49 protein-coding genes and 1 riboswitch are annotated in these 57,671 nt (G+C 59.9%); of the genes, 23 read left to right on the top strand and 26 right to left on the bottom strand.

What is annotated here, in order from left to right; genetic code table 11:
- Nucleotides 1–83: 83 nt before the first annotated feature.
- Nucleotides 84–818 carry a BON domain-containing protein gene (locus tag Q7L05_RS04570; RefSeq protein ID WP_303902628.1) on the bottom strand — a complete coding sequence of 245 codons (735 nt, stop codon included), beginning with the start codon at nt 816–818 and terminating at the stop codon, nt 84–86.
- A 100-nt stretch (nt 819–918) separates the two neighbouring features.
- Nucleotides 919–4,887 carry an ATP-dependent RNA helicase HrpA gene (gene hrpA / locus Q7L05_RS04565; protein WP_411293313.1) on the bottom strand — a complete coding sequence of 1,323 codons (3,969 nt, stop codon included), beginning with the start codon at nt 4,885–4,887 and terminating at the stop codon, nt 919–921.
- Between the two features lie 271 nt (nt 4,888–5,158).
- Here hrpA and ppk1 point away from each other — a divergent pair, with 271 nt between their 5' ends.
- The gene (ppk1, locus tag Q7L05_RS04560; protein ID WP_303902622.1) at nt 5,159–7,243 is read left to right on the top strand and encodes a polyphosphate kinase 1; all 2,085 of its coding nucleotides are present in this window, start codon (nt 5,159–5,161) and stop codon (nt 7,241–7,243) included.
- 107 nt (nt 7,244–7,350) lie between these two features.
- On the opposite strand, the gene ppx is transcribed toward ppk1, so the two are convergent.
- Nucleotides 7,351–8,859 carry an exopolyphosphatase gene (ppx, locus tag Q7L05_RS04555; protein WP_303902620.1) on the bottom strand — a complete coding sequence of 503 codons (1,509 nt, stop codon included), beginning with the start codon at nt 8,857–8,859 and terminating at the stop codon, nt 7,351–7,353.
- 248 nt (nt 8,860–9,107) lie between these two features.
- Here ppx and Q7L05_RS04550 point away from each other — a divergent pair, with 248 nt between their 5' ends.
- The gene (locus Q7L05_RS04550) at nt 9,108–9,539 is read left to right on the top strand and encodes a bacteriohemerythrin (RefSeq protein ID WP_303902617.1); all 432 of its coding nucleotides are present in this window, start codon (nt 9,108–9,110) and stop codon (nt 9,537–9,539) included.
- Between the two features lie 72 nt (nt 9,540–9,611).
- Here the strand turns inward: Q7L05_RS04550 and Q7L05_RS04545 are convergent, their stop codons facing one another.
- Together Q7L05_RS04545 and Q7L05_RS04540 are read right to left on the bottom strand one after the other, a co-directional pair.
- Entirely contained in the window at nt 9,612–10,217 is a 606-nt protein-coding gene (locus Q7L05_RS04545) for a peroxiredoxin (protein ID WP_303902614.1), read from the bottom strand.
- A gap of 661 nt (nt 10,218–10,878) precedes the next feature.
- The gene (locus Q7L05_RS04540; RefSeq protein WP_303902611.1) at nt 10,879–11,085 is read right to left on the bottom strand and encodes a cold-shock protein; all 207 of its coding nucleotides are present in this window, start codon (nt 11,083–11,085) and stop codon (nt 10,879–10,881) included.
- 209 nt (nt 11,086–11,294) lie between these two features.
- Between Q7L05_RS04540 and Q7L05_RS04535 the strand changes: the two genes are divergently transcribed.
- Nucleotides 11,295–11,501, top strand: coding sequence for a YdcH family protein (locus Q7L05_RS04535; protein ID WP_303902608.1), 207 nt, complete (start codon nt 11,295–11,297; stop codon nt 11,499–11,501).
- Nucleotides 11,502–11,585: 84 nt separating this feature from the next.
- Here the strand turns inward: Q7L05_RS04535 and Q7L05_RS04530 are convergent, their stop codons facing one another.
- Entirely contained in the window at nt 11,586–11,741 is a 156-nt protein-coding gene (locus Q7L05_RS04530) for a hypothetical protein (RefSeq protein WP_303902606.1), read from the bottom strand.
- A gap of 44 nt (nt 11,742–11,785) precedes the next feature.
- Between Q7L05_RS04530 and Q7L05_RS04525 the strand changes: the two genes are divergently transcribed.
- Complete coding sequence (locus Q7L05_RS04525) at nt 11,786–11,974, top strand: PLD nuclease N-terminal domain-containing protein (RefSeq protein ID WP_303902603.1); 189 nt, start codon at nt 11,786–11,788, stop codon at nt 11,972–11,974.
- An 11-nt stretch (nt 11,975–11,985) separates the two neighbouring features.
- On the opposite strand, the gene Q7L05_RS04520 is transcribed toward Q7L05_RS04525, so the two are convergent.
- Complete coding sequence (locus Q7L05_RS04520; protein WP_303902600.1) at nt 11,986–13,962, bottom strand: transglycosylase SLT domain-containing protein; 1,977 nt, start codon at nt 13,960–13,962, stop codon at nt 11,986–11,988.
- 167 nt (nt 13,963–14,129) lie between these two features.
- On the opposite strand from Q7L05_RS04520, the gene Q7L05_RS04515 reads away from it, so the two are divergent.
- On the top strand, nt 14,130–14,660 hold the full coding sequence (locus Q7L05_RS04515) for a hypothetical protein (protein WP_303902596.1): 531 nt from the start codon (nt 14,130–14,132) through the stop codon (nt 14,658–14,660).
- Between the two features lie 3 nt (nt 14,661–14,663).
- On the opposite strand, the gene Q7L05_RS04510 is transcribed toward Q7L05_RS04515, so the two are convergent.
- Nucleotides 14,664–15,767: an AI-2E family transporter gene (locus Q7L05_RS04510; RefSeq protein ID WP_303902593.1), complete on the bottom strand. Its 1,104-nt coding sequence runs from the start codon at nt 15,765–15,767 to the stop codon at nt 14,664–14,666.
- 602 nt (nt 15,768–16,369) lie between these two features.
- Here Q7L05_RS04510 and Q7L05_RS04505 point away from each other — a divergent pair.
- Nucleotides 16,370–17,101, top strand: a complete 732-nt coding sequence (locus tag Q7L05_RS04505) for a sulfite exporter TauE/SafE family protein (protein ID WP_303902590.1) — start codon at nt 16,370–16,372, stop codon at nt 17,099–17,101.
- Between the two features lie 142 nt (nt 17,102–17,243).
- Here Q7L05_RS04505 and Q7L05_RS04500 read toward each other — a convergent pair whose 3' ends face one another.
- The gene (locus Q7L05_RS04500; RefSeq protein ID WP_303902587.1) at nt 17,244–17,462 is read right to left on the bottom strand and encodes an SHOCT domain-containing protein; all 219 of its coding nucleotides are present in this window, start codon (nt 17,460–17,462) and stop codon (nt 17,244–17,246) included.
- 424 nt (nt 17,463–17,886) lie between these two features.
- Nucleotides 17,887–18,156, bottom strand: a complete 270-nt coding sequence (locus tag Q7L05_RS04495; protein WP_303902584.1) for an RNA recognition motif domain-containing protein — start codon at nt 18,154–18,156, stop codon at nt 17,887–17,889.
- Between the two features lie 541 nt (nt 18,157–18,697).
- Here Q7L05_RS04495 and Q7L05_RS04490 point away from each other — a divergent pair.
- Together Q7L05_RS04490 and Q7L05_RS04485 are read left to right on the top strand one after the other, a co-directional pair.
- Complete coding sequence (locus Q7L05_RS04490) at nt 18,698–19,294, top strand: acetate uptake transporter (RefSeq protein WP_317623091.1); 597 nt, start codon at nt 18,698–18,700, stop codon at nt 19,292–19,294.
- A gap of 163 nt (nt 19,295–19,457) precedes the next feature.
- On the top strand, nt 19,458–21,008 hold the full coding sequence (locus Q7L05_RS04485; protein WP_303902578.1) for a bifunctional GNAT family N-acetyltransferase/carbon-nitrogen hydrolase family protein: 1,551 nt from the start codon (nt 19,458–19,460) through the stop codon (nt 21,006–21,008).
- Between the two features lie 215 nt (nt 21,009–21,223).
- Here Q7L05_RS04485 and thiC read toward each other — a convergent pair whose 3' ends face one another.
- Nucleotides 21,224–23,116, bottom strand: a complete 1,893-nt coding sequence (gene thiC, locus Q7L05_RS04480) for a phosphomethylpyrimidine synthase ThiC (protein ID WP_303902575.1) — start codon at nt 23,114–23,116, stop codon at nt 21,224–21,226.
- A gap of 58 nt (nt 23,117–23,174) precedes the next feature.
- Nucleotides 23,175–23,273, bottom strand: a riboswitch (TPP riboswitch).
- 190 nt (nt 23,274–23,463) lie between these two features.
- Here thiC and Q7L05_RS04475 point away from each other — a divergent pair.
- The 6 genes from Q7L05_RS04475 to Q7L05_RS04450 all read left to right on the top strand — a co-directional run bounded on the left by Q7L05_RS04475 (nt 23,464) and on the right by Q7L05_RS04450 (nt 29,299).
- Nucleotides 23,464–24,126, top strand: coding sequence for a protein-L-isoaspartate O-methyltransferase family protein (locus tag Q7L05_RS04475; RefSeq protein ID WP_303902572.1), 663 nt, complete (start codon nt 23,464–23,466; stop codon nt 24,124–24,126).
- A gap of 198 nt (nt 24,127–24,324) precedes the next feature.
- Nucleotides 24,325–25,650, top strand: coding sequence for a TolC family outer membrane protein (locus Q7L05_RS04470; protein ID WP_303902569.1), 1,326 nt, complete (start codon nt 24,325–24,327; stop codon nt 25,648–25,650).
- Between the two features lie 19 nt (nt 25,651–25,669).
- Nucleotides 25,670–26,245: a hydrolase gene (locus tag Q7L05_RS04465; protein WP_303902566.1), complete on the top strand. Its 576-nt coding sequence runs from the start codon at nt 25,670–25,672 to the stop codon at nt 26,243–26,245.
- A gap of 45 nt (nt 26,246–26,290) precedes the next feature.
- Nucleotides 26,291–26,815, top strand: coding sequence for a hemerythrin domain-containing protein (locus Q7L05_RS04460; protein ID WP_303902563.1), 525 nt, complete (start codon nt 26,291–26,293; stop codon nt 26,813–26,815).
- Between the two features lie 271 nt (nt 26,816–27,086).
- Nucleotides 27,087–28,007, top strand: coding sequence for an LpxL/LpxP family Kdo(2)-lipid IV(A) lauroyl/palmitoleoyl acyltransferase (gene lpxL / locus Q7L05_RS04455; RefSeq protein ID WP_303902559.1), 921 nt, complete (start codon nt 27,087–27,089; stop codon nt 28,005–28,007).
- On the top strand, nt 28,004–29,299 hold the full coding sequence (locus Q7L05_RS04450; protein ID WP_303902556.1) for a 3-deoxy-D-manno-octulosonic acid transferase: 1,296 nt from the start codon (nt 28,004–28,006) through the stop codon (nt 29,297–29,299). The genes lpxL and Q7L05_RS04450 overlap by 4 nt, the downstream gene beginning before the upstream one ends.
- A 72-nt stretch (nt 29,300–29,371) precedes the next feature.
- Here Q7L05_RS04450 and Q7L05_RS04445 read toward each other — a convergent pair whose 3' ends face one another.
- Nucleotides 29,372–30,076, bottom strand: coding sequence for a 3-deoxy-D-manno-octulosonic acid kinase (locus Q7L05_RS04445; RefSeq protein ID WP_303902553.1), 705 nt, complete (start codon nt 30,074–30,076; stop codon nt 29,372–29,374).
- Here Q7L05_RS04445 and Q7L05_RS04440 point away from each other — a divergent pair.
- From Q7L05_RS04440 to Q7L05_RS04430, 3 genes are all read left to right on the top strand, one after another.
- Complete coding sequence (locus Q7L05_RS04440) at nt 30,075–31,166, top strand: glycosyltransferase family 9 protein (RefSeq protein ID WP_303902550.1); 1,092 nt, start codon at nt 30,075–30,077, stop codon at nt 31,164–31,166. The two genes, Q7L05_RS04445 and Q7L05_RS04440, sit on opposite strands and share 2 nt — an antisense overlap.
- A gap of 504 nt (nt 31,167–31,670) precedes the next feature.
- Entirely contained in the window at nt 31,671–32,615 is a 945-nt protein-coding gene (locus Q7L05_RS04435) for a UDP-glucuronic acid decarboxylase family protein (protein ID WP_303902547.1), read from the top strand.
- A 28-nt stretch (nt 32,616–32,643) separates the two neighbouring features.
- Nucleotides 32,644–34,737 (top strand): LTA synthase family protein, encoded by a 2,094-nt coding sequence (locus tag Q7L05_RS04430; protein ID WP_303902544.1) that lies wholly within the window; start codon nt 32,644–32,646, stop codon nt 34,735–34,737.
- A 38-nt stretch (nt 34,738–34,775) separates the two neighbouring features.
- On the opposite strand, the gene Q7L05_RS04425 is transcribed toward Q7L05_RS04430, so the two are convergent.
- Nucleotides 34,776–35,843, bottom strand: coding sequence for a glycosyltransferase family 4 protein (locus Q7L05_RS04425; RefSeq protein WP_303902541.1), 1,068 nt, complete (start codon nt 35,841–35,843; stop codon nt 34,776–34,778).
- A 585-nt stretch (nt 35,844–36,428) separates the two neighbouring features.
- On the opposite strand from Q7L05_RS04425, the gene Q7L05_RS04420 reads away from it, so the two are divergent.
- Genes Q7L05_RS04420 through Q7L05_RS04405 form a run of 4 tightly spaced genes read left to right on the top strand, consistent with a single transcriptional unit; the run spans nt 36,429 to nt 40,815 of the window.
- Nucleotides 36,429–37,616, top strand: coding sequence for a glycosyltransferase family 4 protein (locus Q7L05_RS04420; protein WP_303902538.1), 1,188 nt, complete (start codon nt 36,429–36,431; stop codon nt 37,614–37,616).
- Between the two features lies 1 nt (nt 37,617).
- Nucleotides 37,618–38,289 carry a class I SAM-dependent methyltransferase gene (locus tag Q7L05_RS04415; protein ID WP_303902535.1) on the top strand — a complete coding sequence of 224 codons (672 nt, stop codon included), beginning with the start codon at nt 37,618–37,620 and terminating at the stop codon, nt 38,287–38,289.
- A gap of 56 nt (nt 38,290–38,345) precedes the next feature.
- Nucleotides 38,346–39,818: an O-antigen ligase family protein gene (locus tag Q7L05_RS04410; protein WP_303902532.1), complete on the top strand. Its 1,473-nt coding sequence runs from the start codon at nt 38,346–38,348 to the stop codon at nt 39,816–39,818.
- Nucleotides 39,772–40,815 (top strand): glycosyltransferase family 9 protein, encoded by a 1,044-nt coding sequence (locus Q7L05_RS04405; protein ID WP_303902529.1) that lies wholly within the window; start codon nt 39,772–39,774, stop codon nt 40,813–40,815. The genes Q7L05_RS04410 and Q7L05_RS04405 overlap by 47 nt, the downstream gene beginning before the upstream one ends.
- Here the strand turns inward: Q7L05_RS04405 and Q7L05_RS04400 are convergent.
- The 13 genes from Q7L05_RS04400 to Q7L05_RS04340 form a co-directional block, all read right to left on the bottom strand.
- Nucleotides 40,812–41,930, bottom strand: a complete 1,119-nt coding sequence (locus Q7L05_RS04400) for a glycosyltransferase family 4 protein (RefSeq protein ID WP_303902526.1) — start codon at nt 41,928–41,930, stop codon at nt 40,812–40,814. The two genes, Q7L05_RS04405 and Q7L05_RS04400, sit on opposite strands and share 4 nt — an antisense overlap.
- Nucleotides 41,927–42,706 (bottom strand): glycosyltransferase family 2 protein, encoded by a 780-nt coding sequence (locus tag Q7L05_RS04395; RefSeq protein ID WP_303902523.1) that lies wholly within the window; start codon nt 42,704–42,706, stop codon nt 41,927–41,929. The genes Q7L05_RS04400 and Q7L05_RS04395 overlap by 4 nt, the downstream gene beginning before the upstream one ends.
- Nucleotides 42,703–43,740 (bottom strand): lipopolysaccharide heptosyltransferase II, encoded by a 1,038-nt coding sequence (gene waaF, locus Q7L05_RS04390; RefSeq protein ID WP_303902521.1) that lies wholly within the window; start codon nt 43,738–43,740, stop codon nt 42,703–42,705. The genes Q7L05_RS04395 and waaF overlap by 4 nt, the downstream gene beginning before the upstream one ends.
- 3 nt (nt 43,741–43,743) lie before the next feature.
- Nucleotides 43,744–44,541, bottom strand: a complete 798-nt coding sequence (locus Q7L05_RS04385; RefSeq protein WP_303902518.1) for an aldo/keto reductase — start codon at nt 44,539–44,541, stop codon at nt 43,744–43,746.
- Entirely contained in the window at nt 44,532–45,752 is a 1,221-nt protein-coding gene (locus Q7L05_RS04380; protein ID WP_303902516.1) for an FAD-dependent oxidoreductase, read from the bottom strand. The genes Q7L05_RS04385 and Q7L05_RS04380 overlap by 10 nt, the downstream gene beginning before the upstream one ends.
- A gap of 2 nt (nt 45,753–45,754) precedes the next feature.
- Nucleotides 45,755–47,197 (bottom strand): bifunctional D-glycero-beta-D-manno-heptose-7-phosphate kinase/D-glycero-beta-D-manno-heptose 1-phosphate adenylyltransferase HldE, encoded by a 1,443-nt coding sequence (hldE, locus tag Q7L05_RS04375; RefSeq protein WP_303902513.1) that lies wholly within the window; start codon nt 47,195–47,197, stop codon nt 45,755–45,757.
- A 460-nt stretch (nt 47,198–47,657) separates the two neighbouring features.
- On the bottom strand, nt 47,658–47,870 hold the full coding sequence (locus Q7L05_RS04370; RefSeq protein ID WP_303902510.1) for a zinc-finger domain-containing protein: 213 nt from the start codon (nt 47,868–47,870) through the stop codon (nt 47,658–47,660).
- 17 nt (nt 47,871–47,887) lie between these two features.
- On the bottom strand, nt 47,888–48,811 hold the full coding sequence (locus Q7L05_RS04365) for a branched-chain amino acid transaminase (protein WP_303902507.1): 924 nt from the start codon (nt 48,809–48,811) through the stop codon (nt 47,888–47,890).
- Between the two features lie 210 nt (nt 48,812–49,021).
- Complete coding sequence (gene glnE, locus Q7L05_RS04360; protein WP_303902503.1) at nt 49,022–51,907, bottom strand: bifunctional [glutamate--ammonia ligase]-adenylyl-L-tyrosine phosphorylase/[glutamate--ammonia-ligase] adenylyltransferase; 2,886 nt, start codon at nt 51,905–51,907, stop codon at nt 49,022–49,024.
- A gap of 185 nt (nt 51,908–52,092) precedes the next feature.
- A complete protein-coding gene (locus tag Q7L05_RS04355; RefSeq protein WP_303902500.1) occupies nt 52,093–52,710 on the bottom strand; it encodes a UdgX family uracil-DNA binding protein in 618 nt (205 codons plus the stop codon).
- Between the two features lie 221 nt (nt 52,711–52,931).
- Nucleotides 52,932–54,584: a chaperonin GroEL gene (gene groL / locus Q7L05_RS04350; RefSeq protein WP_303902497.1), complete on the bottom strand. Its 1,653-nt coding sequence runs from the start codon at nt 54,582–54,584 to the stop codon at nt 52,932–52,934.
- Between the two features lie 65 nt (nt 54,585–54,649).
- A complete protein-coding gene (gene groES, locus Q7L05_RS04345; protein WP_303902494.1) occupies nt 54,650–54,937 on the bottom strand; it encodes a co-chaperone GroES in 288 nt (95 codons plus the stop codon).
- A 282-nt stretch (nt 54,938–55,219) separates the two neighbouring features.
- The gene (locus Q7L05_RS04340; RefSeq protein WP_303902492.1) at nt 55,220–55,651 is read right to left on the bottom strand and encodes an FxsA family protein; all 432 of its coding nucleotides are present in this window, start codon (nt 55,649–55,651) and stop codon (nt 55,220–55,222) included.
- 111 nt (nt 55,652–55,762) lie between these two features.
- On the opposite strand from Q7L05_RS04340, the gene cutA reads away from it, so the two are divergent.
- Together cutA and dsbD are read left to right on the top strand one after the other, a co-directional pair.
- On the top strand, nt 55,763–56,083 hold the full coding sequence (gene cutA / locus Q7L05_RS04335; protein WP_303902489.1) for a divalent-cation tolerance protein CutA: 321 nt from the start codon (nt 55,763–55,765) through the stop codon (nt 56,081–56,083).
- Nucleotides 56,084–56,089: 6 nt separating this feature from the next.
- Nucleotides 56,090–57,671: protein-disulfide reductase DsbD (gene dsbD, locus Q7L05_RS04330; RefSeq protein ID WP_303902486.1), on the top strand; the 1,582-nt coding region annotated here is incomplete at its 3' end.

Raw genomic sequence — 57,671 nt, 5'->3', positions numbered from 1 at the left:
TACGGAGAATGCGAACCTGTGCCCCGTGTAATTACACCCCCGTTTTATTGGCAACCTTTCGTGCAGCTCCATTAACGTCCGTGTCAACTGACCGGCATCCCCTGGCGCACCTCTATGCGATTCACCACATCGTCCACACCCTCCAGAAACCAGACATCCATTTCCGCCATCTCCCGCTCCTGCTCTTCACGCACCAGTCCCTCCAGCATCACCGTACCGCCGGTGGTGGTCACGTAAATCTGGCCGCTGTGCACAAGGGGATCTTTTTCGAGCACCAGCTTGACCGCATCGGTGATCTCGTGGTCGCTATCCGGCTGCTCGGGTACGATCCGAACCCGGTCGACCACATCGGTCACTCCGGTGGACCACCAGGTCAGTGCCTCGGCCAATCGCCGGTGCGAGAGACTCTCGACGGCACCCTCGAGCGTTACGGTGCCCTCACGGATGGTGATGTGGAAGGTGCAGGCAAGTGTCGACTGGGTGGCGCGGATCACCTCGTGCTGATTGTGCCAGCTCACGGCAATGTTGCATTCACGAAAGGCGGACTCCTGTTCAAAGGCGAGCACGATGGCATCTTTGACGGCACCATCATCCCGGACCTCCGTCGGAACCAGCCGAATATGATCCGACACACGCGAGGCAATCGCGGAGGCGGTCCGAAAGGCCAGCCGCTTGGCAGCAATGGAGCCGGCTTCCCCGCCAAGAGCGAGGGTCTCCCCGTCCATTTCGACATCGATGGGATTGCGGTGAAGGTTGATCCGGGGTTCGCGCTCCAGGGCCGCACGAACCTCTTTTACCCACGGGTGTTCGGCATTCATACTTGTCCCCTTACGTCTGTTTGAAGGACTAGAAAACAAGTATGGTCAAAGAGCGTCGACCCGACCATCCGATACTCGAATCCTTTGAGGTGACTCACCGTCAGGCGACAGATTCCTTCCACTGTCGCTGCAGGCGTGTCGCCGAAACCCTTTCTACGGTACCCAGCTCCTGGGCGAACAGCGATACCCGAAATTCCTCCAGCAACCAGCGAAAGCGCTGCAGTTCCGATTCGGGGCTTTCACCTTCCGGTATCGCCGCCCAGCGCGTCTCCAGACGCTCCACCAGCGGCGCGAGCTCCTGCGCCGCCTGCCGATCGCGGGCGGGACTGCGCGGCAGTTTCTCCAGACGCGAGAGCGCCGCTTTCAAGTAGGCCGGTAACCGCGGCAGCCATTCGGAGGGGGTGGCGCTGACAAAGCCGGGGTAGACCAACCGCTCGATCTGCACATTGACGTCCGCCGCCGTCTGGATGGCCTGCGGATCCAGCGGGCCCTTCAGGGCCTTGCGAACCAGCCGCTCCTGCTCCAGGGCCGCTTTGACATAGCTGGCAATTTCGGCCGCCACCGGCACCAGTGTTCTGCGCCCCTCGGCCAGGCGCGCCTCGAACTCGGATGCGTTGCGGGGCGCCTCATCCTTCGCGAAAAGTACCCGGTCGATAGCGGCGGCGATGATGTCGTCGCACAGCGGGTCGCAACCACCCCGATGCGCAAACAGCAGACAGAGCGTCTGTCGGTCCGGCAGGCTGCGGCGCAGGTATTTCACCTTGTCCCGGGCCTCCAGAGTGAACAGGCGCCGCAGTCCTGCCCGGTTTTTCCCCTTGGCGGCGGCTTTCGATTCGAAGAGGCGAATGGCTACGCTTTCGTCGCAATCGACCAGCGCCGGCCAGGCACGTAAGGTCAGCCCGCCGCTCTGCGTCTCTACGGTTTCCGGCAGTTCTCCGAAGTCCCAGGCGGTTATCCCCTTCCGTTCAATGCCCGCAAGGGGCTTTTCCGACAGCGTCTGGCGTACCTGTCCGGCCATTGCCTGCTGCAGGCGCACCAGATCACGCCCCTCTTGGAGGGTCTTACCCTTTTCGTCCGTCACCCGGAAATTCATGAGCAGGTGTTGCGGAAGGGCATCGAGCTGCCAGGCATCCGCTGGGACCTCGATGCCGGTCATGCGAAGCAGTTGCCTGGCGAAGACCTCAGTGAGCGGAGCATCATCGGCGCGCAGCGCCTCCAGAGCAGCCCGGGCGAAGTTCACCGCCGGTACGAAATTGCGCCGCAACGACTTGGGCAGGGATTTGATCAGGGCAATCAGTTTCTCTTCTCGCAATCCCGGCACCAGCCACTCGAAACGGGCCGGTTTCAGCTGACCGAGCAGCTCCACCGGAACCACTACCGTTACCCCATCTGCCGGATGACCCGGCTCGAAGTGATATCCGAGGGGAAGTTCCGCGCCGCCGATGCCGAGATGATCGGGAAACTGCACTGCATCCACGCCCTCCGAGTCCTCGCGGATCAACTCCTCCCGCGTCAGAAACAGCCATTTTGGCTTCTCACGTTCGGTCTGCTTGCGCCACTGGTCAAAACCGTGGCCGCTGTAGATGTTCTCGGGGATTCGGGTATCGTAAAATTCGAACAGCACCTGCTCATCGACAAGGATATCGCGGCGACGGGACTTGGCTTCCTGGCTCTCCAGCTCCTCTACCAGGCGACGGTTGTGGCTAAAAAACGCGGCGGAAGTCCGGTAGTCGCCGTGCACCAGTGCCCGGCGGATAAAAATCTCCCGCGACAGGGCCGGGTCGATGGGCCCGTAGTTGATGCGCCGGCGCGCCACGATGATCAGGCCATACAACGTGACCTGCTCAAAGGCTCCAACCTGGGCCGGCCGCTGCTCCCAGTGCGGTTCGCTATAGCTGCGCTTGATCAGATGCTTGCCGAGCGATTCCAGCCAGCGGGGGTCGATGCGGGCCACCAGCCGGCCGAACAGGTGAGAGGTCTCCACCAGCTCGGCGGCCATAATCCAGCGGGGCGGTTTTTTCGCCACTCCCGAGCCTGGGAAGATGGCCAGCCTGATGTTGCGGGCGCCTTGATACCCGACCAGTGGCCGACGCCGCTTACGACTCTCCCTTTGACGCTTGTCCTCCCCGGCTTCGATCTTCAGGGCCGCATGGCTCATCAACCCGCTGAGCAGGGCGCGGTGAATAGCGCCGTATTCCGCGGATTCCTGGTTGGGTGTCAGGCCCAGTTCGCGGACGAGTGCCACCAGCTGCCCGTGGATATCATGCCACTCCCGCATCCGCAGGTAGGAGAGGAACTCGGCACGGCAGAGCTTGCGCAGTTTGCTGTTGGAGAGGTGTCGCGCATGCTCGTGGTAATAGTCCCAGACGCTCAGGAAGGCGATGAAGTCGGACTCTTCATCCATGAATCGACGATGGCACTCATCCGCCTGCTGCTGCGCCTCCATCGGTCGCTCGCGGGGGTCCTGAATGGAGAGCGCCGAGGCGATCACCAGCACCTCCTTCAGGCTACCCTCCGTGTCGGCGGCAATCAGCATGCGGCCGATACGCGGGTCCACCGGCAGGCGCACCAGCTTGCGACCAATTTCGGTTAGGCAGTTGCGCTCATCGACCGCGTGCAGCTCATGCAACAGGCGATAACCGTCGGTGATAAAGCGGCGATCCGGCGGTTCGAGAAACGGAAACTCGCCCACGTCCCCAAGCTTTAGATTCGCCATCTGCAGGATCACCGAAGCCAGATTGGTCCGGCGCACTTCCGGGTCGGAAAACTCCGGACGGCCGAGGAAGTCCTCTTCGGAGTAGAGACGAATACAGATCCCGTTGGCGACCCGGCCACAGCGCCCGGCGCGCTGGTTGGCGGAGGCCTGCGCAATGGATTCGATGGGCAACCGCTGCACCTTGGTACGGTAGCTGTAGCGGCTGATGCGGGCATAGCCCGTATCGATCACGAAGCGGATACCGGGTACGGTCAGCGAGGTCTCCGCCACATTGGTAGCCAGTACAATGCGCCGGCCCGCGTGGGAACGGAAAATCCGGTCCTGCTCGCCAGCGGAGAGTCGCGAGAACAGCGGCAGGATCTCGGTGGGTACGGGGTTCCGCGATCGATGTTTGCGAAGGGCCTCGGCGGTTTCGCGAATCTCACGCTCACCGGGCAGAAAGATGAGGATGTCGCCCAGCGGGTTTTCCCGCGCCAGCTCGTCCACGGCTTCGCAGATGGCTTGCGGCTGGTCCCGGTCGCGATCGTCCGGGTCGTCGCCGGCCACCGGGCGATAGCGGACCTCCACCGGATAGGTGCGACCCGAGACCTCGACCACCGGCGCGCCGCCAAAGAAACGCGAGAAGGCCTCGGTATTGATGGTGGCGGAGGTGATGATCAGCTTCAGGTCGGGCCGCCTGGGGAGCAGGCGCTTCAAATAGCCCAGCAGAAAATCGATATTGAGGCTGCGCTCGTGGGCCTCGTCGATGATCAGCGTGTCGTAATGCTCCAGCAGCGGATCGGACTGGATCTCCGCCAGCAGGATGCCGTCGGTCATCAATCGGATATGGCTGTCGGGGCCGGACCGATCGGTAAAGCGCACCTTATAGCCGACCGAACGGCCAATCTCGGTGTGCAGCTCTTCGGCGATGCGGGCGGCCACCGAGCGGGCTGCGATGCGCCGGGGCTGGGTGTGGCCGATAAGCCCGTCGACACCTCGCCCCAACTCCAGGCAAATCTTCGGGATCTGCGTGGTCTTACCCGAACCGGTCTCACCCGCGATGACCACCACGGGATGGTTTCCGATGGCCTCGGCGATCTCGGCCCGACGGTCGCTGATTGGCAGCTCCCCGGGATAATCGGGGCTTGGCATCGTTTCGGCCCGACGTTGCCGACGTGCGCGCGAAGTAGCGACGTCCCGCCGCAGGGCTTCCAGGCCGCGATCCATCGGTTTGCCCTGCGAATGACGGCGCTTCAGGCCTTCCAGACGGCGGCGAAACCGGCCACGGTCGGCCAGCATGCAGGCATGGATGTCGTGAAAAAGGGTTTCGAGTGTTTCGAGTACTTCAGGCACGCCAGGTCGGGAGCTATCCATTATAAAGGTGGGTATCATACCACCCGACTGCTCGGTTGCCGGTATCGGCAACCCACCGTAGGATGAAGACCCCGGCAATCTGCGCAAGTTCAGGGCAGGCTAGGAGCCTGTCGGACTTGACCGATCGTAGCGAGGGAGAGCCGGTTTGAGACAAGTTTTTCGATTGGTCTATTTAACAAGAAAGAGCGGAAAATTGGCCAACTCCGGCTTTTCCGCAGTAGATCAGTGTTAAATCCGAACAGGCTCCTGGCAACCGCCCTCAAGGATTCTCATGGATACGCCCGACCTTAAAAAGCCCGAATACTATATCAACCGCGAACTCTCCCTGCTCGAGTTCAACCGCCGTGTTCTGGCCCAAGCCAAGGACGAGAATATGCCGCTGCTCGAGCGGCTGCGGTTTATCTGCATCACCAGCTCCAATATGGACGAATTCTTCGAGATCCGGGTGGCCGGACTGATGCAAAAGGCGGCTTCGGAATCGGTGCAGTACGGTCCGGATAACCTGAGTCCGACCGAGATCCTGAAGCGCATCAGTCAGACCAGCCATGCGCTGGTCGACGAACAGTATCGTGTACTGAACGAAGTGCTGCTTCCGCTCCTTGCCGCCGAGCAAATTCGTTTCGTCAAACGCGGTGACTGGAACCGCGAGCAGGCTGCGTGGGTGCGGGATTTTTTCAAGCATGAACTGCTTCCGGTGCTGAGCCCATTGGGGCTGGATCCGGCCCATCCTTTCCCAAAGATCCTCAACAAGAGTCTGAATTTTATCGTGACGCTGGAGGGCAAAGATGCCTTCGGCCGCTCTTCCGGAATGGCCGTCGTCCAGGCCCCCCGTGCACTGCCCCGCCTGATCCAGTTGCCGGCCGAGTGCGGCAGCGGCCCCAAGGATTATGTGTTTCTCTCCTCCATTATCCATGCCCATGTGGGCGATCTGTTTCCGGGGATGCGGGTCAAGGGCTGCTATCAGTTCCGTGTCACCCGCAATTCGGACCTGTTCGTGGATGAGGAGGAGGTGAAGGACCTGCTGCGGGCCGTCGAGGGGGAGCTGCCGTCCCGGCGTTATGGTGAAGCGGTGCGGCTGGAGGCCGCCGACAACTGCCCGCCGGATGTAACGGATTTCCTACTCGATCAGTTCGGCCTCAGCCGCGACGATCTCTTCATCGTCAACGGGCCGGTCAATCTCAACCGACTGATGAACCTGCCGGACATGGTAGACCGTCCCGATCTCAAATTTCCCTCCTACGTGCCGGGGATGCCGGAGCCCTTCACCCTCTCCACCAAGGACGTCTTCAAGATTGTTCGGACCGGGGACGTCCTGCTCCATCATCCCTTTGAATCCTTCGTTCCGGTGATCGATTTTCTGCGTCAGGCCGCCACCGATCCGAACGTGCTGGCTATCAAGCAGACCCTCTACCGCACCGGGCCGGAATCCGCGGTGGTGGATGCCCTGGTGGACGCCGCCCGCGCCGGCAAAGAGGTCACGGTAGTGGTGGAACTGCGTGCGCGCTTTGATGAGGCGGCGAATATCGCTCTGGCCAACCGACTGCAGGAGGCGGGTGCGCACGTGGTGTATGGCGTAGTGGGCTACAAGACCCACGCCAAGATGATTCTGGTGGTGCGCCGTGAAGAGGGAAAACTGCGCCACTATGTACATCTGGGCACCGGCAATTACCACTCGCGCACGGCCCGACTCTATACCGACTATGGACTCCTGACCTGCGACCGCGACTTGGGCGAAGACGTCCACCAGGTGTTTCTGCAGTTGACCAGCCTCGGGCGCGGCAGCCGGCTGAAAAAGCTGCTTCAGGCGCCTTTTACGCTGCACAAGGGGCTTATCGAGCGCATCGAACGGGAAGCCGAACATGCCTGCCAGGGTCGACCGGCGCAGATCATTGCGAAGATGAACGGTCTGGTGGAGCCCAAGGTGATCCGCGCTCTCTATACCGCCTCGCGGGCCGGTGTAAAGATCGATCTCGTGGTACGCGGGATCTGTGGGCTGCGACCCGGCGTACCCGGCATTTCCGACAACATCCGTGTACGCTCGATCGTTGGCCGCTTTCTGGAGCACACCCGCGTCAACTACTTCGCAAACGGAGGCGATGCCGAGGTCTACTGCTCCAGTGCCGACTGGATGGTACGTAATCTTCTCAACCGGGTGGAGACCGCCTTCCCGATCGAGAACAGGCAGCTTCAGCAGCGCATCATTCGGGAGCTCAAGTATTACCTGCAGGACAACGTGCAGGCCTGGGAACTTCACAGCGATGGCACCTATGTGCGTGCTGCACCAGGGCGGGCAAAACCGCGCTCCGCACAGCTGATCCTGCTGGAGGAGTTGGCCGGGGTGGAGGCCATGGCGTAAGCAGCCATTCACGACGGACTACGCTTCGCTAATCCGCCCTGCGCCGGCCCGCTGACGTAGGTCGGACTTTACAGCCCGTCAAGCTCCAACGAGGGCCTGAAGCCGATCTAGTCGAACTTGAGGTGGTATTTCGCGGCCGTCAGAAAGCCGGCTTCAACTTCGAGATCGGCGCGGGTAAGAGGATTCGCATCCAACCATCCCTCCGGCAGCTGCAGTCGGATGCGCTTTGCATCGACGGCAATGCCGACGCCCGATAGGGGAGCGCCACTGCGACTGCGATGCAGGGTCACGGCGAGCCTGAGGAGCACCGCCATGCGTTGCAGGTGCGTGGCGGTAGCAGAGGAAAATCCCTTGAATCGACCAGCAGGAAACTTCTGCCGGTGGCTTCGAACCAGCAACGCCAGCGACTGCTGCTCCAGGCGCGAAAAACCGGGCATATCCGAGTTTTCCAGCAGATAGGCCGCGTGCTTGTGATGCTGGCTGTGGGCCACCGCAAGACCAATCTCATGCAGACGGGCCGCCCAACCCAGCAGGTGTTCGGCTTCGCCGTCGTCAAGACCCCATGAATCGGCGATGCCTCCGAGTAAGGCCAGGGAGGTCTTTTCGACGCGCTGCGCCTGTGCCGCATCCGCATTGTAGCGTTTCGCCATAGCGGTGATAGTCCGCTCGCGCACATCCTCGTGGCGAATACGTCCGATGAGATCGTAGAGCACACCCTCACGAAGCGCCCAATCGGAAACCTGCATGACCTCGATCTCCAGCGCCTCAAAGAGAGCAATCAGCACCGCGACCCCGCCGGCAAAAACCGGCCGGCGCTCCTCCTTGAGGCCTTTGAGATCGAGATTGTCCACGTGCCCTGCCTTGACCATGGCCTGGGAGAGCCTGCGCAGGGAGGCGAGAGTGATTCCGCCTTCACTCCAGCTATTCTGTTCGATGACCTGACGCACGGCCTTGATGGTTCCCGAGGCCCCAACTGCATCGCTCCATCCGAAACCGCGGTAATCCCCCTCCACCGGCTCCAGTTCCAGACGCGCGGCCAGCACCGCCTCCTCCATCGCTGATGCCGTCAATCGACCCTCGGAGAAGTAGGCTTGGCTGTAACTGACGCAGCCCATGTAGAGACTCTCGCGGTGCAGGGCCTCGAAGCGTCTGCCGATAATCACTTCCGTGCTGCCGCCACCAATGTCCACGACCAGGTGATTGTCGGGGGCATCCGGGAGGGAATGGGAGACGCCCAGGTAGATGAGGCGGGCTTCCTCACGGCCAGCGATGATCTCAACCGGGTGACCGAGTGCGGTGGTCGCCTCTTCGATGAAATCCCCGGCATTCCGGGCCTTTCTCAGGGTGTTGGTCCCCACCACCCGGACGCTGCCGGGCGGCAATCCTTCCAACCGCTGTCCGAAGCGCCGCAGACACTCCAGTGCCCGCTCGCGGGCGTCCGCACCGAGGTGGTCCCGGGCATCGAGACCGGCGGCGAGACGAACGGTTTCCCGCAGCCGATCGATAACATGCATATGACCATTGAGCGGCTGCGCCACGATCAGATGAAAACTGTTCGATCCCAGATCGACCGCTGCGATGCTGTCGGGGGACCCCGGTTCCGTCGCTGCCATCATGCCGCTGCTCCGCTAGGAAAGTGGCCATTGTACCGGTGGAATGGCATTTGTTCGCGTGGAAAATCCGCTCCGAATACCGCTTTCGGTAACGGATCCAACTCCATCGAAACTGCTCGGCGCATACACCGGTTTGTGCAGTGACCGCTGCTATGGCCATAATTCCCCTGTGATTACAGGGGAACTTCGAAGCGACGCAAGATCGTTTGAACGGTGACACCGTAGCAATTCCAACAGAGGGGAGAACGGCTATGTCCATAGTGACCTGGAGTGACGAATATACGGTAGAAATCCAGGAGATTGATGAGCAGCACAAGCGGCTTATCGACATCATCAACAAACTGTATGAGGCCCTTGCGGCCCAAAGGGACAGGGATCAGGTCGCCACCGTGCTGAATGAATTGGTGGAGTACACCAAGGTGCATTTCGAGGTGGAAGAGACCTTGATGCGTATCTTCCATTACGAAGAATATGACGTCCACAAGGAGATCCACGATCGCATCGTCGCCCGGGTGCTTGACCTCCAGGGGAAGTTCCATTCCGGTGACGATTCAGTGGGAATGGAGCTTCTGATATTCCTGAAAGAGTGGTTGTTCGACCACATCAACAAAGTTGACAAGCGCTACACCAGGCATTTCCACAAGCATGGAGCCAAGAAGACTTGGCTGCGGAAGTTCTGGTAATCACAAGAGAGTGTCCCAAACGAAAAGGGCCGGTTTGAACCGGCCCTTTTTTTCGTTCGTCCGAAAAAAGCTTTACAGCGTTTCGGCTTCCTCCGAAAGGTATTCGGCCACGCCTTCCGGAGTTGCCGTCATGCCTTTGGCGCCCTCCTTCCAGCCGGCCGGGCAGACTTCGCCGTGCTCTTCGGTGAACTGCAGGGCGTCGACCATGCGCAGCATCTCATCGATATTGCGGCCCAAGGGCAGGTCATTGACGACCTGGTGACGCACCACACCGTCGCGATCGATCAGGAAAGAGCCGCGGAAGGCCACATCGCCAGTTGGAGTCTCGACGTCAAAAGCCTTGCCGATGGCGTGAGTCAGGTCGGCGACCAGCGGATAGCCGACCGGGCCGATGCCGCCTTCGTTGATCGGGGTATTGCGCCAGGCATTATGGGTGAAGTGGGAGTCCACGGAAACACCGATAACTTCGACTCCGCGCTTCTTGAAATCCTCGAGGCGGTGATCAAAGGCGATCAGTTCGGAGGGGCAGACAAAGGTAAAGTCCAGGGGATAGAAAAAGACCACGGCATACTTGCCGCCGACGTAATCGGAAAACTTGAATTGTTCATTGATGGTACCGTCGCCCATAACGGCCGGAGCGGTAAAATCGGGAGCCTTGCGGCCAACCAGTACGCCCATGGTATCTACCTCCTTAATCCTTACGCGAAATTATTTAGAGTGATTCTAAACTGCGGGTCGCGGATTTTAAGACGGATCGGTCGACGGGTCAACCGTTCTGTAAAACCCAGGGCAACCGCCTACTTTGAAGCGAGCGGTGTCAGTCCTTGATAGCAGGTCGTCGGCAGCACGCCGCCAGCAGGGGATGGCAGTGTTCGACAATGCAGGAGCACACTTGTCGAGGGATGCTGCCCTCGAGCGTACACGGATGAAAGATGATTGCTCCTGCATAATCTTCACTTCCTACGTCCCTTTAGGTCGTCTTCACAGCTGTACCGGCTATCAAGGACTTGGTTCGCTCGCCGGCATCAAAATGGGAGTATGCGTTTTACCCTGGTGCAAAACTGGAGAAAGGCGATCGAGGAGCCTGTCCGAGGATAGACTGCCCTACCCGGTCTCGGGCATCCTGCTTCGCTCTACCGAGTGCTTCCTGCACTCGTCGCCTCAGGCATTATCGAGAATAGGTTCCAGACATTCTCTACTACCGCCATGCAGGCAGGTGCAACTCGCCCCTTCGGCCGCAATCGTGACCTCCCGAATTCCCGAGAAATTCGGGAGGTCATTAACGAGAAATCCCCTCTTCGGAGCGGGGTCTTCGCGACTGCGGATTGGCCTTCCGGGATCAGGCGTTGACGTTAACCTCTCGCGCCTGCATGCCCTTAGGACCCGGCTCCATATCGAACGTGACATTCTGTCCTTCGAGCAGGGTCCGGAAACCGGAGCCCTGGATCGCAGAGTAATGCACGAACACGTCATCCCCCCCCTCCTGGGGAGCGATAAAACCATAACCCTTGGCCTCATTGAACCATTTGACAGTACCAGTACGCATGAATACGACCTCTGAAAAATTCCGACACGTGTTGCGGCAGGATGAGCATCAATGGCCCCAATCAACTGCTGCGACCCAAAGTATAGACACCGGTTCAGGCGCTCGCTATGCGGCTTCTGTCGCTCTGTAGGTGATTTATCGAGGTGTGCCATGGACAGCAGAGCGGGACCTCAATACTATTTCGCCCACACGTGCAAAGGTCCACTACGATGCACCAGAGGGAGCAAACCAGCTTACAGACGCGACTTGCCGAGCTACGGCAGGAGCACCGTGACCTGGATACGGCGATCGCGGGACTGCAGGAGACGAGCTACGCCGATCAACTGCAGTTACGCCGACTCAAGAAACGTAAGCTGGTACTGAAGGATGCCATCACGCGGCTGGAGAGCCGGTTGATTCCCGACCTCAACGCCTGATTGCCCGCGGTGCAGGCTCGATGGCCCCAGGCCCGAATATCGGTGGGGTGAACGACCCTCAAAGGGAGCCGGGATCGCTATACTTCATCGGACACGACCTGGCGCAAGGGAAGGAGTCATGTTCAACAGGAAGCTGTTCTTGCTTATGATGCTGCTGATCAGCGGAATGGCAATATTGGCGATGTCCAAAACGGTGCACAGCAGCCCGCTTCCCCGGGTCGAATGCGCCGTGATGTCCATAGAGAAAACCGTGCAGCAGCCGCCAACCGTCGCGAGGCATTGATATGGATGTGGAAGTAGGAGGCCTGCTTGGCTTAATCCTGTTGGTCCTCGTTGTCTGGGCCATCGTCCAGACGATCCAGAGCCGAAGCTCGACCGGAGCCAAGGTGCTGTGGATTGTCTTTCTGTTGCTGGTTCCGGCCATCGGCTTTATTGTCTGGCTGATCACCGGCCCCAGAAGCGCGAAAAGCTGAAGGATGCCGTATCAACTCGGCCCGGAAGCTTCTTCAGGAGTATCCAGCTCCCGCAGCACGCTTTTGGCGAGCTCCGGGGCGATCATCGGCAAATGCGCGGATAGCGGGGTGAGTTCCCGGCCGAGGCGCCACTCGTAGATCACGGTATAGGCAAAGATGCGTTTGATATATTTGCGTGTTTCGTCAAACGGCAGGCACTCCACCCAGATATCCCCCGGAATGGTGCTCTCCTGCGGCAGCCAGGCTTTTACCCGCCGCGGTCCGGCATTGTAAGCGGCCATTGTGTAGATCCGGTTGCCGGAATAGCGATCCAGGAGATGCCGCAAATGGGCCGTTCCCAGCCGGATGTTGGTGTCTTCGGTAAGAATGTCCCCATTCCCCGGTCTCGGTTGTTTGAGACGTCGCGCAGTCATACGGGCGGTGTCCGGCATAAGCTGCATGAGTCCCAAAGCGCCGGCCGATGACCGGGCTTGGGGAAAAAAGGCGCTCTCCTGCCGCATTACGGCATAAACGAAGGCCGTATCCAGTTCCCTGCGTTGTGCTTCTGCATCGATCCGCGTTTCAAAGGGAGTCGGAAACCGAATCTCCAGATCATCAAAGAAACGGGCGCGACCCAGAGCAATGATGGCCTGATCGTGCCACCCCCAGGTATCCGCCAGCTTGGCCACAACGGCCGCCTCGCTCGACACCTTCCGACTGGCGGCCCACCACTCCCGCCGTGCTTCCAGCGTCATCGAAAGCGCCAGCAGTTCGCGGATCCGCTGCATATCCGGACGGCTGGCGAGGCTTTCGAGCTGCTCCGGCGTGACACTCAAGGGCACGGTTTCGATACGCGGCACCGTGCCCGTCCGCTCCGCGGCCAGGAACCCATAGTAGCTGCGGTCCTGCGCCAGTTCGCTGAAGATGGAGTCCGCTTGTTCACCCCGGTTCAGAACTGCCAGGGCCCGGCCACGCCAGTAGCGCCAGACGGTCCGGTCCCGCTGTTCCGGCTCGAATGCATTGATGGCAGCCAGTACCGCCGGCCAATCCTCACCCCAGAGTGCCATTCGCACCCTCCAGGCCCGACTCTCTGCATTGTGCCAGGCGACCGGCAGTGCATTCAGCCGCGCCGATGCATCGGGATGGTGCCTCCAGGCCAGGACAAGGGCAACGTAACGCGCAGTATCCGCACGTGCCTCATCACTCAGCGGGAAATCGCCGCCACGTTCACGCCAGACCCGGTCCGCTGCCTCGATGTCCCGTCGGGCCAGTCGCCGAATCCCGGACACGAACAGTTGCGCGCTCCACTCGCCCTCGGGCCGGATTCGGGCCAGCTCCCGCTCTGGATGAGAATAGAGTCGGCGCCAGCGGCTCACCCACTCTCTTTCATCGGCCGGGATAAACTGCTCCAGGTAACGGCTCAGCGCGAGATGTCCGGAATTGATCGCCAACCGGATGCGTTTCCGCGCCCTTTCGGGAGTGGCATTACCCTCCGCAATCCAGACGGAAAAAACCGGGTCGCACGCCTTCGGCCGGGATCCGCCGACCATCCACAGGCGTTCGGCCATACGCATGGCTTTGACCTTTTCACCCGTCTCAAACAGGGCGCGTGCCTGAAAGCAAGCGCGCGTCGATGCCCCGCCGGGCCTGAAAAGCTGTCGATAGGCCGCCCACTGACCGCGTTCGGCGAGCCTGTTCAGCCAGGCTTTTCGCAAGCGTCCCGCCAGGGGCGTATCACCCCACTCGTCGAGAAAGTCGGTCACATCCTGATGAGTGACTCGCGAACGGAGATAGCGCTGCAGGAAGGCATAGCGCAGGTAGGGGTATAGAGCATAGTCCTGCAACTCTGTCGACAGCCGTCGGAATTCCGCCAACTCGTCCCGTTCGAGTGCACTGCGGGCCTCGCGAAACGCCTCGCGCTGTTCTTCCAGCGAAGAGTCGGCCTGGCCCGCCCACGCAGGGGCCCCAAAGAGAATAACGAACATCGTAGCCACACGCAGCGCAAACACGTCCATATCCCCGGTAAACATAGTCGATGATAGGGCAGGTTACGCCCCGAAAAAAATGCGAACAGCGAACCGGTTCGCAGACAAGCCTCTTGAGCCGTTCCGGTTGAAACAGCGCCGTGGACTGCTATCGTAATTCGGAACACCAAGCGGCCCGGATAGAGAGTCCGATGATGCCCCAAATTGAACCAGACCCTCACAGTTCAATCGGATACCATCTCTATAAGCTGGAAAACCTGTTCCAGACGCTCCACGAGCTCTGGGGGGTAAAACGCCGGGGTGTACGGGTCGGGCATCGCTGGCTGCTCGCGCTAACGGGGTTTTCCGGTATGCGCGCGGCGGTCCCGGAGATTCCCAATGCCTTTCCCATCACCCTCGAGGTCGGTAGCCGCATCTGTAATACCGCCATCGAGGCGCTGATACACGACCAGTCCAAAGAGCCTGAAACCGCCGAGGGCCACAACCGGGTTGCGGCCGATATCCACTACATGCGCGATCTGCTGATAGCCCTGCACGACCTCACCGAAACGAACGGTTCTCGGGGAGACTACCCGATCGAACACGATACCGCCCACGTTTTGCTGGCCACGCTGATCGATAAGCCGCCCCAAACCGTTGCGGAAGATTTGATCGACGCCACCTTGGTGCGCGGCCAACGAACGGCAACCCATACCATTGCCTTGATGCAGCAAGTCCACTGACCTTTATCTCGACAGCAGCGCGCCTGCCGCGCGCAGCGACGGAAGGGCGTCCATCAGGATTTTGATGATCATCGTCAACGGCACGGCGATGAGCGCGCCGACAACACCCCACAGCCAGGCCCAGAAGATCAGGCTGATAAAGATCACTACCGGATTGAGCATAAGTCGTGCGCCCAGAATGAGGGGCGTCAGCAATTGTCCTTCAAGGGTAGTCAACGCCAGAAAAGCGGCAGGCCGCAAAAGTGCGGCGGTGAGGGTTTCGAAACTGAGCACGGACACCGCCGTCAGCACCACCAGCGTCACCATCGGCCCCAGGTAGGGAACAAAATTCAACAACCCCGCCATGGCCCCCCACAGCAACGGATTAGGCATCTCGAGCGCATACATGACCAGCCCCACGACCACGCCCAACACTGTATTGATGGCGCCGACGGTGAAGAGATAGCGGGAAACCTCGCGCTCCATGTGTCGCACCACGACCACGGCTTGGCGCTTGTCCCCGAAGCGGGGCATCACCGTAACCAGGCGACGCAGAAACAGGTGCCCCGTGGCGAGCAGGAAATAGAGAAGAAATAGCACCATTACGAGCCCCGCCACGAAACCCCAGGTTCGTCCAAGCAGAAATCCTCGCAGTCCCCCTCCCTGGATCTCTACCGCAGTGGCGGCGGTGGGGCCGGAGGCAATCCGTTCCACCAGGCGGGTCGCCTCGGAAATCCGGCGGAACACCTCCATCACCCCGTGTAGCCGCAACCGCAGCTCCGTAGCAACCTCCGGCGCCCGGGACACCCACTGGGAGGCCGGTTCCGCGAGTACGACCAGTGCCGTTCCAACCAGCGCGACAAGGGTCACCATCACCAATGCAGCCCCCAGCGGGGTCGGAATTCGAAACCCCTCCAGAAAACGGACAATGGGACTAAGCAGAAAACTGAACAGAAGCGCCAGCACAATGGGCAGGACCACCGTCCTGGCCATATAGAGCGCGGCAAACAGGCCAATGACAATCACGCTTGCCAGCGCCAGCCGCCATATCAGGGGTGTTTCAGGTCCGACGAGCACATAACGCGGGTGGGCCGGTCGGATATCTGGCGCTTCCAAAGGCTGCGGCATCGGCAAATCCGGTGATAGGGACACTCGGGGCAGTGCAGCAAGCATCCCCGTGGGTTACCAAGAGGGTCCGATGGATTCTGCGATCGAGCCCGAGAACCTGCCTGTCACAATCCATACGTTCATGAAGGGATGCGGCAGAAGCAAAGGGCACTTCCAATCACCCACCGCGATTTTGTTGTGCCCGAAATCACCGAGTACAAGGCGCGCTGCGCAGGCCGCGACTCCGGCCATCCTGCCCTCGCCCCGTCCAGGGGTTCATCCCTTTCGGGACGCGCCTTCGGCGGTCCGATTCGTTCCTGACCAATTCGTGCAGTTCGCTCATATAGAACCACTACGCGTCGCTCGCTGCGCCTTGCCAGCGAACAAAACGGCCGCGTCAGTAACTACCTTTATTGAGCCCCCTCACGCCGGCCCTCTCCCTCGGAAGAGGGAGTTTTTCAACCGCCTGCTAAAGACTAGATCAAAAAAATGCCAACTGCCTTGGTCGGCTGGGCGATGCGATACACAAGGGGCACCTCTCTACAAAGGTGGGTTCAGGTGGACTAACCAGAAGAAAAACGCTATTTTGCGCGCCCCTTCACTTGCCCGGTTTGGAGATTCGAATGTTCGACGCTCTGAGCGCGACCGAACTGGCCTACGCCGCAGCGGTCCTTTTCGCTGCCTATTTCGTGCGCGGCATCACCGGCTTCGGTTCGGCACTGATCGCGGTACCGTTACTGGCACTGGTACTGCCGGTACCCTTCGTGGTACCCATCATCGTCCTGCTCGATTACGTCGGTTCAGTCAGCCACAGCATCCGCCATTTTCATCGCATCTGCTGGAGCGACCTGCTGCCGCTGCTGCCATTCACCATGGTTGGGATTCTCTCGGCGCTTTTCCTGCTCCAGGAGCTCGATCCGGGGCTGCTGAGCAAAGCGCTTGGCGGCTTTGTCATTCTCTATGCCGTCTACTCCCTGCTTCCGCTTCCGCCACTGCACGGCTCCCGCTTCTGGGCAGCACCGCTGGGCACCCTGGCAGGACTCATTGGTACGCTCTTTGGCACCGGGGGGCCGTTTACGGTGATCTATCTGGGCCTGCGCGACCTCGGCAAAACGGCCTTCCGCGGAACGGTAGCCGCCATTTTCGTGATGGATGGAGGAATGCGGCTGACGGGTTTCACGGTCACCGGGCTCTATAGCGCGGACAACCTGCTGATAGCGGCGCTCGGTGTGCCCTTACTGGCGGCAGGGATGTATGCCGGAGGCCGTGTCCATACCACTCTGAGCCGCCAGGCCTTCGTGCGACTGGTCGCATTGATTCTGCTCGGCAGTGGAAGTGTCCTGCTGCTCAAATAGCACTGTCGGGGCCATTATTACTGCCGATAGGCGGATAGCGGCCGGATTTCCTCGAGCTACCGGTAAATAGCTACGCTATCCGCCTCAAGGATCGAAAAATCCGGCCGATCCCGTTTTCCCTGTGATCGTCTCCGCCAGGCGGCTAATAGATGGCCGATCCGCTTTCGATATCCTCTTTCCTTTCCTGGTACTCTTCCTGCGTGATTTCGCCGGCCTCGTACCGCTCCTCGAGCGCTTCCAGAGCCTGCTTATTCTGGTATTCGTAGGCGCCTGCGGCTGCACCGGCCCCCACGCCCGCGGCACACCCGGAAAGCAATACGACCAGAAAGCCCGTATTTACCAAAGCCATTAACCTGCGCATCGTGGTTCCCTCCATCGTTGCGGTTTCATCCAAAAGGTAGCCGTTTTTCGAGTTTACGACAGAACCCGATAACGATGCTTGCCAAACCCGTTCGGAGCTGGCCGGATTCCACGATACCATTCGATTCTTTACGGCACCGGAAACCATCGACAAACAGAGAGAAGGTCTACCAATTTCGAGCCCTCTGTGCTCCCTGAAAGCAAAGAAGTCTCACATCGAGTGCAGCTGGATATTACCCCGGCTGGCCGGGGCGGGCTGGTGACGCGCGGTCGCGGCTGGCCGCTTCACTGAAAGGTAACGGGCTCGCACCACAAGCCGCTGGCAGGGCACCTACCTGGATGGGGGAAGGGCGATCAGATGCCGCCTTGGTGGCAGCCGGGTTTTTACGATGACTCTCATCGGGGATCCGGGCTTTTGGTGGCACTTAATGGCGCCGGCCTTTTTTACCCTTGGCCCACTTACGCTCTTCACTGACACGAAGCGAGTTGCCTTTATAAGACTTACCGTTCAGACCGTCGATTGCGGCACGCGCTTCATGCCCTTCCATATCGATCAGGGCGTGGCCGCGGCAGCGGCCGCTGAAGATGTCCCGGGACATGCGCAATCCGCGCACAGTTCCATATTCGGAAAAAAGCTCTCGGATATCATCCTCCGTCGTCTCGGGCGCGAGATTGGCGACAAAAAGAGTCTTCATAGGGTTCCTCCAGACAATTGGCAAGAGCGCCTCAGCCGGTTCGAAATACCGCCTGACGTGAGGACACCCACCATTTGAGATCGGGCGACGTCGAGCCGCCTAAGGCGGCGCACGGTAACACACCCGGCCCCGCGTTCCCACCGATTCGTCTCGCTGTCTCAGTTTCCAGGGCCTGTAGAATTGTGGTTCACAACTGCAGCAGCAAGTGTTTCTCTGTCGAACCGGAGGGGACAACCTTATCACCGCGAAAAATCGTCCTCCCGTGCCCCCGGGTGGACCCGGCCCGAATTTCATCAATGCGAAAGCTCTCCCTCATCCTTTCGGAGAAAAACGTTCTCCAGGCCGGGGGCTCCTCGGTTTTGTCAGGCCTTCATGCCACCGCTTTTGGCGTTCCCCTGCGTTGAATTTGTTCTTATTGAGCCGCCATCCCCCTTGCGCTAACGTTTCCTCAAAGCGGGTCCATTCGACGGGGAGGTTTGCCATGGAAGGTCTGGAACAGGGTGCGACGGGACCACAGCCGGGAACTGCCGGCTTCGGAGCCATGACCATCACCGATACTACCGCCAATCCGGCACCACTCGGACTCCTGGCTTTCGGCCTGACCACAGTACTCCTCAATATGCATAATGCAGGGTTCTTCGGGCTGGATGCCATGATCCTGAGCATGGGGATCTTCTACGGGGGACTGGCCCAGATCGTGGCGGGGATTATGGAATGGCGGAAAAACAATACCTTTGGCACCACGGCGTTCGTGTCCTACGGATTTTTCTGGCTCAGCCTGTCCGGGATTCTGATGTTTCCGAAGCTGGGTGTCAGCGAAGAGCCCAACGCCGCTGCGATGGCGTCTTATCTCTCCATGTGGGGCATATTCACCGCCGTCATGTTCATCGGCACACTCCGCCTGAACCGGGCGCTCCAGGCCGTTTTTGCCACCCTGACCATTCTCTTTTTCCTGTTGGCGATTGGTGATGCGCTGGAAAGCCCGTTGATTCAGACCATCGCGGGCTTCGAAGGGATGCTCTGTGGCGCACTAGCCATCTATACCGGACTCGCCCAGGTCCTCAATGAACTCTACGGCCACACCGTCGCACCGCTCGGACTGGTATCGTCTCGACCGAGAGAGCGGCTGGCCGGGTAAAGAGTGGACCGACAGTTGTAGCCCGGAGTCACAAAAAAACCGAACGGCTTATTTCGGTAGCGGTCTAATCTCATCGCCCGAATAGTTTCTTTGCGTCCTTTGTGCCTGGAAACGCCGGTCTCACAGACACTCTTCCCGAACCATCCGCAAGGAGCCCCAGGCGGTGATCGATACTCACGAAAGCGACGCTCCCGAACACTTGCTCAAACTGCGCAATACGCGCCCCGAAGACTATCCCGATATCAGAGCCATAATGGATCGGGTCTACGCCGACCTCGGCGGGGCCTGGAGCCGCGAGCAGTTCATGGCGCAATTGGCTCAGTTTCCCGAAGGCCAGATCTGCATCGAGGACAAGGGACGCGTGGTGGCCGCAGCGATCAGTGTCATCGTCGATTACAAGAAGTTCGGTGATCGGCACACCTACGAAAAGATCACCGGCGACGGCTATCTGACTACCCATGACCCCCACGGCGATACCCTCTACGGCGTCGATATCTTTGTGGATCCGGACTACCGGGGAATGCGCCTCGGACGTCGGCTGTACGATGCCCGCAAGGAGCTGTGCCGCAACCTGAATCTGCGCGCCATCGTCGCCGGCGGCCGCATTCCCGGGTACCGGAAGTACCGGGATGAGATGACCCCCGGAGAGTATGTTGCCAAGGTCAAGGCCCGCGAGATTTTCGATCCGATCCTTACCTTTCAGCTCTCCAACGACTTTCACGTCCGCAAGCTCATTCCCGGCTATATGCCGGAGGATCGCGCATCCGGCGCCTACGCGACGCTGCTGGAATGGATCAATATCGATTACGAAGAGGAGGAACACCTGATCGGCGGCCCGAGGAGCCGGGTGCGCATTGGTGCCGTACAGTGGCAGATGCGGCCGATGAAGACCCAGGATGCACTGTTCGAACAGATTGAGTATTTCGTCGATGCGGTTTCCGGCTATCAGACCGACTTCATCCTGTTTCCCGAGTTCTTCAACGGGCCGCTGCTGGCCCGCTTCAATCAGGACAACCCGGCCGAAGCCATTCGTCATCTGGCCGAATTCACCGATCCGATCCGGGAAGAGATGCAGCGGCTGGCGCTCGCATACAACGTCAACATCGTTGCCGGCAGCATGCCCGAATACGATGGCGAGACGCTGCGGAACGTCAGCTATCTGTGCCGTCGAGATGGCACCTGGGAGCGCCAGTACAAGTTGCACGTAACTCCTGACGAACGGGATCTGTGGGGTCTTCAGGGAGGGGACCAACTGGCCGTGTTCAACACCGACGTGGCGCGGGTCGGCATCCTGATCTGCTATGACGTGGAGTTTCCCGAACTGTCGCGGGTCATGGCCGACCAGCAGCTACAGATCCTTTTCGTCCCCTACTGGACCGATACCAAGCGTGCCTACCTGAGAGTACGCCGCTGCGCCCAGGCCCGTGCCATCGAGAACGAATGCTACGTGGTCCTCTCCGGGAGCGTCGGCAACCTGCCCCGGGTGGAGAATATGGACCTGCAGTACTCCCGGGCCGCTGTCTTCACGCCGGCGGACTTCTCGTTCCCGCACGATGCCATCGCCGACGAGGCGACACCCAACACGGAAATGACCCTGATCGCAGACCTCGACCTGGATGCGCTAAAAGAGCTGCATGAGCACGGCAGCGTGCGCAACCTGCGCGACCGGCGTGGGGACCTTTATCGGGTCGATTGGACGGAAAAGCGTGATTAAACCGCAGAGACGCAGAGGACCCAGAGAAGAAATCGTAGTATTCGCAGGATGGGGGGCGCTGCGAACCCCATCATTGCCAGATGGGGATGGGGTTCGCTCTGCCACTTACAAGAAGATCCGCCGAAGCCCTTCAGTCGACAAACGCCAAAGGCATAGAGAACAGAATACATGATCTGTTCTCTGCGACCTCCGCGCCTCTGCGGTGTTCATTCGGTTCAGGCCTTGCGATAGACCTCCGCTCCGGACTTCCGGAACTCCAGGGCCTTCTCCTCCAGGCCCTGCTGAATGGCCTCTTCCGAATCGAGGCCATGCTCGGCGGCATAGTCCCGAACGTCCTGGCTGATCTTCATGGAGCAGAAATTCGGCCCGCACATGGAGCAGAAGTGGGCCACCTTGTGGGCCTCCTTGGGCAGGGTTTCGTCGTGAAACTCCTTGGCCAGATCCGGGTCGAGGGCCAGTGCAAACTGGTCGTGCCAGCGGAATTCGAAGCGCGCCTTGGACATGGCGTTGTCCTGCAGCTGGGCGCCGGGAAAACCTTTGGCAAGGTCCGCCGCGTGGGCGGCGATGCGATAGGTGATGATTCCCTCGCGCACGTCCTCCTTGTTGGGAAGGCCCAGATGCTCTTTCGGGGTGACGTAGCAGAGCATGGCCGTGCCGTACCAGCCGATCTGGGCAGCGCCGATGCCGGAGGAGAAGTGGTCATAGCCGGGAGAGATATCGGTGACCAGCGGCCCCAGGGTATAGAACGGCGCCTCGAAGCACTCCTCCAGCTCCTTCTCCATGTTTTCCTTGATCATCTGCATCGGCACATGACCGGGACCTTCGATCATGACCTGGCAATCGTGCTGCCAGGCGATTCGGGTCAGCTCACCAAGGGTCTCCAGTTCCGCAAACTGGGCGCGATCATTGGCGTCGTACAGCGAGCCGGGACGCAGACCGTCTCCCAGTGAGAAGGCCACGTCGTAGGCCTTCATGATCTCGCAGATCTCCTCGAAGTGGGCGTAGAGGAAGCTTTCCTGGTGATGGGCCAGGCACCACTTGGCGAGGATGGAGCCGCCGCGGGAGACGATGCCGGTCATGCGCTCGGCAGTCATTGGCACATACTGCAGCCGCACACCGGCATGGATGGTGAAATAGTCGACCCCCTGCTCGGCCTGCTCGATCAGCGTATCCCGGAAGATCGCCCAAGTGAGGTCCTCCGCCTTGCCGTTGACCTTTTCCAGTGCCTGATAGATGGGCACGGTGCCGATGGGTACCGGGCTGTTACGCAGGATCCACTCGCGGGTTTCGTGGATATTCTTGCCCGTGGAGAGGTCCATGAGGGTATCGCCCCCCCAGCGGCAGGACCAGACCAGCTTCTCCACCTCTTCCTCGATGGAGGAGGTCACCGCGGAGTTGCCGATATTGGTGTTGATCTTGGTGCGGAAGTTGCGACCGATGATCATCGGCTCCAGTTCCGGGTGGTTGATATTGGCCGGGATAATCGCCCTTCCGGCCGCCACCTCGTCACGAACGAATTCAGGGGTGATCTCATCGGGAATATTGGCGCCGAAGGCCTGCCCCGGATGCTGGCGCAGGAGTTTTTCGTAAAGCGGATCCGCACGCATCTCCCGGAGTTTGCAATTCTCCCGGATGGCGATGAACTCCATTTCCGGGGTGATGATGCCCCGGCGCGCATAGTGCATCTGGGTGACGTTAACTCCAGCCCGGGCGCGGCGCGGCGAACGGATGTGCTCGAATCGCAGCTTCTTCAATTCGGCATCGTCCTGGCGCGCACGCCCATATTCCGAACTGGGCCCATCCAGCCGTTCCGTGTCGGCACGCTCCTCAATCCAGGCCTCACGCATACCCGGCAATCCCTTCATGAGGTCGATATCGGCGTCAGGATCGGTATAGGGGCCGGAGGTATCATAGATGAAAACCGGCGGATTCGTTTCCTCACCGCCACTGCTGGAGTGGGTCGAATCCTGCTCCACTTTTCGCATCCCCACCTTCAGATCAGGTCGAGAGCCGGTCACATAAATCTTTTCTGACCGGGGGAATGGACGGGTGACCTCTTCCGAGAGACGGGCGGTCTTTTTCAGGAATTCGTCGGGAATTGCGCTCATTAACGGGCCCTGGGTTGATGCGGTGATTGCGGCAGGGGGGGAAGAAGAGCGCAGAAGGGTGTTTTCTGCACCGCTTTCCTACGCCAGAGTTAACTGGATCAGGTTCGAAGGGTCTGTCTCAGCCCCGGTTTACCCCGGGACACCCCTAGCCGGTGTTTAACCAAAAGGTATATGAAGCTTACCCGTGTTTCAAGGTAAGCTATTACCTCACCGGACTCACCGCAGAGTCTACTCACCGAAGCGGGCTCTGTACCTCGCAGTGCGAACCCCGACGGACCACCTTGCCTGGCGGGCCCAAAGCGCTTACTCTTTGCCGAGTTTTATTAACGTAAACAGGTACATGCCCCATGGACAAACTGAATTTCGAGCGCGCCCGCCATAATATGGTCGAGCAACAGATTCGTACGTGGGACGTGTTTGACGAGCGCGTACTCGACCTCATGCTCGAGGTTCCCCGGGAGGACTTCGTCCCTCAGGCCCTCCGCTCTCTCGCCTTTAACGATATGGCAGTTCCCCTGGGACATGGCGAGGCGATGATGCAGCCCAAAGTGGAAGCGAGGATGCTTCAGGCCCTGAATGTCCATCCCGCCGACACCATCCTCGAGATCGGAACCGGAAGCGGGTACGTAACCGCCCTGTTGGCCAGGCTCGGCCAGCACGTGTTCAGCGTCGACCTTCACGCCGACTTCGTCGAGTCCGCCGGTACACGGTTCGCTTCCCACGGTATCGACGACGTAACGCTGGACACCGGAGACGCGGCCCGGGGCTGGGGCCGACGCGGCACGTTCGACATTATTGCCGTCACCGGCTCGCTGCCGGAGTTGACCGGGGATATCCGCAAAGATCTCAATATCGGTGGACGAATGTTTGCGGTGATCGGCCGCGAACCGGTCATGGAGGCCTGCCTGATCACTCGGCTCGGAAGAGACGACTGGCAGAAGGAGGCACTGTTCGAGACCGTGGTACCGCCGTTGGCCAATGCGCCCGAAAGCCACCATTTTGTTCTCTAGTGTGCTGTTTCCCGAACAGGTCGGCGTTGGGGTTTGGCTAGGTGACCTGTGCGGTCCCAAGCTACAATCGAAGGGGATCCCGACTCAGCAGAGTGTTGATTCAGGCCCAATTGAGCCTCATCCTATACGCCTTTACGGCGCCTTGTCGCCGCGCGCCTGTTTACTTTTGCCCGACAGGATTTCACAGCAGGTATCAAAATGAAGAAGCCCCTTCTCAAGGCCCTCTCCGTGCTCGGTCTGTTGGCAGCGGCCACACCGGCGCCAGGCACCGACCTGTGGCAGGTCTACCAGATCGCCACCGAAAGCGATCCGCAACTGGCTGCCGCCGCGGCGGGCTTCCAGGCAGCCAGGGAGGTCAGACCGCAGAGTCGCGCCGCGCTTCTGCCGCAGGTCAATGCAGGCGCCAACTTGTCACGCATCGACTCCGAAATCCTGGAGAGTAACGTCGGTGATACCGGTAGCACGGACTATAACTCCACCAGCTATTCGCTGACCCTCAGCCAGGCACTGTTCCGCTACGGCTCCTGGATTCAGTACCAGCAATCCGACAGCCTCATCCGGCAGGCCGAAGCCCAGTACGGAAGTGCCCAGCAGGGCCTTGCGCTTCGTGTCTCCCAGGCCTATTTCAATGTGTTGGCCGCCCGCGATGCCCTGGAGTTTGCCCGGGCAGAGCAGAGGGCGACCCAACAGCAGCTGCGCCAGACGGAGCAGCGCTTCGAGGTCGGGCTTTCGGCCATCACCGATGTGCACGAGGCCCGCGCCGGCTATGACGCAGCGGTGGCCCAGGAGATCGGCGCCCGGAATCAGCTGGACGTGGCGCAGGAGGCACTGCGGGAGATTACCGGCCTCTCCTTCGAGTCACTGGCACCCCTGCAGGATGACATTCCATTGGTGGCGCCCGAGCCCACCGACATCGATGCGTGGGTGGAAACTGCGACCGACCGCAACCTGGAACTCCTCGCCGCCGCCGCCGCAACCAAGGTGGCCGACCAGGAGATCCGCAACCAGCGGGCCGGATACTATCCGACCGTGGATCTCGAAGCGCAGCACAGTCGTTCCGACAACACCGATGCCCCGCTTTTCGGCAGAGATGAAGAGAGCAACACCATTAGCCTGCAGCTCTCGGTGCCACTCTATCAGGGTGGTTTCACTTCATCCCGGGTCCGCGAGGCACACGCACTCTACAACCAGGCACGCCAACAACTCGAACAGCAGCGCCGATCGACGATCAGCCAGACCCGTCAGGCCTACCTGAACGTGGTGGCGGGCATCAGTCAGGTAAGGGCGCGAGAACAGGCGGTCGAGTCGGCCCAAACGGCCCTTGAGGCCACCCAGGCCGGGTTCGAGGTAGGCACCCGAACGGCGGTGGACGTGCTCAATGGCCAGCGCGAACTGTTCCGCGCCAAACGCGACTACGCCCAGTCCCGCTACGACTACATCCTGTCGACCCTGAACCTGAAACAGGCGGCCGGCACCCTGATTCCCGAGGACATCAAGGCGATCAACGAGTGGCTGGCGCTGTAAACAAGGGAACCCTGTGCCGATGACCAGACCCGCCCTTCAGAATCGTCTTTGCGATTCCGCCGAGAGCCAGCTCGTGGTGGTGGACATCCAGACCCGCCTGGCCGGTGCGATGCAGGCCGAAGACCGGGTCCGGGTCATGCGCAATGCCGGGATACTGATACAGGCCGCGGGCCTTCTGGACGTCCCGCTGATTGCCAGCGAACAGTATCCACGGGGACTCGGCCCCACAGAGGAGGAGGTCGCCTGGCATTTTCCCAAGACACTCGAGGCCGTCGAGAAGACCTGCTTTGCCTGCAGCGGCGAGCCTGCCTTTTCGGAGGCCCTGAACCGCAACGGCAAACGACAGGTGATTCTTGCCGGAATGGAGGCTCATGTATGTGTGCTGCAGACCGCATTGGAGCTCCAGGCCGACGGCTATGCCGTGTTCGTAGTAGAGGATGCCGTCTGTTCACGAAACGAGTCGCACCGCCGCAATGCCCTGGAACGCCTCCGCCAGGCAGGGGTCGTAGTCACCAATGTCGAGTCGGTGCTGTTCGAATGGATTCGCGACGCCCGCCATGGACAGTTCAAGGCCGTCTCCGCGCTAGTCAGGTAACCGACCATCCTGTTTCCGATCTGAAAACTCCAGCAGACTAAAATCATGAGCGAATCCCCGTTCCCCTCCGCCGCCCCTGACTTCAATGATCCACTGGGTCTGTTGCGCGCTTGTCACGATCGCATTCTGAGTCACTGCGAAACCCTGGAGCGGCTGGTCGCCCGCCTCCGGGACAAAGGCGTCGATGCCGATGCCCGCAAGGCGGCCGGGAAAGTGCATCGCTATTTCAGCACCGCCGGCAAACATCACCACGAAGACGAAGAGAAGGATCTGTTTCCGCTCCTTTCCCAGGTTTCGCTCAAGCTCGCCGACTCGGTACACCGCATGAAGCAGGACCACGAGCGCATGGATGCGGCCTGGCAGCAACTGGCACCGGAACTCGAGCGGCTGGGCCGGTTGGACGATCTGGACCTCTTCGAGGTGCATGTCAACGAATTCAACAGCGCCTACCGTGACCATATCGCCGCGGAAAACGAGGATATTCTCGACATCGCCCAACACCTGCTCAGCACCGATCAGCTGAAGAGGCTCGGAAAAGCCATGGCATCCCGACGCGGGCAGCGTGTCTAGGAGCCTATCCGAGAATAGCCTGACCTATTGCGGCCAAGCCTGATTGGCCAGATTTCCCGCTCATTTTCGTTTAAATAGAACCACTATTCGCCTCAAATGACCGAAAAATCTGACTCAATCAGTCTTGCCCTCATGACGGTCGCTATTCTCGGACAGGCTCCTAGTGACGAGTTACGAGTTGCGAGGAGTAGCCGCACGGGTAACCGGCCAGCCATCTCGCTACCAGCCACTAGCTACTCGCTACTAATTACTCGCTGCCGGCCTGCCGCCAATGTCCGATAAAGACATCCACCCGATCCGCTTTCTCTCCCCCCGACACTGGCCGATGTGGCTGGCGCTGGGTTTTTTGCGCACCTGCGTGGCCCTGCCCTATCGCTGGCAAGTGAAGCTGGGGGCGGGACTCGGTGCGCTCCTCTATCGGCTCCTGCCTTCACGGCGGCGGATCGCCCGCACCAACCTTGAACTCGCCTTCCCGGAACTCGACGGGGCAGAAAGAGAGCGTCTCGTGCAACGGGTGTTTCGTTCCGGAGGGATATCGATTTTCGAGAGCGGACTCTCCTGGTGGGGGGACCGGAAGCGGCTCGAACCCCTCGGCCATATGGAGGGATTGGAGCATCTGGAGGCGGCGATGGCACGGGGCAACGGTGTCATTCTGTTGTCCGCCCATATCACCTGCCTGGAAATCGGCGGGCGACTACTCTCTTTTCATCAGCCGTTTCAGGTCATGTACAAACGGCAGCGGAACCCGCTCTTCGAGGCCGTATTGAAACGCTCGCGCGAGCGTCACTACCGACGGGCGATCCAGCGCCATGATGTGCGAGGCATGATTCGCGGCCTGAAAGAGCACCGGGCCTGCTGGTACGCGCCCGACCAGGATTTCGGTCGCAAGAACGCCGTGTTCGTACCATTTTTTGGCGTTCCGACGGCGACGGTTACCGCAACCTCGCGGTTTGCCGCCATCACCGGAGCGGCCGTCGTGCCCTTTTTCCCGTTTCGTCGCGAGGACGGCAGCGGTTACGATCTTACGCTTCTCCCCGCGCTGGACGACTTCCCATCCGGGGATGATCAGGCCGATACCGCCCGCATCAGTCAGCTCATCGAGCAGCAGGTGAGAAAAGCCCCCGACCAGTATCTGTGGCTACACCGCCGCTTTCGCACGATGCCGGAAGGCGAAAAGCGCGTCTATTCATGAAGGTCACGAAGGCCGAGCGTGGCGATTGGCTCCGATACCGGGTCCTGTTCACGGCGCTGATGCCACTGCTTGCCGCCTACACCGCATGGCAGGCCTTGCAGAACCGGGATGGCCGATATTGGCGCGAACGGTTTGGCCGTTATCGACCAGGAGAGCCGGCAGACGTCTGGCTGCATGCCGCCTCGGTGGGGGAAGTCCACGCCGCGGCACCGCTAGTCAAGCACCTATCTCTACAGTATCCAGACCAGCAGCTGCTGGTCACCACCGTGACGCCCAGCGGAGCAAGGGCGGTTCGCGACCGGCTACCGGCCTCGGTGAGACACGCTTATTTGCCGCTTGATCGCCCGCGGGCCGTGTCCGCCTTCCTGAGGCGCTTCCGGCCAAGATGCGGCCTGATCATGGAAACCGAATTATGGCCCTGCCTGTTCAAGGCATGCTCCGAGGCGGACATTCCGCTGGCCATCGTCAACGGTCGACTCTCGCTGCGTACCCTGGACGCTGCCGCCTGGTTCCGTCGCCTCTATGGACAGTGCCTCGCCCGGACGGCGTGCGTGCTCGCGCGCTCGGAAAGCGATCGTCTCAACTATATCCGGCTCGGAGCTCGCCCTGAGACGGCCCGGAACGTAGGCAATATCAAATTCGCAGCGCTTGAGCCCGATCGGCCGATCACGCCCATCGAACTCGGTCGCCCCTACGCTGTCGCGGCTTCCACCCGCGACGGAGAGGAAAAGGCGGTGGTCCGCGCCTGGCGAAACGCCGGCCGGGACGATCACCTGCTGGTAATCGTACCCCGCCATCCGAAACGGCTGGCCACCATCCTGCGCGACTTGAAAGGGTCGCGCCTGGCCGTGCGCAGCCGAGGCGAGAAGATCGGCGTGGACACGGAAATCTACATCGCCGACACCTTTGGGGAGCTGGAGCGCTTCATCGCGGGTGCCGTTCTGGTGTTCATGGGGGGCTCTCTGGTCCCCAAAGGCGGGCAGAACCTGCTCGAACCGGCAGCTCAGGGGAAGGCGGTGATCGTCGGGCCCCATATGGAAAATTTTCAGCCGGAAACCGCACTGCTGAAGGAACAGGAGGCGGTATGCCAAGTGGCGTCCGAGGGGGAACTCGCCGAGGCTTTCCGCCGGCTCCTGCAAGAACCGGCGATTCGCCAGCTCATGGGAGAGGCCGCGCGACGCACCGTGCAGGAGAGGCGCGATATCGCCGAGCGCTACCTGAACGAACTGGAAGCGTGTCTGCCCGAGGTATTCCGGAGGCAGGACAGCCCATACTTTGAAAGAGCGACGTAAGTAGGTGTTTATACTCTTCCTAAGCTCCCTGCCTCTGCAGTGAAAGGCCTTTCGCCCAGGCCCACCCACGGTTCAGCGATAGCCGACCAGCAGGTGCTCCCAGTCGCATTCGCTGTAGGTGAAGCGCACATCAAGGTTCGAGAGCTTACGTAGCGAGCGTTGCAGACGCTCCAGGTTGCCCTGCTGCCATCCCCCGGATGGACGGAACCGCCCCCTGTCGAAGTCAACCAGAAAGACCTCGCCGCTCTCCCCCACCAAAATATTATTCGCATTGAGGTCGGCATGGTAAACGCCCGCGTCGTGAAACCTGCGGATACAGAGACCCACGGCCCTCCATGTCTCGGGGGATACCTCCTCATGACGCAGAAGCTGGCCGAGCGAGCACCCCGGAATGCGGGCAGTGACGATATCCGCCCGGTAGCAGAGGCCTCCGCGAACCACCCGGACGGCAACAGGGCGCGGCGCGGGCAGGGCGCGACGGTGCAGCGTCACCAGCAGGTGCCATTCGCGCCATGCGCGGGTTCGTCCCAGACCGAACCAGAAATAGCAATCGTGGGAGATTTTGGCCGGCGCCCCACCCCGACGGTAGTGCCGCAACACATACTCTCCGCCGTCGCCGCGGACAAACATCGCCGCACCGCGGCCCTGGGCGGTGCCAATCAGATCGTTGCGCCGTTGCCACACCTCCGGCTCAAAGAACGCCCCATCTACTTGGTCAGGAGTATCGGCATCGTATAGGATGTGCTCTTTTCCGTTCCTGAGATATTTTAGGTTCATGAACAAGCTGCCGTTTAACTCGCCGCCGGAGCGGCTCTGTTTGCTCCGCCTCTCGGCAGTCGGGGATGTCAGTCACGTCCTGCCCGTGGTCCGTACGCTTCAGGCACACTGGCCCGAAACGCAGATAACCTGGATCATCGGCAAGGCCGAACACTCCCTGGTGGAGGACATCGAAGGGATCGAATTTATCACCTTTGACAAGGCGAAGCGATGGAGCGCCTTCGCCGAAATCAGGCGGCAGCTGGCCGATCGGCACTTCGATGTCCTGCTGCACATGCAAATGTCCCTGCGCGCGAGCCTGATCAGCCTGCTGGTCAACGCCGATATTCGGCTCGGTTTCGACCGCAAACGGGCCAGGGATTTCCAGTGGCTTTTCACCAACCACCGTATTCCTTATCGGCCCCGGCAGCACGTCATCGAAAGCTTCTTCGGATTCAGCGAAGCACTCGGGATCAATGATCGGATGATGCGCTGGGATATTCCCGTGCCGGAATACGCCCGCACCTGTTCCCGGCAAGCGATCCCTGAACAGCCGACCCTCGTGGTCAGCCCCTGTTCCAGCCAGGCATACCGCAACTGGACGGCGGAAGGCTATGCCACGGTGGCCGACCATGCAGTAGAGCATCACGGCATGCGGGTCGTCATCACCGGCGGGCTGAGCACGATTGAAAATCAATACGGTGACGAGATCGTCACCCTCATGCGCCACGAATCTCTCAATCTGGTTGGGCGGACCGACTTGAAACAGCTGTTCGCCATTCTCCAAAGGGCTACCCTGGTGTTGGCCCCCGACAGCGGACCGGCCCATCTGGCCAACGCCGCCGGGACGCCGGTCATCGGCCTCTACGCGACCACCAACCCGGAACGGGCCGGCCCCTACGGGAGCCTCGACCTGGTCGTCAGCCGGTATGCCGAAGCGGTTCAAGAGCGCTACGGAAAACCACCGGAGCAAGTTCGCTGGGGTGCCCGCGTACGTACCGAGGGGACCATGGAGCGCATTACCCCGCAAGAGGTTATCGAAACCCTGGATCAGGCAATGACCCGCCCCACAGGAAATACCACAGTGTCTGAGTCGCCTTTTTCACCTTGACCTTGATTCCAGCTGCTGATCCTGATGTCTTTGTGCATTGCCATTGGCGGTGAGGTGATTTCCTTCACGCCATGCAGTAACACCAAACATCTCCCGTTTCCAGTGAGACAGCCGGAGCAGATACCCTATATAATTCTCGCTCGGAGAATCACTTGAAAACTCATGTAGCGTGCGAGGAGGAAGCCAACACCAGGGTCTGCTCTGTCAGCAAGATTCCACACGCATGCATGATGAACGACTCACAAGGTTCGAGCTACAAGAGAGCTTGGATTCGTACCGCCAACTCGGTGCTCCACGCGAAAGCAGCGAAGTAGGAGATGCGGTATCAGGGTGGAGCCTGTCCGAGAATAGACCGACCTACTCGGCTCTGGCATCCTGCTTCGCTCTAGCTCCTCCATCCATGGAGTCGTGCGGCCAAGCCTTCGTGACGGTCGCTAGTCTCGGACAGGCTCCCGGCAAGATTAAACAACGCTTCGAACTTTCTCAGAAAATTGGACTCGCTCAATGCACACCAGAAAAAGAGTACTAATCACCGGGGGGGCCGGATTTCTCGGTTCGCATCTTTGCGAGAGACTGTTGGCGGACGGCCACGATGTTCTCTGCCTGGATAATTTCTTTACCGGCAGTAAGGACAACATCCTGCATTTGCTGCCGAACCCGCATTTCGAACTTCTGCGCCATGACGTCACCTTTCCGCTGTACGTCGAAATCGACGAGATCTACAACCTGGCCTGTCCCGCATCACCGATTCACTATCAACACGACCCGGTTCAAACCACGAAGACCAGTGTTCACGGCGCCATCAACATGCTCGGCCTTGCAAAGCGCACCAGCGCCAAAATCATGCAAGCCTCTACATCAGAGGTTTACGGCGATCCGGAGATACACCCGCAGCCCGAAAACTACTGGGGCCATGTCAACCCGATCGGCCGTCGCTCCTGCTATGACGAAGGCAAGCGTTGCGCCGAAACCCTGTTTTTCGACTACTACCGTCAGCACAGCCTCAAGATCAAGGTTGCGCGAATATTCAACACCTATGGACCGCGCATGCATCCCAACGATGGCCGTGTGGTTTCCAATTTCATCGTGCAGGCGCTGAAAAACGAGCCTATCACCATCTATGGAGAGGGCCTGCAAACACGATCATTCTGTTATGTGGACGACATGGTGGAAGGATTCGTACGGCTGATGGAGTCACCGGATGATTTCACCGGTCCCGCCAATCTCGGCAATCCCGGCGAATTCACGATTTCCGAGCTGGCCGAAAAGGTCCTCGATATGACCGGTTCCAAATCCGAAATCGTCTACAAACCCCTCCCCTTCGATGACCCCAGGCAGCGAAAGCCCGTCATCGACCTGGCCCGTGAAAAGCTGGGCTGGGAGCCGAAAGTAAAGCTGGCCGAAGGACTGGAGCAAACCATTGGCTATTTCAAGGAGATGCTGGGTTGATCAGTGCTCGTCGATAAGGGGAAAACGCATGAGTAGTGTGTCTGAAAACGCCTGCACAGGGACGGGGCAAATCAGCTGGAGCGCTGTTTCGGAGAGTGCCGCCCGCGAAGGAGAAGCATCAGCGCGGCGGGGAACCGGTGCGCTGTTGCACCAGTGGGGGAAGGATCTCCAACTATTCGTATTCGTTTTCGCCATCCTCCAGCTCTACCGACCGGTGCTGATAGGGGCCTTCAGTGCACGCATCGGCGACAAGGGATTCGGCGATCTGCTCCTGGTGCAGGGCATGGGATTGCGTTTCGACATCAGCACAGCGGCCAGCTGGGCGGCGCTCACCTTCCTGGCTTCACTTACAATCCTCATCCTGCCGACAGGCAAGCTCCTGCATCGCCTGCGTCTCTATGTGGGCTACGGCTACGTAGTACTCGCCTTACCCCTGCTGGCCGCTAATCTGGTCTTTTTCCACGAGTACAGCGACCAGTTCAATCACCACATCTTCGGGATGCTCCATGACGATGCCATGGCAATTCTCACCACGGTTTGGAAGGAGTATCACCCGCTGCTGTTCCTGATCGCGACGGCGCCGATCATGGTTCTGAGCCTCTGGTTAGTGCGCCGCTGGCTACTCTGGAATCCCCGCTTTGTCTTCGCCCTGGCCGCGGTGCGCGGAGGGCTTGCCCGCGCAGGACTGGCGCTGGTGCTATTTTTCCTGTTCGTCGTTTTCATGAGAGGCGGAACCCTCTGGGGCCAACCAATCCGGTTGAAGCATGCCCATGTGGTGAACGATCTGATGCTCAACCGCATGGTAGTCAATCCCTTGTCGGCACTCCGCTATACCCTGGATTCGAAACTGGCGCTTGAGCGCTCGGGCAATCTGGATTCCCTATGGCCGAGCCGGGATCTGCATGCGGCGCTGGCCGCGGTGCGTGACGTTCACGGAGAAACCGGACCGGTACCCCGCGACATCGATGAAGGATTGCGAATGCAGGCGGCGGGCGCAGCGACCAGACCGCGTCACATCTTTTTGGTACTCATGGAGAGCCACGACGGCTGGACAGTAATGCCCGAGTACCGCTGGACCGGATTCGCTCCACAGCTTAGCGATTTGGCGGAGCGAGGGATCTACTTCGCCAACTTCCTGCCGACTTATACCACCGGTACGATTGGCGCTCTCAACGTAATGATGACAGGCCTACCCGACACGGGCCTGAACGTGAATTATGAACCGGGCACCCAAAAACCGCTCCCCTCGTCCACCGCAGAGACCTTTCGGCGCATGGGGTATCGCACCCGTTTCTACTACGGCGGCTACCTGAGCTGGCAGCGGGTCGATTCCTTTGCGCTTGCCCAGGGCTTCGACGAAGTATGGGGCGGCGGCAGCATGAGAGCGGGTGCCTCCACCAACGAGTGGGGGGTGAATGACAAACACCTGTTCGATTTCGTCCTTGAATCCATGGACGACAACCAGCCCAGTTTCAACCTGATCCTGACCACCACCAACCATCCCCCATTCGATCTGGACCTCGAACGGCTGGGCTATCCGATAAAGGAGCTACCCGAGCCGCTCGTCGAAACCAAACGAACCACAATGCGGGAACTCGGGCATCTCTGGTATGCGGATCAACAACTGGGACACTTTGTAGCCGAAGCGGAGCGGCAGTTTGGGGATTCGCTCTTCGCCATCACCGGCGATCACACTCGTCGCCTGGAGATCCGGTTTCCCGGCGACAGCGTGGTGGAGCAAGATGCCGTCCCATTCGTACTCTATGGGCCGGAAGTGCTGGGAGAACGCAGGGAAACGCCGGCGACCGCCGGCAGCCACCTTGACGTCCCGGCCACCCTGTTCGAACTGGCGGCTCCAGCCGGGTTCACCTATTACAGCTTCGGGCGCGATCTGCTCAGTAAACCCTCGCCCAGCTACGGCCTGGGACCCAGCTTCATCATCGGCGAGAACTTTTTGGCCACCAATGCGGGTCCCACCAACACTTGGGCCTTGCCGGGCTGCGAACCCCCGGCAGTACTCGATGACTTGGCGGAAATACGAGAATACAACAATGCCTTAAAGGCGTTGGGTTGGTATCGGGTGCGCAAAGGGAGCCAGCTTCCTGAAGCAGCGACTGAATAGGTATCCTTCTGTGTCAGGGTGGTTATCCGTCACCACCTCTATCGGGTCTGTAAATCAGCAACTTGGCGATGGTGTGGTTCAATGAATTCATGCCAGGCGGCAATTACTCGGGTGGTGCGAAACTGTGGTCGCGCACTGACCCGGGGCCGACCACCATCGCGCCATTCGGCAAGCTTTGCAATCACCGCGGAGACATCATGGCCGTCGACCAGTTGCTCATGCCCACCCAATACCTCCCGGGCGGCGCCGAAATCGTGCGCCAACACCGGGGTGCCGACTGCGTTGGCCTCGGCGTAGATGAGCCCGAAGGTCTCGGGATGGATGGTCTGTGGGTAAAAAACGCAAAGCGACTGGCGCACCAGCTTCAACACCTCCGCCTGGGGCAGGCGTCCGACCAGTTCCACACCCGGAGAAAGGTCCTTGGCAAGATTCACCCTCAGCCCTTCCGGTCTATTGCCGGCCACCAGCAGTTTCATTAAAGGAAAGCGTTCGCGAACCCGGGCGAATGTTCTCAGAACCTCACGCAGTCCTTTGTTCGCGGTACTGAAAAAGATCAGCTGGTCCGGATTGACCGGCATCGAATCCGGGTTTAACTCATCATTGATGGGGTTGTAGATCCGCTGGATCGGCACCAGGCCCGGGGCCCCCGCGATTTTTCCAAGCAGTCGGGCAGGAAGGCCGTTGATGATACGATCCGCGGCCGCCAAATGTGCGTCGGAGACGGCAATCACACCACAGCCATTGCGCGCAAGCCAATAGCGTTTCAATACATTCTCCGCGCGTTGCCAATTGTGAATCCAGCAGTAAATCGCTGCTTGGGGATATCGCTCCCGGTAAACGGGCGTCAGCCGATGTTTGCGTACCACCACGACCACATCCGGATCTTCGGTGCCGAAGGGCTTTTCATCCATGGACACATAACGCAAACCCGCATGCGCCGAGTAGGGCTCTTTGCGTCCAAGCTGCGCCACCACCACATCGTGCTTCCGGGACACACCTTCAGCGACACGCACCAGGGAGGCCTCGGTACCCCCGATGCCGACCGACTCCATAAGCTGGAAATCGTAAGGAGTGGTGGACTTTGGATCGACAAAAAGGATTCTCATGCTGTGCGATGGTTTGCTTAGGTTTTTGGTCTGAGCTTTGGTGCTTCCCTGAGAGCACGCCCCCAGAGCGTGAATCAGATCTTCGCAGTGGCTGCTAAAAAATAGCCCCCTGTCTCGAAGGGACTACCCGGCCCTCCTGAATACGGGTCAGGAACCGGGCTCATCGTTGGGGCAGCTCCAAAGCTACTTGATAATGGACTTGCTCGCCGGATCGTAGCCCTTTAGGATCCACCTAACCTATAGTGTAGTCGTCCACGGAGCTCCGATAGATTTAACTCGTCGCACTCGGCTCCTGCGTGTTTCACGGGCCCAAAAAGGTAAAACATAGAGGATAAGAGTGCGACAGGCTCCTGAATCAGGATTCTGGCCCACTTCCGGCATGCTCCGCTCTCGTGGTGACGACCCCTGTGTCCCAGTAGTTGTGTTCGCTTTTCGGGCGACACGCTTATTACAAAATCCCGCCAAACGAGGCAAAATATCACTCCGGCTTAGTGGAACATCTTGTTGGAAATGTGGCGCCTGTATTAGTCAGCTGCAACCATAATCTATAGACTCCGAAGCAACTGTCCGCGGACACTCCTGTTATTGAAGATTTCCAACGGGTTTATGCAGAAAAAACTCAAGTTCGTGGTCGCCTGCGAGGTAATCGATAATGTGCGGCTGATGAAACCGCACGGAATGGTTCCCTATACCATGGGCAAACACTTTGGTTACAAAGCTGAGGTAGTTACCTATCGCAATGGGGAGTATCCCTATGCAAAGAGGGAGTTGGGCGGAGCATTGAGGCTGCGCTTCCTGCCTTCCTTATGGTCAAAGAAAGCCAAATTGCCATTTTGGTGGTATATCGCCCGCAACGCTCGTTCAATCGATGTCCTGATGGTTTACAACGTAAAGAAGCGCCCCATTTACAACGGACTTCTCTATAAACTATTCAATCCTCGTGGATTCCTCTATGCAAAGGCGGACACCTCGAGCCCACGCTTCGGGTTCTATGTCGATAATGCCTTCTTTGTATACCGCTGGTGGATGCGTCTGCTCGGAAAGTTGTTCTTGAAACATTGCGATGCGGTATCGGTGGAGTCGCGACCGGTATTTGATAGTGTCACCCAGGTCGATCGTGACAAACTCATGTTGATGCCATGCGGTTTTGATCCCGATATCGTTGCCCGACTCGGCGTGCATCGACGCGCCTTTCCAGATAAAGAAAACATCGTACTTCATGTGGCAAGGATGGGTATCCCGCAGAAGAACTCAGAGCACTTGCTGAGTACTATCGCCGCAATGGTGATCCCCGAGGGCTGGCAGTTTGTTTTCATCGGCTCACAGACTCCGGAATTCCAAAACGCAATTGCCGAATTTCGTCAGCTAAACCCGGAAAAGGCCAGGAAAGTGACGTTTCTGGAACATATTGCCGATAAGGCCCTGCTTTACCAATGGTACAGCCGATCGAAAATCTTTTGCCTCCCTTCACGCCGCGAGACGTTCGGCAATGTACTGGTGGAGGCGCAGTACTTTGGAAACGTAATCGCGGGTAGTGAACACCTGCCATCCGTACAAGATCTGACCAATGATGGGCGTACCGGGATCACTTTTCCAGCTGATGACCCTGCTATTACGGCCCGGGCATTGACCCAACTGATGGCGAATCCGGAACAACTCAAGGCGATGTCGGAGCAAGCGCGCGAATATGCCGACATGCACCTCGTCTGGCAGGCCGTCATGCTACCGCTGCACGAAAAAATTCAGGCCCATTACCAACCGAAAGGAAGTTAAAGTGACCAAAGTTGTCGAAGCATTGAACAAGACCGGCACCGTGCTGCGGTATCTTGTCACCAATCCTGAGATAGTCAGGCGAATGCTTTCGCACTTATATAAAGGCTTCTTTGTAGAATCGGGCTGGATCAATGCCTTCCTTGAAGGCCGTCCGGTGGATCGAGAGAACAACCCGCTGCCCTGGTTCACCTATCCCGCCATCGACTTCCTTGACGAGCGCCTGAACCTTGACATGAGCGTCTTCGAGTACGGAGGCGGCAATTCGACCCTCTACTTCGCCAGTCGGGTAAAGAAGGTCACCACTGTTGAACATCACGCCGAGTGGTTTCGACACCTCAAAACCTCTGCACCTGATAATGCAGAGATTATCTTCTGTGAACTGGAGTATGGCGGGAAATATCAGAAGATGGCCCCAACCCGACAGGAGCGCTTCGATGTCGTAGTAGTAGATGGCCGAGATCGGGTCAACTGTGCGCATGCGGCAATCGAAGCCTTGTCTGAGCGTGGTGTCATTGTCTTCGATGACTTCGAAAGAGAACGCTACCAGGCGGCGGCTGACAATCTGGCAGAAAACGGTTTTCGCCAGCTAAATTTTTGGGGCTTTAAGCCCGGGTTCTTCGAGCGAAAAAATACAGCGGTATTCTATCGCACCAAGAACGTGTTCCGACTTTGACACCCTCCCCACGACTAAAGCTGGGGCTTCTCGCGCTCTTATGGGTTATGTAAACCGTGGACACCTTTCATAAAACAGCTAAGCCAGAGTGTAAAAATCCGTTGGCCATAACAATCGCGTACAACAAGACGCAATCAACAACGTGGACAACACAGATTGGGCTTGGAGGTTTGTACCTGTTTTCATTTTTCGCCTTCCTGGGCCAGGTCGGCTCCGCGGTTGGGCTTTTCCTGATGCTGATTGCCATTACTGGTTCGTTTCGGGAAGTTCGCAGGGAATTGAGCCGGGATCCGGCATTCTGGATGGCTTGCGCCTTCATCCTCTATCTCATAGTGAATGCATATCTGGCGGCCAACGAATTCCCTCGAACCGCTACCGAACAGTGGAAGGGAGCCCGAAACTGGGGACGTCTTGTTGTTTTCCTGGTACTTGCCTGGTGGATGAGGGGAGATCCGAAACGGATCTACTGGAGCTTTCTGCTGGCACTCCTTGGTCTATTCGTGCACCTGGTTGTGAGCTTCGACCTTTCGAATATCGAAATCGCCCTTCGAAGCGGGCGGACCGGATTCGCCTACTCGATCATGTTTGCAGGAATCCTTTCAGGCGCCTGCCTCATCGCAATGCTGATATTCACGCCAAAGATACTCAATAGTCGGTCCCGACCCCTGTCAAAACTTGCTATTGGCCTTCTCTGGTTTGCAGGCTTTGCCATCTTGTTGCAACTTCAAATCACAGCCCAATCGCGCGGCGCTTGGGTCGCAACAAGTCTGGGACTCCTGCTTGCTTCCTTGGTCATTGTTCGTCATCTTGACCGCAAAAAGCTGGCAATCTTCGGCGTGATGTTCTCCATATTAGTGCTTATTGCGATGCAAAACTCCTCCACGGTGGAGCAACGCCTCACCAAGGATCGCGCGACCATATCGGCATTCCTGAATGGCGCACAGATGGAGCAGATTCCTTTCCAATCAATGGGAGCACGACTGCACCTTCTGCATTATGGCCTGAAACGTTGGTTGGAGCGCCCGCTATTGGGGTGGGGACCTGGCACGGAGATAGAGAAGCACTTTTCCCCTCAAGATTTTTCTGAACCCATCGACAGACTCCAGGCAAGCAATCTGCCGCGATTTGCACACCTGCACAACGGATTCCTTACCATCTTGGCACAGCTGGGGATTGTGGGTGCCGGCCTCTTCGGTTTGCTGGGGATTTTCGTCCTCCGTCAATTAATGGCGGCTTATAGAAAAAAGCTGATACCCGATGATCTCAGCGCAGCAACCAGCGGCATCTTATTGATCCTGCTCTTGTCCAATTTAGCAAACTCCCGATTTGCTGTACTCGATTTTCAGTTTCTCGCCACCCTCGCCATGAGCGCAGCCTATACCACTCGATATCAGAGACAGATCGACGCTCGGCAGAGAACCTTGACTCGCCTATCAGCGAGTCCGGCATTCGTTAACAGTGACAAGCCCCCACTAAGACATAATGACCCGCACCCGCATACTGGTCGTCCGCAACGACAAGCTAGGTGACTTCATGCTCGCCTGGCCGGCTTTCCGGCTGCTGAAGGAGCAACTGCCCGACGCGCGAGTGCTCGCATTGGTGCCGGAGTACACCCGGTGCATGGCGGAATTGTGCCCATGGATTGATGAGGTGGTACTCGATCCCGGCGGTTCTCAATACCGCGATATCCGGCAGATAAGCAGACAAATCCGTCAATCCGGTGCCAACCGGGCCATCTTGTTGTTTTCGACAGCAAGGGTAGTCACGGCACTGGCTTTCGCCGGGGTTAGATATCGGCTGGGACCGGCAACCAAACTCGCCCAGATTCTGCTTACCGATCGCGTGGTCCAGCGCCGCTCCCGTTCGGAAAAACCGGAATTCGAATATAACGCCGATCTGGTCCGGCATTTTCTTAGGCGCGACGCAAAGGCTATACCGGCAACGCCAAACGGACCGTTTCTGGAATTTCCAGCCGCCGAACTCAAGACATTTGGTGCGGAGTTATCAAAGCGACTTGACTTACCTGCCGACGCCCAGTGGCTGTTCGTGCATGCCGGCAGTGGCGGTTCCGCCAACAACTTGCGACCCGAGCAGTACCAGGATCTCTGTCACCGCCTGGCAAAGACCGGACGTGCTTTTGTCTTTACCGCCGGGCCGGGCGAAGAGCCTGTTGCCAGGGATCTCGTCTCTTCACTACGGGGGGTTGCCCCGGCTGCCGTGCTGCCGCCCGAGGCCCTGCCTTCGCTGGCCCGTCATTTGGCTCTGGCAGATTGCTTTATCAGCGGATCGACCGGCCCCTTGCACATCGCCGGCGCCCTGAACCGACCCACTGCCACGTTTTATCCGGGCCACCGCTCCGGATCACCACTGCGGTGGCAGACACTGAATGATGCCGATGTCCGGCTCACTTTCAGCCCACCGGGTGAAGGCGATCCCAAGGACGTTTCCCGGTGTCATATCGCCGATGCTGCGGAGCAGATTGATGCGCTGTTAAGCCGCATCCGTAGGCAAGACGAAGTGTTTTAAAACGCTCCAGACGCCCCCTGCAGGATGGCTTCCAGCCGGGAGAAGTGGTCGCCCGGGTTGAACTCACTATCCGCCTTGGCCTTCCCGGCCGCCGCGAGCCTTTTTCTCAAATCTCCGTGTAAAGCCAACCGGGATAGCTGCGCATAGAGGTCCTGTGCGTCGCCCGGCTGGAACAGCAGTCCGGTTTCATCATCGTCGATGATCTCGGGTACACCACCGGCGTTGCTGCCGACCACCGCCACTCCGGCGCGCATCGCCTCCGGCAGGACCAGACCGAAGGTTTCCTCGTAAGTAGTCAGAGCAACGGCATCACAAGCCTGCATCCAGCGCTGCGGGTCATCAACAAAGTCGCAAATCACCACGCGATCGCCGTACCCGCCGGACTCGGCACGCGCCTTGAGCGATGCCAGGTAATCTCCGTCCATGGCCTGTCCCACGATGAGCGCATACAAAGGAATGTCATCACTGACCGCCCGCTCCACCGCTTCCAGCAGCAGGTGCTGTCCCTTGAACGATTCGATGCGCGCGAACAGCCCGACAAGAAACGCTCCATCCGGCACGCCCCACTCGTCCCGCAGTGTCCTGCGTGCCTCCCGGCTCAGTGCTTGCTTCGGCTCCGGGACACCATAATAGAGGGTGCGCACCTTCTGAGTATGGTATGGCCCGAGGAAACGGCGGGCATCCGCCGCCAGGCGTTCGCTGATGGTCACCATCACATCCATCTGGCCGTAGAGGACGTTGTGGTAAAAATCGTCTTTTGGACGGGTAACCTGCATCTGCCGGGTGTAGACCAGAGCCGGCCGGCGGCGAGAGAGGCGCTTGGCCAACGCCGCCAGGGGCAGGTCCTTGCCCCAATGCATATGCACCACATCCACCTGTTCGCGGTCGATGAGTGCTGCAAGGCGTCGGGCATTGAACAACGGTGCCGCTCGTACTCGCGACGCTGGGAGGTGATGCAGCGCAGTACCGACCCGTTCGAGATAGGGGATCAGCGGGGTATCAGTGCTCGTCACGCCAATCACGCGGTGCTTCCCGGAAAGGGCTTCGGCACAGCGGGCCACATAAAGCTCCAGTCCACCCAGTCCGGGCGAAAGACACAATTCAAGGATATTCATGGAGAGACATCGTTCGCGTCCGGCTGTTGGCGCACCCAAAGATCTGCGTATTTCGCAAAAGTGGAGTGGCCGGAAAGCAGGGCCAGCAGAAGGCCCTGGCGGCCATCCAGAAAACCGAGTCGCACCACAAACATCCGCAGGAAGCAGGCCAGACCATGCCCAATGCCCGCCGCCAGGCTGCCGCGCTGTCCTCGCTTCTGCCGCACCCTGGCCCAGGCCGTGGCATAGCCGGCCGATTTGACCAGATAGTGTTCGAGGTCACGGTAGGTATAGTGCAGCAGGTCGCCCTTCAGGCGGTCACAGACCATGTCCGCAGGGATCTGCAGCCGCTCATGCACCAACGCATCATCGTAAGCGGCCCACTCACGGGGGAACAGGCGTTCCACCCAATCAGGATACCAACCGCCATGGCGGATGAATCGCCCGAAGCAGAAGCTCAGCCGGGACAGGGCATACACCCTGCCTTGATCATTTGCCTTCACTGCCGCACGAATTGCGCCCTGCAATTCCGGAGTGACACGCTCATCGGCATCGATCATCAACACCCAGTCCCCGGTTGCGTAGCCCTGCGCCCGCTGGCGCTGGATACCGTAGCCATGCCAATCAGCATGGTTGTAGACCTGCTCGGTGTAACGCCTGGCCCTTTCGACCGTATCGTCGCTGCTGCCACTGTCGATCACGATGATCTCGTCGGCGAATGCCACGCTGCGCAGACAGGCGTCGATGTTTTCCGCTTCATCCTTGACGATCAATACAGCCGACAGGGCGGGGGTCATGAGAGCTCCTTCATACTATCGATAATTTCTTGTATCTTCTCGAGCACCATGGACGGCTTGATCTCGCCCAGGCACCGCGTATGCCCGTACGGGCAGGTTCGCTCGAAGCAGGGGCTACACTCCAGCTCCCGGAAGAAGACGACCTTTCGCCGGGTCAGAGGCGGTGTGTAGTTTGGCGATGAGGAACCATACAGTGCCACGATTTCCGTGCCCACGGCCGCGCCAATATGCATCAACCCGGAATCATTGGTTACCATCACCTGCGCAAGAGAGAGCAGGTCCACGACATCGGTCAGCGATGTCTTGCCACAGAGATTGAGGACGGCCCCCTCCGATGCGCCGACGATGGTCTCGCCGACTGCTCTGTCTTTGTCCGAACCCACAACCCACACCTGAACGCCGCGCTCGGCGAGGCGGCGGGCCAGCGATGCGAAATATTCCGGCGGCCACTGCTTGGCGAGACCGTATTCGGCGCCCGGCGCAAAAGCGACCGCGGGCCGATTCCCATCCAGTCCGAAGCGTTCAAAAAGCGCAGTGGCATTCGCCTCGTCCACCCGCAGTTGCGGGTTGGGAATGTCGGGCACGCGCTCCGGTTTCGTGGTGACCCGGCCGAGATTGATGTAGCGCTGCACCACCATGGGCAATGCCTCGCGGTCGAGCTGCCGCATGTCGTTGATCAGGCCGTAGCGCATCTCGCCCTGGTATCCGGTCCGGCGCCGCGCTCCGGCGAAGAACGGGACCAGCGCGGCCTTCAGCGACCGGGGCAGCACGATGGCCTGATCATAATGCCGTTCGCGCAGGGATCGACCCAGCCGGAAACGGACCGGCAGACCCAGCTCGCCGTGGCCGAGCGGCATCCGCACGCCCTGCGCCACCTCCGGCATGCGCTCCAGCAGGGGCAGCGACCAATCCGGCGCGAGGACATCGATCTCAACCGCGGGCCGGGCCTCTTTCAGATAGCGGTAGAGGCTCTGGGCCATGACCATGTCGCCCACCCAGGCCGGACCGACCACCAGCACCCGCTCTGCCCCCATGGCTCAGCCTGTCTCCTGCGCAGCCAGGATGCGGTTTACGGTTTCGACATTCCGGCGCAGGTGGTCGGGGTTGATGGTGCCGACGATCATACTGCCCACCCCGCGGTGCGCGAAGACAAAGCGCATCGCCTCCTCGATACCGCAGCCGCCGGCGCTGCTGTCCGCATGTCCGCTCTGCAGGCCTTTCTTCACCAGCACGCCCCGGTTCAGCCGTTCGGCCTCGGCAATTACCGGCAGGTCATGGGTATCCACCGGATTGCAGGTGGCCATCACCACGTCGCAGTTCCTGACCACCCAGAGGCCCCCTGCCTCGGTCTTGGTGGACATGCCGTAGGCGCGGATCAGGCCTTCACGCTTCAGATCGGCCAGACAGTCGAGCGCCCCCCGGTTCTCGATGATATCCAGGTCATCGCCATCGGAATGCACCAGAACGATATCCACGTGGTCGCGGCCAAGTCGCTTCAGGCTTCGCTCCACACTCATCCGCGTATGTTCGGCAGAGAAGTCGAAGCGGGAGCGGCCGTTTTCGAAGATTTCACCGACCTTGGTCACGATGACCCAGTCATTGCGATTCGGCAGCAGACGACCCAGCCGCTCTTCGCTGGTGCCGTAGGCCGGTGCGGTATCGACAAAGTTGATGCCCAAATCCCGGGCGAGGGCAAACAGGTTGCGGACTTCATCATCGCCGGGAATGCGAAAGCCACGCGGATACTTCACCTGCTGATCGCGGCCAAGCTTCACCGTACCGAGCCCCAGCGGGCTCACCCGGATGCCGGTCGAACCCAATAATCTCAGCTCCATCGTGATTCCTCCTGCCACGGCAACGGTGCCTGGACCGGCCGCGGCCATGCCTCCGGTACCTCGGCGGTTTTCCGATCGGTCTGTGGCACTACGCCGGCATCTTTCAACATCCTGAGAATGTCCGCCGCAAGACGGGGCGCCAGCACCAGCTTGGTGGGCCAGGCGGCAATGAGACTGTCCACCAGCCCGGCAAAAGCCGTATCCGGCCGCCGGCCGTCGGGCATCAGCGGCTCGGCGCGCTCGATGTCCAGCGTGGTCCACTCCAGCCCGTTCTGATCGACCCACGGCAAGAGCATGTGCAGTTCACGCTGCGCGGCGGCAATCTGCTCCTCACGAGTACGACCCACACCCTCCTCTGCCAACTGTCCGCCCAGATACCAGACCACCCGGCCATCGGCATCGCGGTGCGTACTGATGGTGATGCGAGGGTTACTGCTGGCACCCAGACAGTGGGCATAGACGCCCTCGGGCAGCTTGCCTCGTGCGGCCACCATGACCAGAGGACGCAGCTGCATTTCGGGCCGGGTATAACCGGCCGCCTCGAGCAGATCACGGTTGCCGCGGCCCGCCGTCAGCACCAGCCGTTTCGCCTCGACCCGAAGCTGCTGTCCGTTGCCATCATGCAGATCGATGCGCCAGTCTGCATCGCACCGGGAAAGATGAAAACCCTGCGGCCACTCATACTTGATCAGGCTGTCCCTGTGCGGCGCCGACAACGCCTCGATCAGCGAGGCCGTATCCAGTACCGGCTCATCGAGCCGATACACCTGACCCCGAAACCCGGAATGGCGAAAAACCGGCGGCCGCTCCATTTCCGGCAGGGATTCGGTACGGCCCCGCATCAGGCGACTGGCGAAGAAGCCCGCCATGCGCGAGGTGAGATTCGCCGTCGACCAGAGGAACTGATTGGGTGAGAGAACACGTACACGGGTCAGATCCAGCTCGCCCTTGCCATCGAGACAGTCCCGCCACAGGCCGGGCATCGCCGCCACCGCCTGCGCCGAATCGCTCAACTTGCCGGTGAGGGCATACTTGGTGCCGCCATGGAGGATCCCCTGGGCGTAGCGGGTCTGTCCCGATCCCAGCGCATTGGCCTCCAGTAGCACTGCCCGGTAGCCCTCGGCACGAAGACGACCCAGCAGCCAGAGTCCGGCGACGCCGCCACCGAACACCGCCACATCGACAGGGACTACATGGGGCTCGGCACTCATGATCAGCCCTTTTTCTGTTCGCTGCTGCGAATGGCCTGAATGAGTCCGGTAGTGGAGCAGCCGTCGACGAAGCTCATCACCAGCACCTCGCCGCCGGCATCTTGAACGCAGCCGCCGCCGGGGATGTTATCGGGATCGTTGTCGCCGCCCTTGACCAGCACATCGGGCGCCAGGCGGCAGATCAGCCGCTCCGGGGTGTCTTCAAAAAACGGCACCACCCAATCGACACAACCCAGCGCTGCCAGCACATGCATGCGGTTCTCCATGGTGTTGACCGGGCGCTCCTCCCCCTTCAGGCGCCTCACCGAGGCATCGTCATTGACCGCAATGATCAGCCGGTCGCCGAGTTCCGCCGCCTGCTGCAGATAGGTCACATGGCCGGCGTGGAGGATGTCGAAACAGCCATTGGTCACCACTACCCGCTCTCCGTGGGACCTGGCCTCCTGCACCAGGGCCACAAGATGCTCCTCATCGACCACGCCGCGCACGACCTCGTCCTGCTCGCGCATGGCCCTGCGAAGCTCATCGGGCGTTACGGTCGCGGTTCCCAACTTGCCGACCACCACGCCGGCAGCAATATTGGCCAGCGAGGTGGCCTCGGCCAGGTCCTGCCCGGCGGCCACGGCGGCGGCCAGCACGGAAATGACCGTGTCACCGGCGCCGGTAACATCGAATACTTCACGGGCGCGGGTCGGAAGGTGCAGCGGCACATGCCCCGCACGCAGCAGGGTGACGCCTTTCTCCGAACGGGTGATCAGCAGGGCCTCGAGCCCCAGCTCCCGACGCAGTTCCTCACCCCGCTCGACCAGTTCGTTGTCGTCGGCGCAGAGCCCCACGACCGCCTCGAATTCAGGCATGTTGGGCGTCATCAGTGTGGCGCCCCGGTAGCGGATGAAGTCGTTGCCCTTGGGATCGATCAGAACCGGTTTCCCCGCCTCCCGGGCCAGACGGATGATCTCGGGGCAGGTCTCGCGCAGAACCCCCTTTCCATAATCCGAAAGTACGACCACATCCGTCCTGGGCAGTTCGGCACGGAAGCGCTCGATTAGCGCATCGTGATCACACCCGGGAAAACCGTTTTCGAAATCCAGCCGGATCAACTGCTGGTGACGCGACATCACCCGCAGTTTGGTCACTGTCGGGTAGCCCGTCAGGCGCACAAAGACGCAGCCCACGGATGCACCGCCGAGCACCTTTTCCAGGGCATCGGCCGCCTCATCGTCACCGGTCAGCCCGATGACACTGGAACTGCTACCCAGCGCCGCAATATTGAGGGCGACATTGCCCGCGCCGCCCGGGCGCTCCTCCCCGTCGCCCACCGTCACGACCGGAACCGGCGCCTCGGGAGAGATGCGGGAAGTGTCGCCGTGCCAATAACGATCAAGCATGACGTCGCCGACCACCAGCACGCGGGCATTTTCAAAAGGAGGGAGGGAAATTTTCATCGAAACTATTGGCCAAAACCCGTTAACCGCAAAGGCGCAAAGAGCGCAAAGAAAAACGTTTGGTAACTACTCACACCCTCCCTCATTCCCTGTCACCCCCGCGGAGGCGGGGGGGGGTAGGCGGGAATCCAGAGGACGGAGGCATAACTCAAAATGGATCCCCGCCTACGCGGGGATGACGGATTGCGACCCGCGGATAACGGGTTGCGACCCGCGGATGACGGGCTGCGACCCGCGCGGTGCGCTCTTGCCGCACCTGTATCCCGCCTACGTGGGGATGATGGCTTTCCTGGGCCGTGCGTGATCACCCGGGCGAGCAGCCATAATCTTCTTTGGTTGAAAGGCGCACCGTTCAGAATAGGCTCGATCAGCGACTGCCCCAGGTACGGCGAGTCGACGCAGTCCCCTGCCCGATTAGGTTCTCTTTGCGCTCTTTGCACCTTTGCGGTGAAACCCAAAGCTAATCACGCTTCAGTCGGTAAACGGCGCCACAATAGGGGCAACGCGCTTCGCCCGCCTCCTCGAGAGGCAGGTAGACCTGCGGATGGGAATTCCACAAGGTGGTACCCTCCATCGGGCAATGCACCGGCAGATCCGCCTCGGTCACCTCATAGAAGTTTTCGGTGTTCGAGGTTTTCAGTGTCCGTTGCTGCTCAAGCGGGGCAGAGCTCATAGATGGTTCCCTCTGTTCTATCGCACGTAGGTCAGCCATTCCGGATGGCTGTTGCGCCGCCCGAGCACCTGGTCGAAGTACATGCTCTGCAAACGCTCGGTAATGGGGCCGCGATGGCCTTCACCGATGGCGCGGTTGTCCACCTCCCGGATCGGGGTCACCTCGGCGGCGGTACCGCTGAAGAAGGCCTCGTCGGCAATGTACACTTCATCACGGGTAATGCGCTTTTCGCGGACCTCGACGCCGATTTCGGCCGCCAGCTGAACGATGGTATCGCGGGTAATACCCTCCAGGGCCGAGGTCAGATCCGGGGTGTAAATCACGCCGTTGCGGATGATGAAGATATTTTCTCCCGAACCTTCCGCCACATAGCCTTCGTTGTCCAGCAGCATGGCCTCGTCATAACCGCACGCCAGGGCTTCCTGCAGCGCCAGCATGGAGTTCATATAATTGCCATTCGCCTTGGCCTTGCACATGGTAATGTTCACGTGGTGCCGGGTGTACGAGGAGGTACGGATGCGGATCCCCTTCTCCATACCCTCCTTGCCCAGATAGGATCCCCAGGACCAGGCCGCCACAATCACGTGCACCTTGAGGTTGTCGGCGCGCAGGCCCATCCCCTCGGAACCGTAAAAGGCCATAGGGCGAAGATAGGCGGATTCGAGTTCATTCTCACGCACCGCTGCCCGCTGGGCTTCGTTGATGGTGACCTTGTCATAGGGCATGGGCATGTTGAGGATATGCGCCGAGCGGAACAACCGGTCGGTGTGATCCTGCAGACGAAAAATCGCCGTGCCCTGGTCGCCTTTATAGGCACGGACCCCTTCGAAAACACCCATACCATAATGAAGTGTGTGGGTCAGTACATGTGTCCGGGCGTCCCGCCAGGGGACCATCTCCCCGTCAAACCAGATGACACCGTCGCGGTCATCCATCGACATTGTCTCGTTCTCCTCGGTGCAGCAGTTTCTCGATAGGGTGTATTAACCGCAAAGACGCAAAGAGCGCTAAGGATTCGCTAACGCGGTTTTCCGGATGCGACCTGGAATCTTGCCGGGCAGCGCCGCTCCTATGCTGTTTGCCCCGGCAACCAGCCTTTATCCGGATTTCTTTGCGCTCGTTGCGCCTGTGCGGTTAGAAATTCACTGAAATCAGCCCGGTTCCATCAACTCCTGCCAAATACGAACTACACCGTCGCGGTAGTCGGCAAACTCGTCGGCTCCCACCACCGCAGGCCGGTCCTGTAGCGTCAACTGGTGCACGCGCGCCCGGTAGGCCCGAAAGGCGTCAGTCAGCAGGGTGACTTCGGCCGCCGGAATCAGATCCCGTTCGCCAAGCCGCTCGAGCAGGCGGATGTTGTCGGTGAATTCGACGAGGTCGGGATATGTGTAAGCCCAAGCCAGAACGGCATATTGCACCATAAATTCGATATCGGCGATACCGCCCCGGTCCTGCTTCAGGTCGAAACCGTTGCTTCCACCTTTGGCGAGACTGGCGCGCATCTTTTCGCGCATCTCCCGGACTTCCTGCCGCAACTTCCCGGCGTTCCGTTTCCGACTCACCACCTCGGCACGCACGACCCGAAAACGCTCGGCGATACCGGGGTCTCCCGCCACCGGCCGAGCACGAACCAGAGCCTGATGTTCCCAGGTCCAGGCCTGCTCGCGCTGATAATCCGCGAACGCCTGCACGCTGGTCACCAAAAGCCCCGAAGCACCATTCGGGCGCAGACGCACGTCCACCTCATAGAGTTCACCTGCCGCGGTGCGGGTAGTCAGCAGATGCACGACGCGCTGGGCCAGACGGGCATAGAAAACGGCATTATCCACCGATTTCGCACCATCGGTGGCACGCCCTTCACTGGCACCGCTGTGTATGAAAACCAGGTCCAGGTCGGAGCCGTAGCCGAGCTCGATGCCTCCCATCTTGCCATAGGCGATAATGGCAAACCCTTTGTCACAGGCGAGTTCGTCACCGCACTGGGGACGGCCATGACGATTCACCATATGCCCCCAGGCCAGTTCCAGGACCTCATCGAGGATGACCTCGGCCATCGCGGTCAGGTGGTCCGACACCACCATCAGCGGCACAGCTCCGGAGACGTCCGCGGCGGCCACGCGCAGGAGGATCGCCTGTTTGAAGTGGCGCAGGGCATCCATCTGCTGCTCCAAATCGTCCGGCGGGATACGGATGAGCCGCTGACGCAGCTCATTCGTCATCTCATCGCGTCCGGGCGGCACATACAGCGTGCGCGGGTCGAGAAGCTCATCGAGCAGCTGTGGATGCTTCTCCAGCAGCCGGCCAATCCAGGAGCTGGCGGCACAAAGCTTCACCAACTGCGAAAGTGCCATGGGGTTCTCGACCAGCAGCGCCAGATAGGCGGTACGCCGCGCAACGGCACTAATCAGGCTGAGCAACCGCCCAAGGGTCGTCTCAGGCTCGTCGGTCGCCCCGACGGCCCCAATCAACAGCGGCATCAGCCGATCCATGCGTTCCTTGCCGTGGGCCGACAGTGCGCGATAGCTATGTGATTCACGGAGATCGGCCAGCGCATCGAGCGCCTTCTCCGGCTCGCTAAACCCGAGCTTTTCCAGCGTATCCCGTGCCTGCTCGTCATCCTGCGTCGCCACCCACACACCCTTGGTATCCAACACGTCACTTTCGGCGTGCTCCCGCTGAGGGGCAGCGAAGACTTGATCAAAATGTTCGTGAACGCGGCGCATATGCTGGCGCAGGTCGGTTTCGAAAACAGGCCAGTCGGCGTAGCCCATGGCTAACGCCATCCGCAGCCGGTCGACTTCGTCTTCCGGCAAATCATGGGTCTGCTGATCAGCGAATTCCTGCAGGCGGTGCTCGGCATTGCGCAGAAAGATATAGGCGTCGACCAGCTCCTCGACGGCGAACTCCGGCAGCAGCTGAAAGCCGCGCAGGGCCTCGAGCACCGTGAGTATTGGTCGAGATTGAAGAGTGGGCTCGCGACCACCCCGGATCAACTGAAAGGCCTGGCCGATGAATTCCACTTCGCGGATACCACCCGCTCCCAGCTTGACGTTATTTTCCAACCCCTTGCGCTTCACCTCCCGTTCGATCATCGCTTTCATGTCGCGCAAGGATTCGAAAGCACCGTAGTCGACATAGCGGCGGAACACGAAGGGTTTGAGCAGCGCCATCAGTTCATCACCGGCTTGCCGGTCCCCGGCCACCGGCCTGGCCTTGATCATGGCATAACGCTCCCACTCCCGGCCGTGGGCCTGGTAGTAGGCCTCCATCGCGTCGAAACTGAGGGCCAACGCGCTGGAGCCCCCAAAGGGGCGCAGGCGCATATCGACCCGGAAGACGAACCCCTCGGCCGTGGGGCGATCCAGGGCGGTAATGAGCTGCTGGCCGAGGCGCACGAAGAATTCCTGGTTGGAGATGCTGCGGCGGCCGCCCCGGGTTTCGCCCTCCTCCGGATAGGCGAAGATAAGGTCGACATCCGAGGAGAAATTGAGCTCCCCGGCACCCAGCTTTCCCATCCCCAATACCACCAGCTGCTGTGGTCGGTCGTCCGATCCGTAGGGAGTGCCTCTCTGTTGGCATTGCCAGTGGTAAAGCCGGGCAAGGGCGCCGCCGATGCAGGCCTCCGCCAGAGCGGAGAGATCGGCGGTCACCTCAACGAGCTCGGCACGGCCGGCCAGATCACGCCAGGCGATGCGTACCATCTCCAGCCGCCGGAACCGGCGCAGACGTCCGCCCAGATCGCTCTCGTCCGAAACTCCGTCAAGAGCCGCATCGAGTCGCTGGCCAAGCTCGCCTTCCTTATAGGCCCGCTCCAGATCACCACTGCTCAGCAGCGTTTTTAACAAGGCGGGATTCCGGCTGCAGCTCTGTGCGACGAAATCGCTGAACGCCCATACCTTTGCCATTTCCGTTGACGGCTCAACCGGTTCGTCCGCGCACTCCAGATAATTGCGCCAGTGGGTCAGGACCCGTTCGCAGATTGGCTCCGCAAACCCCTCCAGAAGCCTTTTCATCGAGGATGTATTGACCTTGCTCACCGCTCACACCGTCGGGCCGAAAAAATCTGATTGTAACAGGCGAAGAGCGGTTCCGGGGCGGGGAACAGCAGCCAGCTGCTAACCACGGGTACATAAGTTTAACCACTGAGAGCACAGAGGCTGCAACCTCTCGCGAGGGGTCCTCTATATTCTCAGTGGTTAACCGTCATTCCGCCAGTGTGTGACTAATAACCCAGCCGTTCCGCCACGCGACGCAGATCGGCAATGAAACTGTCGGTTTCCTGGTGACGCTGGTCGGGATCGGGGATGCGCAGCAGCGCGGAAGGGTGGACGGTCACGAATGTGGTATCGGCCAGATCAGTGGAGGAAAAGGTACTGCGAAGGTCCATGAGGCGAACGTGGCGTCCGAAGGCCGAAACGGCGGCACTCGCCCCCAGACACACCAGGACTTTCGCTTGCAAGGCGGCCATTTCCGCCTGCAGCCAGGACCGGCAGGCGGCGATCTCGCGTTCACTGGGCTTCTTGTGCAAGCGACGTCCACCCTGGGACTCCCATTTGAAGTGTTTCACGGCATTGGTGACGTAGGCCTTGTCGCGGGGAATACCAGCGGCCTGCAGGCCCTTGTCCAGCAGACGGCCCGCCGGACCCACAAACGGCTTCCCGGTCCGGTCCTCCTTGTCCCCGGGCTTCTCACCCAGGAATACGACCTCGGCCGATTCCGGACCTTCACCGAACACCGCCTGAGTGGCGCTCTCGTACAGGGGACAACCCCGGCACTCTGCCACGGCAGCCCTGAGCCGACCCAAATCACGGGTCTCGGGCACAAACGGCACGGCAGACATTTGCGGTTTATTGGCCATAACGGAAGGATAGAGTGGAAATTAGGGGATTTGGACCAAGAGGAGAGAGAGAGGAACCTCGCTTTTTGTGTCCGCACCCGTAGTTTCGTTTCCAGAACGCCCCCGCGCGCCCTGTCCACCGTGGTTACCAACTCCATAAAAAAGCCCCGCCGGGCAAACCCGGCGGGGCTTTTTCAATCAGCGACTGCGTTGGAGCGCAGGGCTTACATCATGCCCATACCACCCATGCCACCCATGTCGCCCATACCGCCGCCCATGCCGGCGCCGCCTTCCTCCTTCTGCGGTACCTCGGCTACCATGGCTTCGGTAGTGATCATCAGACCGGCTACGGAAGCAGCGTTCTGCAGCGCATAACGGGTCACCTTGGTCGGGTCAAGGATTCCCATATCGATCATGTCGCCGTACTCACCCGTGGAGGCGTTGTAACCATAGTTACCTTTGCCTTCACGGATCTTGTTGACCACCACTGAGGGCTCATCACCGGAGTTGGCCACAATCTGACGCAGCGGCTCTTCCATGGCGCGACGGGCGATGCTGATACCGACATCCTGGTCGTGGTTGTCACCCTTCAGGTCAGCCATCCCTTCGAGAGCACGGACCAGAGCAACGCCACCGCCCGGTACCACACCCTCTTCCACTGCAGCGCGAGTGGCATGCAGGGCGTCTTCGACGCGGGCCTTCTTCTCCTTCATCTCCATCTCGGTGGCGGCGCCCACCTTGATCACTGCGACACCGCCGGCCAGCTTGGCGACGCGCTCCTGCAGCTTTTCACGATCGTAATCGGAGGTGGTCTCCTCGATCTGCGCACGGATCTGATTGACCCGGGCCTCGATCTCTTCAGCGCGACCGGCACCGTCGATCACGGTGGTATTTTCCTTGGTGATCTGCACCTTGCGGGCCTGGCCCAGATCATCGATGGTGGCCTTCTCCAGGGTCAGTCCGACTTCCTCGGAGATCACCTGACCACCGGTAAGGACGGCCATATCCTGCAGCATGGCCTTGCGGCGATCGCCGAAGCCGGGCGCCTTGACGGCGGCCACCTTGACGATACCGCGGATGCTGTTGACCACCAGGGTAGCCAGCGCTTCGCCTTCGACATCCTCGGAGACGATCAGCAGCGGCTTGGAAGCCTTGGCGACGCCTTCCAGGATCGGCAGCAGTTCGCGGATGTTGGAGATTTTCTTGTCGCAGAGCAGGATATACGGATCGTCCAGCTCGGCGGACATGGACTGCTGGTTGTTGACGAAGTAGGGCGACAGGTAGCCGCGGTCGAACTGCATGCCTTCGACGACATCCAGCTCGTTTTCCAGGGACTGTCCCTCTTCAACGGTAATCACACCCTCTTTGCCCACCTTGCCCATGGCATCGGCGATAATGCGGCCAATGGAGAGATCGGAGTTGGCGGAGATGGTGCCGACCTGGGCGATCGCCTTGTCGTCGGTGCACGGTTTGGAAAGGTTGCGCAGCTGCTCGACGGCCGAGATCACAGCCTTATCGATGCCGCGCTTCAGGTCCATCGGATTCATACCGGCGGCAACGGCCTTCATGCCTTCGGTGAGCACGGACTGAGCCAGCACGGTTGCGGTGGTGGTGCCGTCACCTGCCACGTCGGAGGTCTGCGAGGAGACCTCTTTCACCATCTGGGCGCCCATGTTCTCAAACCGGTCGTCCAGTTCGATCTCTTTGGCGACAGAGACGCCGTCTTTGGTGATCGTCGGTGCACCGAAGCTCTTTTCGAGGACGACATTGCGGCCCTTCGGACCCAGGGTCACCTTGACTGCATTGGCCAGGATGTTGACGCCATGCAGCATACGATGCCGGGCATCGTCGGAAAATCGCACTTCTTTCGCGGTCATTCTGTATTACCTCTCGACTGTTCCTGGAAAAACCTGATTATCGATAGAGAAGACGTGGCGCTCGCTCAGTCGAGGATCGCCAGGATGTCGTCCTCACTCATGATCAGCAGGTCTTCACCTTCATGCTTGATCTTCTGGCCGGCGTACTGGCCGAACAGGACGGTGTCGCCCTCCTTGACGTCGAGGGGGCGCACATCGCCCTTGTCGTTAACCTTACCGTTGCCCACAGCCAGTACTTCGCCACGATTCGGTTTTTCAGCGGCGCTGTCCGGAATCACTATACCGCCGGACGTGGTGCGTTCCTCTTCCATACGACGGACGAGAACACGATCATGCAAAGGACGAATGCTCATTATTCTTCCTCTCTCCTAAGCAATTTTTGAAATTGAGAGCCTAAACAAGTGACCGGGTGTGGCGCTGTTAGCACTCACCCCGGTTGAGTGCTAATAATATGTCCACATTGCTGAGAGTCAAGGGACGACAGAAAAAATATAGCCGCAGTTAGCCCGAAGGTTTCGGAAAATTCATTTAAAAACCCACCGTATCAGTCTCTTTGCGGAGCCTGTCCGAGAATAGGTTAGTGTGTTCGGATCAGTGAAGATGGCGTCGACCAGGAGGGGAAAACTCGAGGAAAATCAATCGTCTCGGCGGAAATCACCTTCAATCGTGCGAGGACCGCGCTCACGGTGGTCGGGCCCGCTGCCGGGTGGCCCGAACATCCCGCGCTCGATGATCTTCCAGATCAATTTACGGCGAAGCGGCGGCACCAGGGCCAAGAACCCGATGGCATCCGTAAAGAAGCCGGGGGTCAGCAGCAGCGCCCCGGCGATCACCAGCACGACGCCCTCGAGCATGGCAATAGTGGGCAGTTCTCCGCGGTTGATCGCCATCCGCGCCCGCTGCAGCGTATAGATCCCCTGAAAACGCAGCAACAGTGCGCCCAGCGCCGCCGTGAACACCACCAGGAAGATGGTCAACGGAGCCCCAAGCGCACTGCCCACCTTAATCAGGATGTAGATCTCGATCAGGGGAATGGAGAGGAACAGCAAAAACAGGATTCGGAACACGCCAATCTTCCGTTCGGGGGGATATAGAATGTTTGGTCGACGGAGCTGTCAGTATACACGGGTTTGACAACACTTTACCTGAAAACGCCCAATCCGTTATCTTCGAAGCCTATGAGTGAATACCGCTTGGTCATTACCACCTGTCCCGACCAGAGTTCGGCCGACGATTTGGCCGCCTATCTGGTCGAACATCGGTTTGCCGCGTGCGTCAATGTGATTCCCGGCATGCGCTCATACTACCAATGGAAGGGCAAAGTCTGTAATGATACGGAGTTCGTCCTTCTTATAAAGACCCGCACTGATCGCTACCCCCGTTTGGAAGAAGCGATTGTCGAGCACCACCCCTACGAGTTGCCGGAGGTGATCGCGCTGCCAATCGAAGCGGGACTCGGCGGTTATTTACGCTGGATCGATGAACAAACCGGAAAATAGAACGAAATGACAAGTCGCTTAGTTGCCCTGCTGGCACTGCTTGTGCCACTGATTGCCCCTGCCGAGGAGGAGTTGCTGGCGCCGGAAGAGGCCTTCCGGTTCACTCTGGAGGCGACCGGTCCCGATTCACTGCGCGCCACCTGGGAAGTGGCCGATGGCTACTATCTGTATCGCGACAAGCTCGATTTCAAGAGCGAAACCGAAGGCGTGAGCCTCGGTGAACCCATTCTCCCACCCGGAAAGGTCAAAAATGACGAATTTTTTGGCAGGGTGGAGACCTACCGGGGGCAGGTTAGCGCCGAAATCCCCATAGAGCGCACCGCAGGGGCTCCCGACTCGGTCACTATCGACGCCGGCTCTCAGGGCTGTGCCGACCTTGGGGTCTGCTATCCCCCGCATCGCCAGAAGGCGACGGTTCGCCTGGCTTCCATGGCATCAGCTGCCGCTTCCAATGCACGCGAGACCCTTGGCGAGGCCGGCGGCGGTAGTTTCCGGGGAGAGGACGAGGTCCTCGATCCGGATGTTGCCTTTGTCTTTTCCACAGAGGTAACCGATGGCAATACGCTTGTCGCCCGTTGGGATATCGAGCCGGAACATTACCTGTACCGCGATAAACTCAACTTCGAACTCCGAGACAGCGACGGGGTTTCTCTGGGTACCCCGCGGATCCCCGCTGGCAAGGAGAAAAATGACGAGTTCTTCGGGCGCATTCAGGTCTTCTATGACGAGGCCGAAGTCCGCCTTCCCCTCAACCGCGAGAACCTGGAACCGACCGATGTGACGCTGGTGGCCGGATACCAGGGCTGCGCCGATGCAGGGATCTGTTATCCGCCCATGAAGAAAGAGGCGGCACTGAAACTGCCGGCCGGCGCAGCGACGGCATCGGAGTCGGAATCGACACAAGCGGAGCCGGCCCCGATCGCACCAGCCAGTGACGAACCGCTTTCCGAACAGGATAGTCTCGCTCAGTCCCTGGCCACCGGCAGCTCCAGTCTCGTCCTCGGCACCTTCTTCGTGCTGGGACTGCTGCTCGCCTTCACCCCCTGCGTGTTCCCGATGATCCCGATTCTCTCGAGCATCATCGTCGGCCAGGGCGATAGCTTGACCACCCGCAAGGCATTCACCCTGTCGTCGGTCTACGTGCTGGCGATGGCGGTGACCTACACCGTCGCAGGGGTGATTGCCGGACTGTTCGGCGCCAATCTGCAGGCTGCCTTCCAGGATCCCTGGATCCTGTCCGCGTTCGCGGCCGTGTTCGTGTTGCTGTCACTGTCGATGTTCGGCTTCTATGAACTCCAGCTACCCTCCCGTTGGCAGAGCAAGCTGAGCGAGGTCAGCAACCGACAGCAGGGCGGTTCGCTGACCGGGGTGGCCATCATGGGGCTGCTTTCGGCACTGATCGTCGGCCCGTGCGTGGCACCACCACTGATGGGCGCGCTGATTTACATCGGTCAGACCGGCGACCCCTGGTTGGGCGGGGCCGCCCTGTTCGCCCTCTCCCTCGGCATGGGCGCCCCGCTGGTCGCCATCGGCCCCGCCGGCGGCAAGCTACTGCCACGCGCCGGCGGCTGGATGGATGCCGTCAAGG

It is taken from the genome of Thiohalomonas denitrificans (assembly GCF_016841685.1).
Classification (GTDB): domain Bacteria; phylum Pseudomonadota; class Gammaproteobacteria; order Thiohalomonadales; family Thiohalomonadaceae; genus Thiohalomonas; species Thiohalomonas denitrificans_A.
This window is presented reverse-complemented; position numbering and strand designations above follow the sequence as displayed.

Excerpts from the sequence above, each read along its gene's own strand:
- Q7L05_RS04570 (WP_303902628.1), bottom strand. The coding sequence starts at position 818 with ATGAATGCCGAACACCCGTGGGTAAAAGAGGTTCGTGCGGCCCTGGAG.
- hrpA (WP_411293313.1), bottom strand. The coding sequence starts at position 4,887 with ATGGATAGCTCCCGACCTGGCGTGCCTGAAGTACTCGAAACACTCGAA.
- ppk1 (WP_303902622.1), top strand. The coding sequence starts at position 5,159 with ATGGATACGCCCGACCTTAAAAAGCCCGAATACTATATCAACCGCGAA.
- ppx (WP_303902620.1), bottom strand. The coding sequence starts at position 8,859 with ATGATGGCAGCGACGGAACCGGGGTCCCCCGACAGCATCGCAGCGGTC.
- Q7L05_RS04550 (WP_303902617.1), top strand. The coding sequence starts at position 9,108 with ATGTCCATAGTGACCTGGAGTGACGAATATACGGTAGAAATCCAGGAG.
- Q7L05_RS04545 (WP_303902614.1), bottom strand. The coding sequence starts at position 10,217 with ATGGGCGTACTGGTTGGCCGCAAGGCTCCCGATTTTACCGCTCCGGCC.
- Q7L05_RS04540 (WP_303902611.1), bottom strand. The coding sequence starts at position 11,085 with ATGCGTACTGGTACTGTCAAATGGTTCAATGAGGCCAAGGGTTATGGT.
- Q7L05_RS04535 (WP_303902608.1), top strand. The coding sequence starts at position 11,295 with ATGCACCAGAGGGAGCAAACCAGCTTACAGACGCGACTTGCCGAGCTA.
- Q7L05_RS04530 (WP_303902606.1), bottom strand. The coding sequence starts at position 11,741 with ATGGACATCACGGCGCATTCGACCCGGGGAAGCGGGCTGCTGTGCACC.
- Q7L05_RS04525 (WP_303902603.1), top strand. The coding sequence starts at position 11,786 with ATGGATGTGGAAGTAGGAGGCCTGCTTGGCTTAATCCTGTTGGTCCTC.
- Q7L05_RS04515 (WP_303902596.1), top strand. The coding sequence starts at position 14,130 with ATGATGCCCCAAATTGAACCAGACCCTCACAGTTCAATCGGATACCAT.
- Q7L05_RS04510 (WP_303902593.1), bottom strand. The coding sequence starts at position 15,767 with ATGCCGCAGCCTTTGGAAGCGCCAGATATCCGACCGGCCCACCCGCGT.
- Q7L05_RS04505 (WP_303902590.1), top strand. The coding sequence starts at position 16,370 with ATGTTCGACGCTCTGAGCGCGACCGAACTGGCCTACGCCGCAGCGGTC.
- Q7L05_RS04500 (WP_303902587.1), bottom strand. The coding sequence starts at position 17,462 with ATGCGCAGGTTAATGGCTTTGGTAAATACGGGCTTTCTGGTCGTATTG.
- Q7L05_RS04495 (WP_303902584.1), bottom strand. The coding sequence starts at position 18,156 with ATGAAGACTCTTTTTGTCGCCAATCTCGCGCCCGAGACGACGGAGGAT.
- Q7L05_RS04490 (WP_317623091.1), top strand. The coding sequence starts at position 18,698 with ATGACCATCACCGATACTACCGCCAATCCGGCACCACTCGGACTCCTG.
- thiC (WP_303902575.1), bottom strand. The coding sequence starts at position 23,116 with ATGAGCGCAATTCCCGACGAATTCCTGAAAAAGACCGCCCGTCTCTCG.
- Q7L05_RS04475 (WP_303902572.1), top strand. The coding sequence starts at position 23,464 with ATGGACAAACTGAATTTCGAGCGCGCCCGCCATAATATGGTCGAGCAA.
- Q7L05_RS04470 (WP_303902569.1), top strand. The coding sequence starts at position 24,325 with ATGAAGAAGCCCCTTCTCAAGGCCCTCTCCGTGCTCGGTCTGTTGGCA.
- Q7L05_RS04465 (WP_303902566.1), top strand. The coding sequence starts at position 25,670 with ATGACCAGACCCGCCCTTCAGAATCGTCTTTGCGATTCCGCCGAGAGC.
- Q7L05_RS04460 (WP_303902563.1), top strand. The coding sequence starts at position 26,291 with ATGAGCGAATCCCCGTTCCCCTCCGCCGCCCCTGACTTCAATGATCCA.
- lpxL (WP_303902559.1), top strand. The coding sequence starts at position 27,087 with ATGTCCGATAAAGACATCCACCCGATCCGCTTTCTCTCCCCCCGACAC.
- Q7L05_RS04450 (WP_303902556.1), top strand. The coding sequence starts at position 28,004 with ATGAAGGTCACGAAGGCCGAGCGTGGCGATTGGCTCCGATACCGGGTC.
- Q7L05_RS04440 (WP_303902550.1), top strand. The coding sequence starts at position 30,075 with ATGAACAAGCTGCCGTTTAACTCGCCGCCGGAGCGGCTCTGTTTGCTC.
- Q7L05_RS04445 (WP_303902553.1), bottom strand. The coding sequence starts at position 30,076 with ATGAACCTAAAATATCTCAGGAACGGAAAAGAGCACATCCTATACGAT.
- Q7L05_RS04435 (WP_303902547.1), top strand. The coding sequence starts at position 31,671 with ATGCACACCAGAAAAAGAGTACTAATCACCGGGGGGGCCGGATTTCTC.
- Q7L05_RS04430 (WP_303902544.1), top strand. The coding sequence starts at position 32,644 with ATGAGTAGTGTGTCTGAAAACGCCTGCACAGGGACGGGGCAAATCAGC.
- Q7L05_RS04425 (WP_303902541.1), bottom strand. The coding sequence starts at position 35,843 with ATGAGAATCCTTTTTGTCGATCCAAAGTCCACCACTCCTTACGATTTC.
- Q7L05_RS04405 (WP_303902529.1), top strand. The coding sequence starts at position 39,772 with ATGACCCGCACCCGCATACTGGTCGTCCGCAACGACAAGCTAGGTGAC.
- Q7L05_RS04400 (WP_303902526.1), bottom strand. The coding sequence starts at position 41,930 with ATGAATATCCTTGAATTGTGTCTTTCGCCCGGACTGGGTGGACTGGAG.
- Q7L05_RS04395 (WP_303902523.1), bottom strand. The coding sequence starts at position 42,706 with ATGACCCCCGCCCTGTCGGCTGTATTGATCGTCAAGGATGAAGCGGAA.
- waaF (WP_303902521.1), bottom strand. The coding sequence starts at position 43,740 with ATGGGGGCAGAGCGGGTGCTGGTGGTCGGTCCGGCCTGGGTGGGCGAC.
- Q7L05_RS04385 (WP_303902518.1), bottom strand. The coding sequence starts at position 44,541 with ATGGAGCTGAGATTATTGGGTTCGACCGGCATCCGGGTGAGCCCGCTG.
- Q7L05_RS04380 (WP_303902516.1), bottom strand. The coding sequence starts at position 45,752 with ATGAGTGCCGAGCCCCATGTAGTCCCTGTCGATGTGGCGGTGTTCGGT.
- hldE (WP_303902513.1), bottom strand. The coding sequence starts at position 47,197 with ATGAAAATTTCCCTCCCTCCTTTTGAAAATGCCCGCGTGCTGGTGGTC.
- Q7L05_RS04370 (WP_303902510.1), bottom strand. The coding sequence starts at position 47,870 with ATGAGCTCTGCCCCGCTTGAGCAGCAACGGACACTGAAAACCTCGAAC.
- Q7L05_RS04365 (WP_303902507.1), bottom strand. The coding sequence starts at position 48,811 with ATGTCGATGGATGACCGCGACGGTGTCATCTGGTTTGACGGGGAGATG.
- Q7L05_RS04355 (WP_303902500.1), bottom strand. The coding sequence starts at position 52,710 with ATGTCTGCCGTGCCGTTTGTGCCCGAGACCCGTGATTTGGGTCGGCTC.
- groL (WP_303902497.1), bottom strand. The coding sequence starts at position 54,584 with ATGACCGCGAAAGAAGTGCGATTTTCCGACGATGCCCGGCATCGTATG.
- groES (WP_303902494.1), bottom strand. The coding sequence starts at position 54,937 with ATGAGCATTCGTCCTTTGCATGATCGTGTTCTCGTCCGTCGTATGGAA.
- cutA (WP_303902489.1), top strand. The coding sequence starts at position 55,763 with ATGAGTGAATACCGCTTGGTCATTACCACCTGTCCCGACCAGAGTTCG.